Origin of the sequence: Pseudoalteromonas sp. PPB1, assembly GCF_015356275.1 — a bacterium.
In the GTDB taxonomy this organism is placed as follows: domain Bacteria; phylum Pseudomonadota; class Gammaproteobacteria; order Enterobacterales; family Alteromonadaceae; genus Pseudoalteromonas; species Pseudoalteromonas rubra_D.
The window spans coordinates 1-57,671 of the sequence record NZ_JACEQV010000027.1; the positions used below are offsets into that span (position 1 = coordinate 1).

Here is a 57,671-nt window from a genome sequence, read left to right on the forward strand (position 1 = left end):
GGGTTGCTTTTGGCTGTTTGTCATTTATTGCGGATGAATGTTCGGGTTACGACAATAATTGCATGACAAAAGTGATGTAAACAAAAAAGCACCCGAAGGTGCTTTTTTTGTTTGGCTATGAACTGATGTGCCAAGGCTAAGAAAGCCGCAAAAGAGGCCGAGCAACAAGCAGACTCTGAGCCTGCTGAGATTGACGCTGAACCGGAAGATCCTCGCAAGGCCGCCGTTGCTGCTGCCATTGCCCGTGCCAAGGCTAAGAAAGCCGCAAAAGAGGCCGAGCAACAAGCAGACGCAGAACCGGCCGATTCAGCGCCCGAAAACGAAGCGCCCCTGAGCGCGGAAGAAAAACGTCAAGCGGCAATTAAAGCCGCCGTGGCACGCGCAAAAGCGAAAAAGCAGGCCGCCGCCAAAGACCAAGAAGGAAATGATCTGTCATGAAATTAACCATGGCTTCATCGCCCCACAATCACAGCCATAAAACACTTAGCCGTCTGATGCTGACAGTGATCGCTGCGTGTGTCCCTGGCATTTTAGTGCAAAGTTACTTTTTCGGTCCTGGCACCCTACTCCAGCTACTACTGGCGTTGCTGACTGTCAGCGCGACCGAAGCCGCTATGATGAAACTACGTGGTCGCCCTGTTTGGCCAACACTCAGTGATGGCAGTGCCTGGCTGACCGCAGTGCTGCTCGCGGTGAGTATTCCACCTTTGGCCCCCTGGTGGGTCACTGTAATTGGCTGTGTATTTGCCATTGCCATAGTCAAGCAGCTCTATGGGGGTCTGGGCTTTAACCTGTTCAACCCCGCGATGGCTGCATACGTTTTACTGCTAATCTCATTTCCGGTACAGATGACCAGCTGGACACCAATCATAGACATACAAGCAACATCGCTGTCTGCACTTGACCAATTGGCACTCATTTTTACTGAACAAACTCTAGCAGGAGTGCCGCTTGCGGAAGCACGCCAGGTCATTGATGGTACGACCTCAGCAACCCCGCTTGATCATGTCAAAACGGCCATATCGCAAAATTTGACTGTCTCAGAAGCCACTGATAGTGCCGCGTTCGGGGAATATGCAGGACAAGGCTGGCAGTGGGTTAACCTGGCTTACTTGTTAGGCGGTTTGTACCTGCTAAAAGCCAAAATCATTAACTGGCATATCCCGGTGGCGTTTATTGTGACCCTGGCAATATGCAGCGGCCTGGGGTTTGCACTGTTTCCGGCAACGCAAGCAGGTACCCTGTTCCACCTGCTGAGCGGCGCAACTATGCTGGGCGCCTTTTTTATTGCCACCGATCCGGTGTCAGCCAGTACCACCAACCGCGGCCGTCTGATCTATGGCGCACTGATTGGGCTACTGGTTTATCTTATTCGTCATTTTGGTGGCTATCCGGACGCCGTTGCCTTTGCCGTTTTGATCATGAACATGGCGGTGCCTTTGATTGATTACTATACGCAGCCTCGTACTTACGGGCATGGAGCAAGCTCATGATCCTGTCATCAATGAAGAAAAATGGCCTTATTCTGACCGCCTTTGCACTGGCGACCACAGGTAGCGTCGCACTGGTACAAACCTTTACGGCACCAGAAATTGCCAAGCAGGAACAACGTCACCTGATGCGCGTCCTCACTCAGGTCATTCCACAGGCGCAATACGATAACGAGCTCTACCTGGACTGCACGGTAAGCAGTGCGCCGGAGCTGGGTCCTAACGGACCACATGTCATCTACCGAGCGCGTCTGCAAGATACCCCTGTCGCCTTGCTGGTACAACATATTACACCGCGTGGCTACAGCGGCAATATCGACATTCTGAGCGCAGTCTACAACAATGGTGAGATAGCCGGCGTACGCGTCACGCGCCATGAAGAAACCCCCGGTCTTGGCGATAAAGTAGAGCTGGCAAAGTCTGACTGGATAACCCGTTTCAGTGGAACGGCCGTAACTCAGGAAAAAGACCCGGCTTTTAATGTCCAAAAAGATGGCGGGCAGTTTGATCAATTCACCGGTGCGACTATCACACCACGCGCCGTCGTTCAGAGTGTTAATGCCGCAGCCTGGTATGCCCGCAGCAATTTTGACACACTCTTTGCAGCGCCAAACCACTGTCAGGAGGCCATCGATGAGTGAATTTAAACAACTCGCCCACGAGGGGATGTGGAAAAACAACCCCGCACTCGTGCAGCTGCTGGGCCTGTGTCCGTTGCTGGCCGTCACCAGCACCATCACCAATGCTTTGGGCTTGGGGCTGGCCACTTTACTGGTACTGGTTGGCTCCAATGTCACAGTCTCAATTGTGCGAAACTGGGTCCCCAAAGACATCCGGATCCCGGTCTTTGTGATGATCATTGCCGCCTTCGTGACTATCGTACAACTACTCATGAACGCATACACGTTCGGTCTGTATCAGTCATTGGGGATTTTTATTCCGCTTATCGTCACCAACTGTGCCATCATTGGCCGTGCCGAAGCATATGCCTCTAAAAATACCCCCCTACTTTCGGCATGGGATGGCATTATGATGGGATTGGGCTTTGGTGCTGTGCTGGTGTTACTTGGCGCCATGCGCGAGTTAATTGGCCAGGGCACCCTGTTTGATGGTGCAAACCTGTTACTGGGCGACTGGGCTACGGCACTGCGGATCGAAGTCATCGAGTTCGACAGTCAATTTCTGGTGGCCATTTTACCGCCCGGCGCATTTTTAGGACTCGGTTTAATCATTGCAGCTAAGAATTATGTCGATGCCCGCAAAGAAGCCCAGGCTGAACCTGTCGGCAACCCTGAAAAGGCGCCACGAGCCAGGGTCACCAGCTTAGATTAATTCGTTGCGGGAAAGCCGTCACTTTCCCGCTCAACACCGATAAAATCAACAGCACAACCATACAGCAAGTAAGTCAGTACTATGAATAAAGCAAAACGACTCGAAATTCTCACCCGTCTGCGGGATGACAATCCTAACCCGGAGACTGAACTGGAATACACCTCACCATTCGAGCTGCTGGTCGCCGTCACTTTGTCAGCTCAGGCCACTGATGTGAGTGTCAACAAAGCCACTCGTAAGCTGTTCCCCGTGGCTAACACACCACAGGCGATTATCGACCTGGGTGTCGACGGCCTGAGGGACTACATCAAAACCATAGGCTTATTTAACTCTAAAGCAAATAACGTCTACAAGATGTGTCATATTCTGATGGAACAGCATGACGGTGAAGTCCCGGAGAACCGAGAGGCTCTTGAAGCCCTGCCTGGCGTCGGTCGTAAAACCGCTAACGTGGTGCTTAATTGTGCTTTCGGCTGGCCCACCATTGCTGTTGATACACACATTTTCCGTGTATCAAACCGCACTAAATTTGCCATGGGTAAAGATGTGGTCGCAGTTGAAGAAAAACTAGAAAAGGTGGTGCCCAAAGAGTTTAAAGTCGACGTCCACCACTGGCTGATTTTACTCGGTCGCTACGTGTGTACCGCACGCAAGCCTAAATGTGGCAGCTGTATCATCGAAGACTTGTGCGAGTTTAAAGAGAAAGTAGAAGACTAAGTAAGCACTCAATTAAGAGCGGTAACGATAAGTGTCAATCGTTACCCCCACAAACAACCTGCCGAATATGACCAAAGATAGTCAGTAAGCGTTGTACCTTATTACTGCCTGTTTTTGGCTATAGCTTAACCTCTAGAAGTCAGTTCTTGTAGATTAATTTTTAGCTCTTGTTCTGTTATATCTAACTTTTCACAAATAATAGGAAGAACCTGATGAATTAATCTCATACCTTGGATCAGCTCATTCATATAGATATCAGGATGAATTTGTGCCGAATTAAAACCCATACTTTCTCGCTCAGCGGAGACTCCAATCGCATCGTGGTGATTGTGAAGTAGAGTCATTACCTCAACTTTCATAGGTATACCATTTTCATATGAAAGCTTCTTAAACTCCACCAACCAATCTCCATAATTATTAAAAGTCTTCCTTCTAAATCGTTCAATATCCTTGCAAACGCTCGTTTGGCCCTCCACCTTTGCAAGTGCAAGCTCAATCAAGCAAGGCTCAATATTCTCAATACCTGAGTCAGAAAACCCTTTTACGTCAATTAAACTATCCATAGCGTCATCCATATATGCTAAATAGAAACCATACAGATCAGTTAACACATTGAAGCACCTGCCCACTAGAGAAGAATACGGGTTGGCTTCCAATATTTCCAAAACCCTTTCCCACTCTGTGTGATTATCCGTATCTAATGCGGTTCTATAGTCAAAATCTAGTTCTGTAGGAAAAGCTCTGGGGATTTCAGCTCCTGCACTATTTAGCGTACTTAAAATGCTAAAAGTTAAGTATCGTGCATCACCGTATATTTCGAGAGGATACGTATGATAACCTGTCTCGGAGTTATCAAGTGCCCGACTAGCTTCAAACTCGACAAGTAGGCTCCACTTCTTAACCTGCTCCTCCCCCCCAACTAAAATAATCAGCTCAGGTATATCCCCCTCCTCTAAACCAATCATTTTTAATAAACTTTTCTCCATCTCAAGTGACATAAACTCACCATTCTTCCATTTCGTCACCTGAGCTCTAGATACACCGAGCTTATTTGCAAGCTCTGTCTGGTTACACTCTAATCTTTCCAATGCTAAGGGTATTAGTGCTTTTGCAGTCATAACAGCCACCTTGTTAAGTTAACATCAGCAATTATTAACTTAACAAGGTAATAGTTCAAACTCAATAAGCAGAATTAAGTTAAATTACCGTAAGAATGAGTCGGCACCCATTAAGTATTTCAAATCAATAATGCTGGCTTTAAACGACCTTTGCTACATATCTGCTCGCATATCAACGCCGCAGACAACTACATTTTTCGCGTTTCAAACCTTACTAAATTTGCCATGGATAAAAATGTGGCAGCTATATCATCGAAGACTTGTGCGAGTTTAAAGAGAAAACAGAGTAAACACCTTGGTGCACAGTGGGCGCAACTCAAAGCCCACCACACATCACTGCCACCCACATTATTCGCTGTTTGCTGGTCGCCTGATCATCATTAGTCTTTTAAGCAACACACTGCTGCCCAGCTCATCTGTGATTTGATTGTACCAGTTGGTGAACAAGACCCGGATCACCCAGTAGAAAAGTACACCTATCATCAGATATATCAGCGCATTACTGTCTATGAAATCCGGCCAACTGTCTGATGTATTGGCTGAGAAAGACATCACCGCACCTAATAACGCAAAACACGCTCTCCACGTATGCCTAACCATGCGATGCTTGCCGCTGAGTCCACCACTCAATATCATTTTGGCATCTAGACACGCAGCCATCGCGGCAATCACCGCATGAAGGGTAAATATGGTTTTGAATGTTGCCGAAAGCTCGGTTGCGGTATAAACGAAGTAAAACAAGTCAAAGCTGATGTAGATGATCACCAGCATTGCAATGAACTCAAAAGCGCCCACTGAACGCTCTTTTCTCAACACAACCGCCCAGGCTGTTGAGCCATAGTACAAGGTCAGTAACGCCATCGTCAGGCCGCCATTAAACAGCGCGGCACTGCCCGCCATAATTAACATAGAAAAAAAAAATAGATTTCCGGACCATCTGTGTCTGGTGGTTCCTTTGGCAAAACTCAATGCGCCTATGCCAAACAACAATAAAAATGACCCAGCAATAATATGCAACGTCAGCATGTCGCCTCCTTGTTATATCTGATATCTGTGAGCATTGCTTTTGTGCACCGTTGCTCGCCAAAGTCAGGAGTTATCCAAGCCTTCCCTGACTGAAATTTACACTAACAAGACGCGTGTTAATTTAGTACATCAATTAAACGATAAATCCAAATGAAGTGTTACAAACCATTACATTTATGTCGTGGCTGACCAATTTGTTTGAGCAGCATGCCTGCGTTACCTTTAGAACAAGTGTTACAAACTCCATATATTCAGTGTCTTATTCACATGCTAAGCTCACATTATTAAGCAACGGATTGGTTATTCTCTGATGACGCTACCGCAACTACTCACGGCCCTGGTGCCCATCCTTAGCGTGTTTCTCTTGCTGGTGTTATTTAGGTTACCTGCGAGGCAAGCTATGCCGTTTAGTTTGCTGCTTAGCGCTTTATCCGCTTATTTGGTCTGGCAAGTCCCCTGGCAACAAATCTCAGCCGCCGCACTGGAGGGCTTGATCATCGCACTGACCATAATATGGATTGTTTTCGGGGCAATCTTTTTACTCAAGGTGCTACAACACACCGGGGCTGTCCTCACCATTAAACACGGGTTCGCCCGGATCAGTCCCGACAAACGAGTGCAGTTGATTATCATTGCCTGGTTATTTGGCAGCTTTCTGGAGGGGGCAGCCGGATTTGGTACACCCGCAGCCATCGCAGCGCCATTGCTGGTTGCCCTGGGGTTTACGCCGCTGAGCGCGGTTGTACTGGCACTGGTGGCAGACTCCAGTGCGGTCTCATTTGGTGCCGTTGGTACACCAGCGATTGTCGGAATTGGTCAGGGTGCAGCGAATATCGACTACTCACAGGTTAAGCACATCGCTTTAACCGCCATTGGTATTGATATTATTGTTGCAGCCCTATTACCTTTGATCTTAGTTATGCTGTATTGCCGCTTTTTCAGCGACGCCCCTAGCTGGCGATCCGGATTTGCGATGGCGCCTTTTGCCCTATTCAGTGCGCTGGCTTTTACCCTGCCCGCGTATGGCGTCGTCTGGTTACTGGGGCCTGAATTTCCCTCTGTGCTGGGCGCCATGGCAGGATTAGCGATTGTCTGCCCCTTAGCGCAAAAAGGGTTTCTATTGCCTAAACCCGAAAACACAACAATATCAACGACGTCGAATACTGACACTCCTTCATTGAGCCTGGTCAGAGCCTGGTTGCCCTATGTATTAGTTGCCGCATTGCTCGTGCTAACCCGGATCCCCTCATTGCCGTTCAAAGCAATACTTCAAAGCGTTCAGTTTGAATGGACCCATATCCTGGGATCCGCCATTTCAGTCAATGTCATGCCTCTGTATCTGCCAGGCAGTGTGTTTGTCGTAACCGCGCTTTTTGCATTGCGGTTGCAAGGCGGCACGATGTCACACTTTCGTCTTGCCCTGCAAAACAGTGCCAGTATGTTATTGCCCTCGGTCATCGCATTGGGCGCAGCCGTGCCTATGGTACGTATCTTTCTGCACTCCGACGTAAACGATGCAGCCCTGCCCGCCATGCCGATGGCACTGGCTGAATCTGTCGCGTTACACTTGAGTGACTTTTGGTTATTGATTGCGCCTCTGGTGGGTGCGTTAGGGGCTTTTATCGCGGGCTCGGCAACCTTTTCTAATCTGATGTTTGCCAGTTTTCAGCAAGCATTAGCAGCAGAAGCCGGGCTGGATATGCAGCTGGTGCTGGCACTACAAATGCTCGGCGCGAATGGTGGCAATATGATTGCGGTGGTCAATGTGGTGGCAGCCGCCAGTGTCGTCGGCCTGCATGGCAAAGAGGGTGATATTATTCGTTACACCCTGATTCCCATGCTCTATTACTGTCTGGCGGCCAGCCTGGTTGCCTGGCTGATTTTTATTTAGTGCTCCCAGGAAGGGAAAGGATCCGGTAGCGTTTTCCACGCTTGCTGGCCTTTTAGCACGTCTTCTTCACTCAGCAAACACGCGTTCAGGCGGCGGATAATGTCTTCTTTATCCAGCCCCTGACCAATAAACACTAATTCCTGGCGCATGTCGCCAAAAGGCTCAACCCAGTGCTCTTCAATGGCAGCAATATATTCCGGGTCTTCTGGCCACTGATCTCGTGGTACGGCTTTCCAAAATAGTCCTGCCGCGCCATGTCTGGCAATTCCCCCAGCCTGACTCCAGCTACCGGCAAAGTGAGGCCGGGTTGCCAGCCAGAAAAACCCCTTTGAGCGGATAAGCTTGCCGGCCAGCTCGTCACTGTGTAAGAAGTCATAAAACTTTTCCGGATGGAAGGGTCTTCTGGCACAAAAAGTAAAACTGCTGATGCCAAACTCTTCCGTTTCCGGAATGTGCTCGCCCCTGAGCTCTTTGAGCCAGCCGGGCGCCTGCTGGGCTTTTTCAAAACTGAACTTTTTGGTATTTAACACCTGCGTCAGAGGGACCTTGCCATGTGCCATGGGTATTTGCTCAGCATCGGTATTAAGTGTACGCAAAATGCTCTGCAAACGTTTAAGCTCAGTATCTGAGATCAAATCTGTTTTACTGATCAGCAATACATCGGCAAATTCAACCTGTTCAACAAGTAAATCGGCCACACTACGCTCATCTTCCTCACCTAAGCTCTCACCGACATCCTGCAACGCCTCAGCCCGATCGTAGTCTTTCAGAAAGTTCACCGCATCCACTACTGTGACCATAGTATCCAAAGTGGCGATGTCAGATAGACTTACCCCCTGCTCATCTGCAAAGGTAAAGGTTTCAGCTACGGGCAATGGTTCAGAAATACCGGTTGATTCAATCACCAGGTAATCATATTTACCCGACTTCGCCAGCCGGTCGACCTCTTCAAGCAGGTCTTCTCTGAGTGTGCAACAAATGCATCCATTACTCATCTCAACCAATTTTTCCTCGGCCCGATTGAGACTCACTTCATTTTGAACCGTCGCAGCATCAATGTTGATTTCGCTCATATCATTGACAATAACGGCCACTTTTAGACCCTCACGGTTACTTAGAATATGGTTCAGCACCGTGGTTTTTCCTGCCCCTAGAAAGCCTGACAACACGGTTACGGGCAATAAATTTGATGTATTTAACTTAGCCATTGCTTGATTACCTTACACAGTTTTTGACGGTAGATTGTGTGGGTTCAAGTTCTGTCAGACATCTCTGTCTTTAACGTACATGTGCTCCTTCAGTTCAGAGCACAGTTTTACGTCAGCGCATAATTCAGCAGTGGGTCTTGCCAGCAAGCGGGCAATGCCGATCGGTTCACCCGTTTCCTGACAATAGCCATACTCATTGAGCCGGATCCGCTCCAGTGCCTGCTGGATTTTAGGTAACAGCTTCTGCTCACGGTCAACAATGCGCATCAGGATCATACATTGCTCTTCCCATGATGCTCTGTCACTCAAATCAACCAATTCAGGCGGATCCATTATTTGTGCTTTGGTATCGCGAATACGCGCTCTGGTAGAGTCATGTAACTCAACCAGATATTGTCTGAAAAATGCTAATTGTTCGGCATTCATATAATCGGATTCAGGTGCAGCCAGAATTTGCTCCGTTGTGAGCGTTGAGGGTTTGGAATTAAGTGCTTGCATATCAGGCGCCTTGTCAGAACATTGAATTTGACAATGTTATATTATAACAAAATAATATTTAAAAGGATCACCCGATAAAATTTATTTGCGATGCCATATTGCCTGAGTAAGTTAGTAGAGCTTTGCGCTACAAGCCAGGATAAGATCAGTCAATATTTAGTTTATTCGTCAAAGACATATGGTAATTTAGCAAAGTTATTTTTGCCTGTATCACCGCGCTTTCTTCCTCTGTGAACTGGCTCAACACTTGTTGCAGCTGGGCTTTGTCTGAACTCATTGTAGCCAGCGCCTCTAGCACGCTTAAACGCACCAACTCACTCTCATTGTCGCTGGCTGTTGCGATCAGAGTCTGTATCTGGCTGAGACGCTCAGTACTTACCTCAATCTGTTCGACATTTTGTGCCATTAAGTGAATCGCAAAACTCTGAAATAACTCACCTTTGTACTGGCTATGTGTCATTAAGTCCGCGAAAAAGTACTGAGATACCAGCTCTGGCATTTCTTCGAGATAGTGTTCTATCTCATCAAACTGTGTGTATATATCCGCGCTTGAAACGCGAAAGTCTGTCAGCAAATGCTGTTCAATGAGCCTGGCAATATCCTGACTTGCATAATCCGCTAAGTCTGGGTACACATGACTGTCTAAACCTATGTCCTGTGCTATCGCTAGTAAAGCAGCCTTGTCAGTGCTCGCCTGCTTCGGCATGCGCCCGCTATTACGTGTAGATGCTGTTGTGGTGTTTACCTGTTCTTTCGGTCTCCCCTTTACCTCGCTCAAAAGCGGGGTACCTGTCTCAAAATGAGGTGCTGATTGTACAGCCGGGTGCTCAGCGCTACCTGCATGCGCGCCGCTCCCCGGGGAGGGTTGATACAGTAACATCGCCGCTATCAGAAAACCGAGCATAAAGCACAAGATGTTGATCAGTAGGTATTTAGCTTTCATGCTACATCCCAATACCAGTTAGCAGACTGACCTGAAACGGTCAGCCTGCCTGAATATATTAGTGGATATCGAAGCGCACGCCCTGACAGCCATTGTTGTGATAGGCCGTGCCCGCGCTCTTGATAGACCAGAAGATCTCTCCGCGCGTTGAATTCGCATTGGTTGGTGTGAATGTACGTTTGCACGTTTTAGTTTTTTTGTTGTCCCAAACAGGCTTGCCATGCTTGAGTTTGACGAAGGTATAGTCCAGTTCCATTTTATACTCTTCGTTGATGTTCGCACCCAGATCTGGATAAAAGCCGTGACCATAACCCGATGTCAGGTTTTGCTTTCTTTTTTCACGAAACACAACTGTATTATCACTAATACGCTTGATCTTTAGCTCAACCGTGGTCACTGTGTAGCCGCCACGATTGCAGTAAAAAATCATGGATTGATTACCACGGGTCGTATTTGCCCAGTTATAAGGCGCAACGTCTCGCCAGATCTCGCAATCTTGCTTTTTACCGGAGAAGTAACCTCCATCGACTCCTGCTACGCTCACCTGCGTGTTCGCCAGTGTCATGATCAGTGCTGCGACACCCATTTTTGAGGCTTTCTGTAACTTGCTCATTTGTTATCCCTATGTGTGATTTATATACGCATATCAATGTCAAAATCTGTGATTTGGACATATAAAGTTGCTATTCTAAATAATACCAGCAAGAGATTGCTTATTCACATTTTCTTAATTTTTTTAATTGCTGAGTCTCAACAGAAACTGATCAACCAATGCAGCTTGATCGGCCAGCGCTTGCTCTGTATTTTTCATCGCTGCAGTGGTGGTGTCTGCACTTTGCATTGAGGCATTCGCAAGCCCGGAGATATTCACGGCTTTGTCGTTGATCTCATTACTAGCACCCGACATTTGGTCAGTCGCAGTGGCTATTTCGTAATTCAGTGCAGAAATATCTTTTACCATATGCTCTATCGAGGCCAAGTTTTCTCTTGTTTGCTCAGCTTGAGCCACACATTCAGTCGACTTCTCAACCCCATTTTGAATCGCCGCTACCGCGCGCTCAGCCCGTTGTTTGAGCCCGGCGACTATATCATCAATCTCTCTGGTCGAATCCTGAGTTCGTTGTGCCAATGCCCTTACTTCATCAGCCACCACGGCAAAACCTCGGCCTTGCTCACCAGCCCTGGCGGCTTCTATTGCCGCATTCAGAGCTAGCAAATTAGTCTGCTCCGAAATATCGCGTATCACATCAACCACTCCCCCAATATGCACGGTTTGTTCATTTAGCTCAGCAATATCACGCTGAGTGCGGCTCAACTCTTCACATAAAGCATGGTTTGTTTGCATGCTGGCCTGCACCACAGAGTTCGAATCCAATACTGAGCGCAACGCCCCTTCAGAGCGGTTCGCAGCATCACTGGTATTGCCTGCAATATCAGAAATCGCAGCGGTCATTTCGTTCATCGCTGTCGCCAAAGAACCAGTCTGACTTTGTTGCTCCTGCAATAGCTCGGTATTGCTGTGGCATTCTGACACGGTTGCTTGTGCATGCTGGTCAACAAGCTGACTGGCATCTTGTACTCTGCCCAGCACGGCGCGTAGCTCAGAGCCGCGTGCCAGCAACGCTAGCTCAATGGCCGCGACATCATTCACTTTATTGAGGTAGATTTTTTGCATCAGGGGATTGTCGTAAACTTGTTTGGCTTTTTGACTCAAACGACGCACCGGTGACAGCCTTTGATAAGTCAGCGTAAGTACGCCAACAAGCAGTAAGGTCTCCAGGATGTAGTTCCATGGTGCAGGCAAGCTGGTAAAAATCATGCTCAATATATAAGACACCAATAGGATCAACATCATTTGAGCTGACAAAGACATAGATGAACGCGTCAATTTTGCCGCATCAACCCCCTTATCAAGTTGCTGGTAGATGTTTTCAGCTCGTTTCACCACTTTCCGTTCGGGCTTGGTTCGCACGGATTGATACTCGGCAGTTTGACCAAGCTCATCATTGATTGGCGTCACATAAGCATTGACCCAGTAATGGTCTCCATTTTTACAGCGATTTTTTACTATGCCCATCCAGGGCTTGCCTGACCCGATGAATTGCCAGAGATCTTTAAATGCGGCTTTGGGCATAGTTGGGTGACGTACCAGGTTATGTGGCTGCCCTTCCAGCTCATCTAATGCGAAGCCAGCAACATCACAAAAGCTCTGGTTCGCGTATGTGATCCGCCCTTTTGTATCTGTGGTAGATAAGAGGTTATAAGAGACCGGATAATCATTTTCTTTATCCGTATAATCGGTACATCTTTTGGCCATGATACTCACCTAAAAAACGCGATACTAACCCATTTTTCTTAGGTGAGCTTGTTAATAAAGCCTTAACTTTGTTTTAAATCAAATAATTCAAGTAAATGAAATATATGAAAAAATTCATCAGAATATTGAAAATAACGAAACAGAGGAGGATAAATCTAATGGGGAAATTATGAGTATGAATTAAAAAAGAATGACATTTCTAAGAAGAGTGGCGTCCCCTAGGGGATTCGAACCCCTGTTACCGCCGTGAAAGGGCGGTGTCCTAGGCCTCTAGACGAAGGGGACGCAGGTGTTTTTCCTGTGTCACTAGGACTGGTTATTTAGACTCTTACCATACGAGTATTTTACTTACCGAAGTAAGTGGCGTCCCCTAGGGGATTCGAACCCCTGTTACCGCCGTGAAAGGGCGGTGTCCTAGGCCTCTAGACGAAGGGGACACAGAATGTGTCACTAGGACTGGTTATTTAGACTCTTACCATATGAGTTTAGTACTTACCTAAGTAAGTGGCGTCCCCTAGGGGATTCGAACCCCTGTTACCGCCGTGAAAGGGCGGTGTCCTAGGCCTCTAGACGAAGGGGACGCAGAATTTGTCTAGCAAATTACTGATTTGCTAATTCTGCGTTGAGGTGAGCCTTTTGCCAGAAAAAGCGAACGGCATTATTCTCTCTTACAGAATGTTCTGTGTCACTAGGACTGGTTATTTAGACTCTTACCATACGAGTTTAGTACTTAACTAAGTAAGTGGCGTCCCCTAGGGGATTCGAACCCCTGTTACCGCCGTGAAAGGGCGGTGTCCTAGGCCTCTAGACGAAGGGGACACAACATTTCGAAGTATGGCATTCGAAGCCACATCCGAACATTATATCACTAGGACATATTTACACTAGGTTTGGTGGAGCTAGGCGGGATCGAACCGCCGACCTCTTGCATGCCATGCAAGCGCTCTCCCAGCTGAGCTATAGCCCCTCACCTATTCGCAATGAAACGTCACCGCCGCATCGCTGAGTGCGGGGCGCATTCTATGCATCACAGAAAACAAAGTCAACACCTTTTCTGCAAGTTTTTCTTAACTGCTGGAAAAACACCCGAAAGAACAGAATATAAGCGAAACTCAGGGTGCAATCAATAGAAGTCTATGTTTTTGCTCAATTTAAAACCAGTTCACCCTATCAAACACGGGTCATGGCACTTCCCCATCAGTATTTTGAGGCCACTGTTATCCACATCTTCTATCATTCTCTCCAAGCTGTAGTTAAATTAAAAAGCGCAGATTAATGCCCTGCCACATGCAACAAGTATTTTGAGCTGAGGCTCAAAGATACTCAGCACAAAAATAAGCCTTTTAATATTGCCCGACAACTCACCCCCTCTTTAATTCAACCTGCAGCCTAATCCCCCACAACTCCCGATTCTATTTCTATCACTTTCATAAGATATCTATGCTTCATTTATCGCCTGGACATATAATGAAGGGAAATACCCAAAAAACGAACAGGTGAACATAAAAGAAGCATGCAGATAAAAAATCAAGATTTTGTGTTGACTCCTTTGAAAGGAAACATATAATAGCGCCCCACAACGACACGGCAAGGTGTTGTTGGTTTCGAATGTGGGTTGTTAGCTCAGTTGGGAGAGCATCGCCCTTACAAGGCGAGGGTCACTGGTTCAAGTCCAGTACAACCCACCATAATTTTGGTGAACTTGGTCGATGCAGCATCGCGCTCATTCTTACCAATGCAAGTTTTCTGATTTAAGGTCAGTACAACTCACCATTAATTCGGTGAAAAGACAGCATAGTCATTCACATTTGAAACAGCGTATTGGGTTGTTAGCTCAGTTGGGAGAGCATCGCCCTTACAAGGCGAGGGTCACTGGTTCAAGTCCAGTACAACCCACCATTAATTGGTGAACTTTGGTCGATGCAGCATCGCGCTCATTCTTACCAAGGCAAGGGACTGATTTAAAGTCAGTACAACCCACCATAACTTTGAAAGCTGCTGTAAATTTAAGATGGGTTGTTAGCTCAGTTGGGAGAGCATCGCCCTTACAAGGCGAGGGTCACTGGTTCAAGTCCAGTACAACCCACCATCATCTAAATTCCTGTTATTTACCTTGTGTACATTGGTCGATGCCACATCGCACTCATTCCTAACCAAGGCGAGCATTACCCATTCAAATTCATTACAACCCACCATCATCTAAATTCTTATTATTTACCTCGTGTACATTGGTCGATGCCACATCGCGCTCATTCCTAACCAAGGCGAGCATTACCAATTCAAGTTCATTACAACCCACCATCATCTAAATTCTTATTATTTTTCTCGTATACTTCAGTCAATTCAGCACTGGACTCGTTCTAACAATGCCCCCCCTACTTTCTATGCATTCTTAGCAAGCTTTTTAATCCTTATGTTTCAAAAGAAAAAATAAACGTCTAGACTAAAAGCATGCAGAATTTATTCCTTTATCCTTTACTCTATGCCTGTTCAACCCTTTGTAAATGCAAAAATTTTGATCGTGGAAGAACAGCAGCTAGCGCTGAGCTACATTAAGCAGTCGCTGGACCAGCTGGCCTACAAAAACGTCCAGTTTGCCGAAAACGCCCAGCTGGCAAAGGAAAGTTGTATCCATCATAAATTCGATTTAATTATTTGCTCGTTTGATCTGAGTAAACGTCAGAATGGGTATCAGCTATACGAGGAGCTGCTTAAAAAACGCCTGATCCGCCAAAGCACCGGGTTTATTTTCACCTCCGCAGAAACCAGTCCAGAATTAGTTCACAGTATCGTTGAGTTGCAACCAGATGACTTCCTGGTGAAGCCTTTTAGCATAAAGGAGCTGAAAGCGCGTATTGAGCGAGTGTTAAAGCGTAAACGTAGCCTTAAGGCGCTCTATAACTTGATTGACGACGAGAATTACTCTAAAGCGCTCAAACTCATTAACTCTGAACTTGAGAGCGGTGAGCACGCTTACAGCCCGATATTACTAAAGCTTAAAGGCGAGACCCTGTTAAAACTTAAGCAGTTTGACGAAACCAAGCAATTCTATCGCTCCGTACTTGAGCTGCAAAAGTTTACCTGGGCCAAACTCGGTTTAGTCGAAACCCTGATAGCAAATAATGAAGACATCATGGCGCAAAAAATGCTCAAGTCACTGATAGAGAAAAGCGAAACCCGACTTGCCGCATTAGATCTATTGTCTCGCCTGGAACTCAAACTCAACCAATTTGAAGAAGCACAGGAGTCGTTGGTAAAAGCCTCTCAGATTGCACCGCGCAATATTGAGCGTCAGAAGTCTCTCAGTACCGTTGCACGTATTAACCATGATTATGAATGCAGCTACAATGCACAAAAAGAAATCGCTAACTTTGCCCGCTTTTCAATGCATGACAGCCCGGAAGTCTATTTGAATGCAGCCCGAGCTGGCATTGACTTTGCGCTCAGCACAGATCAGCATGACCAGATCACCCGTCTCACCCGACAAACTCAGCAATATCTGAGTGATCTCAAAAAGCAGTTTCCCAATGCCAACAACCAGACTCAAATTGACGTATTAAATGCGCGGCTTCATTATCTGAAAGATGAACATACCAAAGCGCGGCAACTCATGGAACAGTTGGAAGATGAGCCTCAAATACGCTCGGTTGATGCTGCATTAGATAAAGCCAAAGCCTTCCACGAATTGGGGTTTCAGCACAAAGCAGAAGCGTTGTTTGGTCAAATAATTACGCACTGCGAACGCCATCAGCAGCAGAAAGATCCAACCTTAATGCACCTGCTTCAACAACAACAGGATGAACGAAAAAACATCACAATGGGACCAAAAGAGCTCAATAACCACGCTGTAAAGCAGTTCCAGAAGGGGCAGTTAGACGTGGCATTAGAAGCGTTCACACAAGCATTCAGAGTGATGCCTAAAAATGCCAGTATCGCACTCAATTTACTGCAATGCCTGGCCGATGCAACCGGAAAGCAAGCCACCACGTTTAACTCAAATCTGGCAGAAAAATGCTATAAGACACTGAGCGCGGCACACCTTGAACCTGAGCAGCAGGAACGCTTCGACAAGCTACAAGCCCAGCTGGCAGAGATGAAACTGGACTTTAAACCCTAACGAAAAACGCCCCTGATAACTTAGTGGGTGCCTTCTTCGTGTTTTTTCAACGCCAGTGCATTGACACAATAGCGCAAACCACTAGGCTTAGGACCATCCGGAAAAACGTGTCCAAGATGCGCATCGCAGACATTGCAAACAATCTCCACTCTGTCCATACCATGGGAGCGGTCCAGCCGATAAGCGACTGAATCTGCACAATATGGCTGAGTAAACGAGGGCCAGCCAGAGCCGCTATCAAACTTTTCTTCTGCATCAAACAGCAGCTGTTCACAGCAGGCACAATGATATTTACCCGGTGAAAATACAGTGCAGCTTTGCGAGCTAAACGGACGCTCCGTACCGCGGTTGCGGGTGATATGAAAAACCGAAGGTTCCAGCAACGCCTGCCATTGCATCAGATTTTTTTCGACGCGCCTGGGTGGTTGTGGATTACCGTTGTCTGCGAACTGCAGAATATCTCGCCAAGTTAACATGTCTCTTTCTCCGCTTGATGTTGGGTTACTCCATATTGGCAACACATGAGATTTGTCTTATTGTTATAGAGTGACACAGCCAGTCCAGATCAGACTAGCGTGTTATTTTTACGCCAATATGAAAGCCACGATCGCCCTAATGTTTAGTTGTTAGCCCGTCAGCGTCAAGTCAATTATTTTCAGGTTCAGGCCAATCCCCAAAAAAACACGTTAAGTATCGGCTTTTGAGCAAATATAAAATTACCCAAGACACCAACACTGCTTGAATGGCCAGATAGAAAGAAAACTGATACTGCGCCTGAACAATTTGCATCCCCAGCCAGGCCAGGTCGAGACAGGCTGCCAGCAGCAGTGGCCAGCGCATATGACGCCAGAAGTTGGCGAGTTTGGGAGAACTTGTTGGCCTGCGCAATGAAAACAGCACAGTCGGGATCAGTGCCAGACTCGCTATCATGACTGCCACAAAGAAGTGCTGCTTTGAATGAAAAAACAATGACATGAGATCAAGATCAGGACGCCATGTGAGGGCTGAAACCAGCCACAGAAAAAAGGGCCTGAGCAACACCAACAAAGTCAGATTAAACCCTACAGGCGTGCGATATACCCCATATTTATCCCAATACTCGGGCCCATACCCCGCCTGTAACTTGCTCATACCACTTCTCTCATTCTGTGGCAGGCTAGCAGCCTGCCTGTTAATTACCCCTGATGTGAATCAAGCAGTGCAATCAGCGCCGCTTCATCGAGGATATCAATCCCGAGGTCCTGCGCCTTAGTCAGCTTAGAACCCGCTTTTTCGCCTGCAACGAGCGCATGGGTATTCTTTGACACGCTGCCGGATACTTTGGCACCCAGCGCCTGCAATCGTGCCTTAGCATCATTGCGGTTTAACTGACTCAAAGTACCTGTCAGAACGTATGTTAAACCAGCAAGCGGTTGCTCACTTTCTTCCTTCGCCGCAATTTCAGGCCAATGCAGCCCCTGTTCAAGCAGGTCGCTCACCACCTTCTGATTGTGAGGCTCAGAGAAGAACGCATGAATATGCTGGGCAACCACAACGCCAACATCGCTGACTTCCTGTAGACTCTCAATGGAGGCATTCATCACGTTTTCAAGCGTCAGATAATGATTCGCCAGGTTTTGTGCTGTGGCCTCGCCCACTTCACGGATCCCAAGTGCGTACATAAACTTGGCCAGAGTCGTTTGTTTAGCTGCCTGCAATGCCGCAACCAAATTTTTGGCTGATTTCGGGCCCATACGCTCCAGCGACTCGAAGTGCCCCTGACGTAATATGAATAATTCAGCTGGCGTCGTGATCAACTCGCGCTCAACCAGCTGCTCAACAATCTTGTCACCCAGTCCATCGATGTCCAGCGCCTTACGCGAAGAAAAGTGTTTAATCGCTTCTTTGCGTTGTGCACGGCACACTAAGCCACCAGTACAACGCGCAACCGCTTCACCCTCTACCCGCTCTACATGGGAATCACACACCGGGCAGGTAGCCGGGAAAGTAATCTCACGGGCATCCGCAGGCCTTTTTTCCAGCACCACCTGGGTGATCTGCGGGATCACGTCCCCGGCACGTCGAATGATGACAGTATCACCGACTTTTACGCCCAAACGTTCGATTTCATCCCGATTATGTAAGGTCGCATTAGACACTGTGACACCACCGACAAATACGGGCTCAAGCCGAGCTACGGGTGTAATAGCTCCGGTACGACCGACCTGAAACTCGACATCCAGTAATTGAGTTAATTCCTCTTGTGCAGGGAATTTAAACGCAATGGCCCAGCGCGGCGCACGTGCGACAAAACCGAGCTGCTCCTGAAATGGCTTATGGTCGACCTTGATCACCACACCATCTATTTCGTAAGGCAGCGCATCACGCTCAGCCATGATGGCCTCGTAATACTGATAAGCCGCACTGGCGCCCGTCACCCGCTTTGTTTGCGGGCACATTGGCAAACCCCACTCTTTTAACTGTTGTAGCTGAGCATAGTGAGTATCAGCCAGCTCGGCCCCCTGCACAACACCCATTGAATAGGCGTAAAACATCAGTGGCCGTTTAGCAGTAATTTTAGGATCCAGCTGGCGCAGGCTTCCCGCTGCGGCATTACGTGGATTAGCAAAAGTTTTTTCGTCCCGTTTCGCTGCGGTTTCATTAAGGCGAGCAAACCCCGCTTTGTCCATAAAGACTTCGCCACGTACTTCCAGCTCCGCGGGAATGTCATCGCCACGCAGGCGCAATGGAATATTGCGGATGGTCTTGACGTTCTCGGTGATATTTTCACCCACCTGGCCATCACCACGTGTTGCTGCCTGAACCAGCACACCATCCCGATAAAGAATAGAGACAGCCAGACCGTCCAGCTTAGGTTCACAACAGAAATCCAATTCTTCGTTGTGCAGCAGGCGTTCTTTGATACGGCGATTAAAAGCAGTGAATTCAGCTTCATCAAACGCGTTATCGAGCGACAGCATAGGGACCTGATGGGTGACCTGCTCAAATTTACTCAGCGCCGCACCGCCTACTTTCTGAGACGGTGAGTCCGGGGTTACATAGTCAGGGTGCTGAGTTTCCAGCTCAATCAGGGCACGCATTACACGGTCATATTCTGCATCGGGTACCGTTGGTTGATCCAAGACATAGTATTGGTAATTATAGACTTCCAATTGCTGTCTTAATTCTTTGATTTGTTTGCTGATAGTTTCTGACATTACAACCTCTTAATAACACAAAAAGCCACGGACCCGGGTCCGTGGCTCTGTCGCGTCTGAGCCCGAAGGCAGCTTTAACGCTTATACGGTATATTCTCGTACCTTTTCTACATAGGCACGGGTGGTATTCACAGTGAGTGGCTCTCGATTGCTGTCCAGCACACTGGCACCAAATTCATCGGCGAGTTTCTTCGCGGCACTGTGTAGCATATTGAACGCAGCCATGCTGTCTCCCTCACAAGGCAAGGTCATAAACAGACTCACGCCACCGGTGCTGAACTGTTCCATATTGTCGATATCGAAGGTGCCTGGATTGTACATATTAACCAAACGGAACAAGACCGGACCATTACCGGATGATTCAACATGACGATTAAAAAAACCTTCATCAGAGTACTTAAAGCCCAGGCTCAATACGCAAGGTAGAAGCTTAGAGCCGGCCATGGTTAGTCCTTCAGGCATATCAATATGCAGAATAATAAACTCCTGCGGCGCCATTTCCTGCGGTGATTCCTGCTGCTCAGTCTCCGCTTGCTCGGTCGCTTCGGTATCGGCTTCAGCAGAGGCCGGTTGCTTATCCTCATCAACCGCAGAAAAGCTCATTTCGCCCAGCTGAGGCTCTTCTTCGCGTTGTGGCTGAGGGGCCGTTTCCGGTTTTTTTGCGGGTGCGGGGCTATCGGTGTCCTGGTTCTCTTTTTTTCTCACCGACCATAAGCCATGTATCAATAATCCACCAATGATCAGTGCACTGATCACGATTAATGCCCATCTTAATTCTGTGGCCATTGCTCACCTTTACTTATTATGCATGCGCCATTTGCACTGCTTGTTCTATATCTACGGCAACCATACGTGAAACTCCGGGTTCCGCCATGGTCACCCCCGTCAGCCGGCCTGCCATTTCCATTGCGACCTTATTGTGGCTGATGTATATAAACTGCACCGTTTGCGACATTTCTTCGACCAGTCGGCAGAAGCGTCCTACGTTCGCATCGTCCAGCGGTGCATCTACTTCATCCAGCATACAAAATGGGGCCGGATTTAGTCTAAATATTGAAAATACCAATGATAATGCGGTCAGGGCTTTTTCTCCACCACTTAACAGATGAATTGTCGAGTTTTTCTTACCCGGCGGTCTTGCCATTATGGTGACACCACTTTCTAACAAGTCATCACTGGTCAGTTCCAGATAGGCGCTACCACCGCCAAACACCTTGGGAAACAGTTCCGCCAGGTCCTGATTAACCTGATCAAAGGTCGTTTTAAAACGGCTACGCGTCTCACGGTCAATCTTACGAATAGCCCCTTCAAGCGTTTCCAGCGCGGCACTGAGATCGTCCAGCTGCTCGTCAAGATACCGCTTGCGTTGCTGGGCTTCATCAAATTCTTCAATCGCGGCGAGGTTCACCGCCCCCAACAAACTCAGTTGCTGGGCAATGCGAGTCAGTTTACCCTGATGACTGCTGGCCTGTGCCTCTTCAGGTAACTGAGCCAAAACGTCTTTGAGTGTCTGACGCAGCTCTGTCAAGGGCTCAAGCACAGCCTGTGCCTTCACCATTAAACTTTGTTCCTGTAAAGCCAACTGCTGACGTTGCTCTTTGAGTTTAGTGCTCTGTGCCTGAGCATCTTTCAGCGCCAGCTGTTTATCACTCAGTTGCTGCTTTGCTTCATTCAGTTTTGCCGCGCCATCCTGTAGTGCTTGCTCCAGCTCGGTATGGCGGATCAACAATTCGGTTTGCTGTTGCTCCAGCTCAACACCGGGTTCTTCACAGCTGTGTAATTGTTGCTGCACTTGCGCAAGTGATTCTGTGCCCTGCGCCAGGGCCTGGGCAAGGTGGCTGAGTTTAGTCTGGCCAAGCTGCACATCACTTTCAACCTGCTGGAGTTTCAGTTTCGCCTGATGATACTGCTGTTGAATGTCACGTTGTTGTTGCTGTTGATGAAGCTGTGCCCGCTTGAGTGTATCCAGTGATTCGCTCGCCTGATCCACCTGTTGCTGCTGTAATTCCTGCGCTTCTTCTGCCTGCCACAAAATTTGCTCGCTTTCTTCGAGCTGTGCCACCAGCAGTTCGCTCTGCTCAGCCAATTCATGTTGATTGCTTTCTAGTTGATGGCTTTGTTGTTCCCAGTTGGCTTGCTGAGCCACCAGCATGTCCACTCGAGTCTGGCTGCTGGCGACCTGTTTGGCCGCTTCATGAACAGCCTGTTTATTGGTTTCAAGCTGCTCGGCACAGTGCACCGCTGACGCTTCCAGTGGCCCAAGCGCAGCTTCCAGCTCGCTAAGCCGCGCTTCAATCTCCGGCAATGCCGCCTGATGAGCACGCAGCTCGCTATAATGAGCCAGCAAATTCTCCGACTGCGTATCTGTCTCTTGCGCCCGCCAGTTATGCCCATACAAGTTGCCTTCATCATCAATGGCGGCAAAAAACGCTGTGTGTGCGCTAAAGTGACGCGCCTCACCGAGCCACTCAATCTGATTGAGAAACTCGGGGTAAACGTCTGAATGGACTAACATCGCCACACTGTTCGGGGTTTTCTCTCTTTTTGTACTGGCCCAGATCCGGTTGACATAGTCTTGTTCTGTGATCCGCAGCGAGCCCAGCCCCAGCATCGCACGTTCCACAACCTGTTCGCGGCCTGATTCGACCCTTAAAGCACTGAGCAAAGGCACACCGGGGGCATCTTCACTGTCACTTTGCTGAGCATGGGTGAGTTTTTCCAGCGCCTGCACCTGAGCCTGAACCTGCCCAAGTTTGACCTGCTGCGTCTGAACCTGTTGCCGTAGCGCCGCTTTTGCCTCGTTCAAACGGTGTAGCTCGGCACTCAGGCGCTGGTTTTCCTGCTGTGAGATGGCCATAGCATGCACCAACTCCTGATGCGCTTTTTGTTGCAGTGCTAATGCCTCAGCCGGGTTTTGTGTACCATGCTGCGCCAACTGCTGTGCCAATTGCGCTTGTTGCTGCGTCAAGTGCTGTTGTTGCTGAGTTAAACGTTGCAACGCTAACTGACATTGCTGAGCATGCTGTCGTGCCTGCTCAAGTACCTGCTGATTCTGCCGATTAGCCGCTTCTGATGCTTGCAGCTGCTGGTTTTTTTCTTCGTTTAATATTTCTGCTTCAGCCAGCTTCTCAGCACTTATCTGCGCAGCCTCCTGATGTATCTCAGCTTGCTCGGCTAATTCTGCACAATGTTGTTGTTGCTGTTCATATAACGCCTGAGCCTGGGCAATCTCTTCGTTCAACTGTGTTTGTTTATCCACTAAGTCACGGCGTTTTTCGCTCAGATGGATTTTCTGCTGCTCCAGGCGGGTTAACTGAGTTTGGGTGGTATGAAGCTGCTGTTGTAATTCCGATTGCGCCTCGCTGAAGTGGGTAACTTGTTGCTCACACGTGGCCAGCACATCATCATGACCACCATGGGCTTGCTCCAAAAAGGTCAATTGCTCATTCAGTTTAGTGATCTGAATGGTTTTTTCCTGCTGTCTGGCATGTAACTCCTGCCACTTTAACACCGCCAGCTGGCCTTTCAGAGTCCGCTCCTGTGCCTTTAGGTCTCGATACTGACGAGCCGCATCGGCCTGTTTAGACAGCCGGTCAAGCTGATTTTGCAGCTCCTGACGCATATCCAGCAAACGTTCCAGATTCTCTCGAGTACTTTTGATCCGAGTCTGCGTTTCCCGACGACGCTCTTTGTATTTGGAGACACCGGCGGCCTCCTCCAAAAAGATACGCAGCTCTTGCGGCTTACTCTCGATAAGTCGCGAAATCATCCCCTGCTCGATAATTGCATAACTGCGCGGGCCAAGGCCGGTGCCAAGAAAGATGTCAGTGATGTCGCGTTTACGGCATTTACTGCCATTGAGGAAATACAGTGACTGGCCATCTCGGGTTACCAGACGCTTGATCGCCACCTGTGTCCTATCGGCCATAGAACCTGGCAGACGCCCCTGAGTATTGTCGAAAAGCAGCTCTACCGAAGCCTGAGACACAGGCTTGCGATGAGTTGAGCCATTAAAGATAACGTCCGTCATGGCATCGCCGCGGAGGTTTTTTGCGGAGCTTTCACCCAGTACCCAGCGTACGGCGTCAATGACATTAGACTTGCCACACCCATTAGGGCCAACAACACAAGTCATCGGCTCTGGAAAGGGAATTTTGGTCGGCTCAACAAAGGATTTGAAGCCGGCCAGTTTGATGCTGCTCAGACGCATATAAACAATAGCTTAAGTGCAAACACAAGAGTTCAAGGTCACACCACCTTAGCTGTGGCGTTTAATGTTATCAAGAATGATCCCCGTCGCCATCGCCACGTTTAGTGACTCTGCACCACCAAATGCCGGGATGGTTATGGGCTGATTAATATGCTGTGCCACTGCATCGCTGATACCATGAGATTCGCTGCCCATCACGAGTATGCCACGCGCAGCAAAAGGCGTCGTATGCACGCTCTCACCTTCTAAAAAAGCCCCATAAACCGGGCCATCATAATCTTGCAGTAAAGCACACAGATCCGTTCTGATCACCGCAACACGCGCGAAAGAACCCATGGTCGCGCTGATCACTTTCGGATTCAGATGATCTGCACAGTGCTCACTGAGTACAATTTGGCTCAAACCATACCAGTCCGCAACTCGAATAATGGTACCCAGGTTGCCCGGATCTGATACATCATCCAGCGCCAGGATCAACCCTTGCGTGTTCAGCTCTGCCTGTGGCTCAGTCTGGGCAACGGCAATAGCCGCATTGTTGCTGACTAACGTGCTGACCTTACTCAGCTCAACCTCATCGCACAGCACCACGTCATGACCTTCCAACAAAGCCCGGTTATCGGCAATAAAATCGGCGCTGGCAAAGAGGTGTTTAACCGGCTTACCTGCAATGAGCAACTCCTGGACATTTTTCGCCCCCTGCACCAGGTACAGACCATGTTGTTTGCGATATTTTTTTTGCGCCAGAGCGCGGAGCAGCTTTTGTTGATTTTTCGACAGCATACCTACCTCATTGGTTTACCCGCGAAGTATAACCGCAATGACACAGAAAAGGCAGAGTCATCCATCAGCTTGCTTGCCAAAGTCCCGTTGCGCACCTTAAAATAGGGACTTCTTCATACCTATAAGCTGTATTTATGTCCATTGAACTTCAGGTCATCCTGCTCAACGTCATCATTTTATGTTTGGCCTACTTTGTCATTTACCCCCGCTACGCTGGTAATGATCTGAAAAAGGTCTCTGTTCAGGATTTAATCGCAACCGCCGTCTCACTGGCTATTGTCGGCTCGGTCTACTACGACTCCGGGTTATCGTTTTCTCTGGTCTTGTTCGAGGTCAACTGGGCTTGGTTTACCGTTATTTCCTTTACTCTGATTGAACTACCTTTGTGCTACTGGTACGCCAAACGTCATGGTGTTAAATTTCCAGAGTAATAAAAAAGGCACCCGCGGGTGCCTTGGCGTTAATTTACATTAACTTTAGGAAATAAATCGGTTGGACTATGTTGATTGGGGTTACAACTCACTGTGGTGCAACACAGACACCACAATGTCGTTAAAGTGTTCGGCTGGCCGCAGCTGATTAACAGAGCGACCACCAGCCTTGATCAACTCGACCAAATCAAAGTAACCGCAAATCTGACCGGTTTCAGGTGCTGTCACCAATAAGTAATCCAGGCCATGCGCTTCCATGGTCACCAGTACATCACCAGCACGCGCGGTACGAAGTTCGGTCAGGCTCACCTGCTTGAGTGTTTTCAATGGCAACATGACATCGGTGGCAACCAGCTCATTGCGTTGACAACCTCGCAACTGGGCTTCTTTTAAAATATGTCGACTCCCCAGCCGGGCTTGCGAAATAATCCCCAGTAATGCGCCATCCTGCGCGACAAACATTGAGGCCACATGGGTTTTGTTGAGCACCAGCGTGGCTTCATCAACACTGGTATCCGGGTCCAGACACACCGAATTCTGACCATCCAGATTATGCATGTATTTTTGTGCCGATACAGACAAGCGATCAAGCCCATTGTTATCAACGTCATTTATCAATGGATTAGCCTGTACAGGCATGTCGGTGGTCACATCAAGCGTATTGAGTCTGTTAAACGTATTCATTATTCACCTCTGTTTCGGGAATCGACCAAGGTGCTCTGCCACTGATAGCAGACAGCGAATCAATCTCAAATAAACAAATCGATTGATGCTTGCCTTTGGCTAAGTGTATTCACATTGGTCGTTGTCAGTCGCTTAGTTGTTAAAACAGTAGCGCTGACTTTAAGCACATCACGACACGGCCTGTCAGTCAGGCGTGTACATTCAAATTAAAAATGAGTGGCTTAAACGGCGAAAGGTGGGGCTCGGATCCCCTGGTGATAGTGAGTAAACGGATGGTATAGGCTAACGATATCGAGAAAATCTCGGACAGGCTGAATGGATTCCTGTTTGGTTGCACCAGGTAAAGGAATATCAAGGTCACTGTCTAGCTTACCTTCGTCCGGATCGGTTAAAAGCTCTGACAGCTGCGTGGTTTTGACTGACGCACTGCTGCCAGCGGCGTTCACTGTCAGTGACACCATCAGACACAATGCTAATAACCAAAAACGCGATTGCATGGGCAAACTCCCTCACGACGATATTTTCAATGTATAGGCAAGCAGATGCTGTTTCAACCAGCAAAGTGCAATAATCTGCAAATTAATTGTACCCCGGGCCTGCCAAAGCCCTTGGCAAAACCACCATCTACTCAAAAAACTGACTAAAACACAATAAGATGGCAAAGCATGCACAATTTGTTACTGATTAGACTGCCCTTTTTATGTTGCCCGGATTTATAATGAAGGCAGAACTTTCAGTACAGAGGTATCTCAATGCAACTTACCAAGGGGATGGAATATTTTGTCGCGGGCTTTTCATTGTTGAGCCAAAAAGGACTTAAACGTTTTGTGTTTATTCCACTACTTATCAATGTGATGTTGTTTGGCGGCTCATTGTTTTTCCTATATGACTGGCTGACACAAGGCTTTGCTTATCTCAATGATTTGTTACCTGACTGGCTCAGCTGGCTGGAATGGTTAATGTGGCCCATTGCCGTACTCGTGATTTTATTCAGCTACAGTTTGGTATTTTCTGTGATCACTAACTTTATCGCCGCGCCATTCAATGGCTTGCTTTCTGAGAAGGTCGAGCTGTTTCTGACCGGGCAAAAAATTAACGATGATGGCTTTGCCGATTTGGTAAAAGATGTGCCACGTATGCTGGGGCGCGAATGGAGCAAGCTGGTTTACTACCTGCCGCGTGCCATTGGCTTTTTCATCCTGTTGTGGATGCTGCCGCTGATTGGCCAGATACTTTGGGTGTTATTTTCGTGCTGGATGTACAATGTGCAGTATAACGACTACCCGTTTGATAATCATAAAATCTCTTTCAAAGAGATGAAGGATACCTTAAAAGCGCATCAGGGCCTGTCATATGGCTTTGGCTTTGCTGTCATGGTGCTGACCAGCATTCCAATAGTGAATCTGATTGTGATGCCGGCCGCGGTGTGCGGGGCCACGAAATTGTGGGTCGAGAATTATCGCCCTAAATATCGCAATTAACTCTCAGCACTTTCTTCCCGGGCAACATCAGCTGCTCGGGAGACTAACTTACTTTTTCTCCTAACGGCAAACTCACCGTCACCTCAGTGCCGCGTTGCTCATCGGTATTAAACGCTATCTGTCCATGCTGCGCTTCGGCAAGTAATTTGGCGGTGTAAGTGCCTACCCCTGCTCTGTCAGGCTTACCAAAGGTCACAAACTTGTCGAAGAAACGCGTTCTGACGCCGTCCGGTATGGGGTCTGGATTTTGAATGATCACCGTGAGTTGCTGCTCCGCTGGCTGCGCACTGATGGTCACCAGGGGCTTAGCATTCACAGCCTCCAACGCGTTAGTGATTAGGTTATGAAATAAGGTATAACACAGCGCTGGCTCACCAAAAAACATGAGATCTTTAGACACCACGGTACGTAGCTGAACTTTGTGTTCTTCTACCAACGGGGCTAAATCTTCCAGCACGGATTCAATCACTTTGTGCAGGGGGTGATTGAGCGGGTTGAGCCGATACTCATTCGCTTCGATTTTTGCCAGCGCTGACATACTGTCCATGGCATGTTGGAGACGCAAACAACTATGTTGAATATAGCTCAGATACCGCTTTGCTCGCTCCGGATCTTTAATGTGCCGTGCAAGCAATGCCGTTGAGCTACGAATATCCGACACCGGTTTTGCAAGGTTTGTTTGGGTCAGGCTGTCAAACTCGTCCCGCAGCCTGGCATTATCCAGCATCGCATCTATCTGTGCACGCATCAGGCGATTCGATTCAATATTACGGCAATGGGCTCGTACCCGAGACTTTACCACTGATGGGTTGGCCGGTTTGGTAATGTAATCGACCGCGCCAAGCTCAAGCCCCCGCACAACGTGCTCGGTTTGTTCCAGCGCGGTTAAAAAAATCACGGTAATATGCTGAGTATGTGGGTCGTCTTTGAGGCGACGGCATACTTCCAGCCCATCCATACCCGGCATCATAATATCCAGTAAGACCAAGTCGGGTTGCGGTTCAGCAGCGCAGATCTGCAAGGCTTTTGCACCACTCAGCGCTGCTTTGACCTTGTACTCTTTACGCAGCACATCACCAATAATTTTGATATTGTCTGCGACATCATCAACCACCAGCACCTGAATGGGTTGCTCCACAACTGCTTCTTCTTCGCCCATTTCTCCATGGTAGGGCCGAACAGGTTTATTCAGCGCCCTGCGCAGCCGTTCTAACATGATTTTACTGGAAAAAGGCTTTACCACATATTCAGACACACCACATTTAATGGCCTGTAGCACCTGAGATTGCTGTATAGAGGTGGCAGTCATGACAAACGGGATGGCTGCCGTACGCGGGTTTTTCCGCACTTCTTTTAATAAGTCGATCCCCGCCAGCTTGGGCAGCATCCAGTCGGCGATAATGAGGTGAATATCCTGATATTGCAACTTATCGAGGGCATCGGCACCATTGGGGCTCTGTAACACATTGACCCGCCCAAGACCGGTCACAATATTAGCCACCATAGAGCGAATGGTCTCGTGCGCTTCAACAACCAGGATGGTCATAGTGGTTACTGCACTGCCATTGTCCATTCTTCTCTCCTAAAGCCAACTGCCTCCCAATGAGGCCGGCACAGTTAAGGTGTTGCAAGGTCAGAAAATTTATTTGCTGTTATTGTGCACATGTTATTATTATCTGTCTAACATTTGTACAACGAATTAACTGACCAGCCAGCAGGCCAACGCTATGTCCGTCACCTCAGTTTTATGCCCGACCCAAACACTGCGCTACGGTTTTGCACTCACTGTTAGTTTAGCGGTGAAATTGCTCTTGTGTGTGCTCTTCGCTCAAAAAGTACTGGCCACGACACTAAAAATTGAGAATATCGCCACTTATAACGGCTTGAATACCCCACAGATCTACGCTGTCAGTAAAGATCAGCAGGGGTTTATGTGGTTTGGCAGCGCAGACGGCATTAAACGCTATGATGGCTATCAATTTAGTAACTTTAAACACGACCCGAACGATCCTCATTCACTGTCTGCTGACAGTGTCAGTGTCTTACTATTTGATACCCGTGGCCGTTTATGGGCTGGCACCTGGGGCGGTGGCCTGAATCTGTTTTTAGGCGCTCAGCAAGGATTTCAGCACTTTCGTTATGATCCGGATAATCCGCAGTCTCTGGGTGCAGACAAAGTACAAGCCCTATTTGAAAGTGCGGATGGCAGCTTGTTGATTGGCACCAATGGCGGCGGTCTTAACCGTCTCAAAGCAGATGGCAGCGGGTTTGAGCGTTTTACCCATGAACCGGGCAACCCAAGCAGCCTGGGTAACAACCGGGTTTGGAGCATAACCGAGGACAATGCGGGCAATATCTGGTGTGGTACCTCAGATGGACTTTACCGGCTTGACCGCCAAAGTGGCCAGTTTAGTGCATTTAAAGTGGCACCACAGTCACTCGACCATCCGGAGGTCAGGCAGGTCTCCGTTGCCGCCGATGGTCGACTTTGGGTAGCCACGCGCACAAGCTTTGGCCACTTTGATCCGGACACGCAGCGCTTTCATACCTATCAGCTCAATGAACACAGCCTGCCGAGCGTATCCAGTCTGTTGCACCATCAAGGTGACATTCTGTTGTCAACATTTGCGGGTATCTATCGCTTCTCACCCATACAGGAAAAGTTCATCCCTACTGCACAGGATGGCAAGCTGGCCTTATTGCAAAACCGAGACGTGCGGCAGGTGTTAATTGATCAGACCGGGCTGATGTGGGCCGCAACGCGCTATTCTGGCGTCATTAAAGTATTCCCTCACCCGCCCGCCTTTAAGGCCTGGCATCACTTTCTGGCAGATCAGCAGCTTTCCGGACTATTTAATCAGGTACTGAGTATGGCTCAGGCCATTGAAGGCGGCGTGTGGCTTGGCACCGGTCGCGGTCTGGTACATTTTGATGGCCATGGACAATTTATCCCGTTTGCTTCGCCTGAGGAGCTGACGGGCGATTATCGGCTCAGAGTACACCACCTCAACCGGGACATTGATGGCCAGCTTTATGCAGGTACCAGTTTTGGGCTGTTTAAAGTCGATGAGCTAACGCGCACTTTGACGCCCTTTATGCCACCAGGCGTGCGAGAAAACTCCCCCGTCGACTACATTAATTTTGATACTCAGGGATGGCTTTGGCTAATCATTGCCGGTGAACGCAGAGTCACACGCTGGCACCCACCAAGCGGTGAAGTAAAGCACTTCTTACCCAATACAGACCCCACTTTTGTGTTGATTGACAGCGATGATCAGGTCTGGATAGGCAGCGACGGGGATGGCCTGTTTCGCCTGAGCCCGGACTTAACACAAATACAGCACTACCTGCCCGATAACACCCCCACCAGTCTGGATGGTCGCCATATCAATCAGGGTATTCAAAGCGGCCGTAACCTGTGGTTTGCCAGCAATAACGGCATTACCCGTTTCGCACTCGATCAGGGCCAGTTTCGGCGCTTTAGTAATACCACCTCACAAGCCAATTTTGCGGTGAAATCCATTGTTGCTGATGAACTGGGACTGTTGTGGCTGGCAACCTCTGGCGGTGTGTTTCAGCTTGACCCGCTCAGTGGGATCTTTCATCAGTTTACCACCCATGACGGACTGGGTAACAACCACTTCCTGGCACGCTCATTTGTGACCTTTGATGAACAGATCCTGTTTGGCAGCATAGATGGCATTACCGGATTTAATCCGCTTACTGTCTATGTCAATATCTCACCGCCACCACTGGTCTTTACGCATGCCGATTTAGATGGCGAACGCCTAAATAAACTCGATACCGGCATTGAATTTACCCATAGAGACAGAAATCTGGCCGTGTATTTCGCCGCACTGGATTACCATGCGACTGAAGATAACCGCTACCGCTATAAGTTATTGGGACACGATGCCGACTGGAGTGCAATCACAGATACGCCACGCGCCAACTATCGGTCGCTGCCACCCGGAGAGTACGTGTTACAAGTGTTAGGCAGTAATAATCATGGTGTCTGGAATGACACTCCAATTGGGCTACAGATCATTTCGCTGCCAGCCTGGTATGAAACCTTGTGGTTTAAAGTACTATTGCCTGCAGTGCTCATTATCTCGATCGTCACTATAGTGCACATCCGAGAGCGCAGACTGCGTCTGGCCAGCTTAAAACTGGAACAAAAAGTTGCTCAGCGCACTCAGGACCTGGTGGTACTGGGTGAAGTAGGTAAAGAAGTCGCCGCAACCTATGACATGAAGGTCATTTGCGAAACCATCTATCAACACTTAAAGCAAACCTTACCCTGTGAGTTTTGCGCGGTAGGTATTTACCACCGCGACCAGCAGTATATTGATTACATTTATGCCGTGCAGGATGATGAACCGTTTTCAGCGTTGATCAGCAAGCTCACCACCAGCCGCGGTGCCGACGTGTATTGTGTCAAAGAAGCTACCCAAGTGTATGCGGCCTGCCCCCAGGACTGGCAGAAACTGGCGCTGGATGCCGCAGACAATCTCCACGGTGACGCCACACAAAGTGTTTTTTGTGCTCCGCTGGTGGTCGACGGTGAGGTGCTGGGCGTATTTACCCTGCAATTTAACCATGAGCATGCGCTCACCCGCGCGCAACGGGCGATATTACGGGTGGTGGCCAACCACCTTGCCGTCGCCCTGGCAAATTCCTTGTCCTATGGCGAGCTCAAAGAAGCAGAACAACGGCTGGAACTGGCAATGTCCGGCGCCAACGCGGGCACCTGGGAGTGGGATATCAGCAGTGGCCAGCTGATCACCAATGAGGTCTGGTCAGAAATGCTGGGCTACCAGTGTGATGAGCTTGAGCAACGCTATGGCCCCAGTATTGCCCGCTGGCACCAACTCATTCACCCCGACGACTTGAGTGCTACCGAAGACGCGTTACTGGTCCATGCGCGGGGCGAAAGCGATACCTTTCGCCATGAAATGCGGATGAAATGTGCCGATGGTAGCTGGAAATGGATCCTCAGCATTGGCCGCAGTGTCGTGGCCAAACATGGCCCTGGTGGTAAGGAAGTGTTTGGGATCCACATGGATATCAGCGATGCCAAAGCGCTACAGGTAGCTCTGCAAAAAGCCAAAGATAAAGCGGAAAGTGCCACTCAGGCCAAGTCCGACTTTTTATCAAATATGTCGCATGAAATCCGCACCCCCATGAACGCCATCATTGGTATGAGTTACCTGGCACTGCAAACGGCTTTGAATCGTCAGCAACGCAACTATGTGGAGAAGATCAATCGCAGTGCCGAGTCACTCCTTGGGATCATCAATGATATTCTCGATTTTTCTAAAATTGAGGCTGGTCGGCTGGATATTGAAGCCATCGAGTTTGACCTGGAAGAAACCCTCACTCAGAGCATTGACCTGTTAGCCATCAAAGCCCGGGAAAAAGACATTGAGCTGTGTGTCATGCTGGATCCCGGGATCCCGGCACGCCTGATAGGCGACCCACTGCGGATCTCACAAATATTGTTAAATTTAGGTAGCAATGCCATCAAGTTCACCGATGAAGGCGGTGATGTGATCATTGATGTATCGCCACAGGCAGGCGACAAAGAAACCCTCACACTGGCATTTGCGGTCATAGACACCGGCATTGGTATGACCGAGGAGCAACAGCAAAAACTGTTTAAATCCTTCAGCCAGGCGGATACTTCAACAACCCGTAAATATGGTGGAACCGGTCTGGGGCTCGCCATCTGTAAAAAGCTGGTGGAGCTGATGGGCGGTCAGATCAGCTGCCAGAGTATTGCCGGTGAAGGCAGTACTTTTGCGTTTGAGATTGTGGTGCAACTGTGTGACTGCAACAACGCAACTTTGCCGGCATTGTCCGTGCAGCATGCCATCATTGTTGATGACAATCAGTATGCCGCGGCGACCCTGAAACGCTACCTGCACGCCTTTGAGATCAGCGCAGAGCCTGTCAGCAAAGACTGCCTCAACGAGGATGCAGAAGCTTTGGTGAAAGCACAATTCATTCTGGCTGACAGTCGCAGTATGCATGCTTTACCCGACCCGCTGCGCGCGAAGCTACCCGTCGTACTGCTAAATCATAACGGGGATAGCACAGAAGCCGATGTCAGCTATACCCTATCAAAACCAGTTTTCCCCAAGCCGCTTGCCGCCTGCCTGCTCAGTCTGTTCGGCGACCCAAGTACCTACGAGCAACACGATACGACCACTGATGAACAGCCTGATTCTGTCGCGGGCGCTCACTTACTGCTGGTAGAGGACAATGACCTAAACCAGGAGCTGGCCATAGCCTTGCTGGAAAAAAATGGTATTCGGGTTGATGTCGCCGAACATGGTCAGCTGGCACTGGAAATGCTGCAACAGCGTGATTACGACGGCGTGCTCATGGACTGCCAGATGCCAGTGATGGATGGATACAGCGCGACCGAAGCTATCCGTCAACAGCCCAGATGGCAGGACCTGCCAGTCATTGCTATGACCGCCAGTGTGATGCTCGATAATCGTCAAAAGGCGCTGGAATGTGGCATGAATGACATCATTGAAAAACCCCTGAATCCACGCAAAATGTTCGCCACACTCGCTCGCTGGATAACCCCAGCACAGCCAACGAATATATCCACCAGCAGCGAACGTCTGCCTTCAGTAAAACCAGATGAACCAGGGAACTTATCGACGATTACCGGGCTGGATACCCAGGCTGGACTGGCCATCAGTGAAGGCGACATAGCCCTGTACAAAAAGCTGCTGATGCGCTTTTGTGACAAACAGACTCAATTTGCACACGCCTTCGCCGAGGCGCAGACCGACGCCGATCCAAAGGGGCCGATGCGGTGTGCCCATACGCTCAAAGGCAGCGCTGGAAATGTTGGGGCAATTCAGGTCGCGCAGCTGGCCGCTGAATTAGAAACCGCCTGTGCTAACAATGCACCTGTACAACCCGTATTGGATGAGCTATTAATCAACCTGACGACGCTTATTGATGCACTTAAACTGTCATTGAATGAGCAGCAAGCCCGTGAACACAGCAGCGAAACAAGTCTTCCAGCAAACGCACATCAGGATATTGATATCGCGGCCTTACTCGCGGAGCTCAGAGGCATGATCAGTGATTCTGATATGGATGCCAGCGACCGGGCTGAAACACTGCTCGAAGCGCTCAGCGGCACCCCTCGACAAGCGTTGGCAGAACAACTGTTTACCCAGATTGAGGATTTTGATTTTGATGGCGCAGGAGAGACTTTGACGGCGCTTGAACAACAACTGCCAGACTGAATTTCGGGTGTGCAGTTGCCCAACATCATGCTCAGCGTTCCACTCTATGCCAGGTTGTGACGTCGCCGTGCTCAGAAACAAGTACGAGCTGTTTGGCAGTGGTACTTTTCACCTTAAACTGAAACTGGTGCTCAACAGACGAGAAGTTGAGTGTTTCGGTCACCGAGAGCATTTCACCTTCCAGTCTCCAGGTGCCTGTTACCTTGTTTCTGTGTGCTTCCCCGAATTGAGCAGAGGAAAAAACCTCTTCGACAATACACGTTCGCTGCGCTTTTTCAAAAAAACTCACAAACCTGAGTAGTTCTGAGATTCGGGCCGGCATCAGTCATCGTCCACACACCCAGTAGTTTACTCGTCAAAGGCACATCAACCCTGACTGTATGACAACCGGAAAATAAAATCATCACTGGCAATATAAACCTAACTCTCATTGATGCGCTCCCTGCAAACTAAAGTCAGGTGTTCATTTGCTTCAGGTGGTTCAAAATACTGGCTAACCTGATAAAACACCGCTTCGTTATCAAACTGTGCTCGCGCTGGCTGTTCACTACGGCGCTTGGCTAATTGTGCCAAACACTGTGTATCACTGACATCCAGATAGTAAAGCTGATGTTCAGCCTGTACCGCTTCGCTCAGCTCAACAAACCAGGCGCGTTGTCGCCGGGTATTAGCCGGAAAATCCATTACCACATTCAGACCTAGTTGCAACAGGCTTTGTACATGGGCTTTGATAAAAGGTTTGATTAACCGGGATTTCTCGATGTAATCATCAAAGGTATTGATTTGGCCCGGGTAATGCGCCGCCAGCCAGTCATCCTCAGACAGCACCACTGCCTGATGCTCCTGAGCCAGCTGGCGCGACAGGGTGGATTTGCCAGCCCCCATCTTGCCGCATAAATAGTAGAGTGTGCCACGTGATATCATAGATTCTTCCTTAAATAATATAAAATCGAAAGCCTGAGTGTCAGCGCTTTTGCTTGCCCAGTCAATCTCTCACCCTCAACAGGAGTCGATAAGTCATGGCCTTTGGCTTACCAAACGACAAAGTACCTGTAGATTTGTAAGACTAAATTAAGTAAAAGATCTTGGATACGACTTCATATGGAATATTATAAGTACTCTTTTGCAGGGGTCGGCCATGGGCCTGCGTATACAATCAGGACTAATACGAAATGCCAGTCAATATATCTGAAAAACAATGGAATGACGCAATTCAAAACAGTGAAGCGGACCCTGGTTTAATCTATGCGAAATCTGTGTTTTTTAACCAGCCTGAGCGAAAGATAATAACGCGGTTTCAAATCAATTTTATTGAGCGTACAGATGAGCTCAGGTTTATGCCAGCCAATTTAATGATGGCTTATTTGCCCTATTTTGTTCGCTTTATCATCACGTGCAGACACGACGAATTTGATAAATCAGCAATAGCAGATTGTTTTTTCTCCTTACTGGAGGGCAAGCTAAGTGACGATACAATCAACACCATAGAACTCTTACACAAAAGTAAAGATGCGTTACTTTTTATCTCGAACAGACTGGATGAATTTAATACCGACCCCGATATCTACGGCAATTTACAACCACGGCTGCACCATTTAATCACGCTGCTCGATCAAAAGGCTTAATATCAGAGGCCGTTTTTCGTTTTATGAGTGGCAATTTGGCTAAGAGTGGAACAGGCGACAATCAACAAGACTACCGCCGAACAGAACTTAGCTGTAGAGGTTTTGCGGTACTTTCAGTACCTGAATGTGCACGGTCACTTCTTCGCGGTCGTGATAGAGGTGTTTGGCCTGTAGCTCATAGCCTACGCCGTACTTTTTCAGCTCATCACGGATCAGCGTCAAACATTCGTAGACGGTATCAAAGCGCTTTTTCATTGGCAGCTTAAGGTTGAAGATAAGCTCGCGAACAAAACCATTCACTATCCAGTCGACCATCAGCTCGCTGACGCGGGTTGGTTTTTCAACCATATCACACACCAGCCAGTCGATGTTGCGCTTTTCTGGACGGTATTTAAAGCCGTCTTCGCGGAAGTGTTTTACCTGCCCGGTTTCCATCAAGTCATCGTTCATCGGGCCATTGTCGATTGCCGCCACAAATAACCCACGGCGCACCAACTGATAGGTCCAGCCACCCGGGCAAGCGCCCAAATCTACGCCACGCATGCCAGAGCGGACTCGGTCTGGCTCGTTTTCTTTACCGACAAAAACGTTGAACGCTTCATCCAGCTTGAGCGTTGAGCGACTGGGGGCATCGGCCGGCATTTTAAGCCTGGGGATCCCCATAAAGAAAGGCGAGTTGTTGTTACTAAATGAGTAACCAACATAGGCAGTATCGTTAGCCAGAAACAGCACATGTAGGACTGGCTTATGGGCTTTGTGGTCGCGGGTCAGCTTATTTTGCTTCTCCAGCGCTTTGGCAAGTGGCGTCGAAAACTTCTTACAGAACTTCGACAACTCCTTGCCTTCATTGGTATCCGGAGTTTCTACCCGCAGATCGCCACACAAAGGAAAATCACCAACCACCTGTTTGATCTCAGACACCCTGTCTTCAACAGGCATTTTGCTTAACAGCACACCAGCAAACCACTGACGGGCAAATACCAGGCTAGAAAAATCAACCTGCTTGAGTAGCAGCTCACTCTGAGCCGGGTCAAAACACTCAAAGGTCACATAGCCTGTATTAGGCTTCGCTTTCACGTAACCGGCAACATTATGTAACGCAGCATGATGCGTAATTTCGGCCGCTGCATCGCTTTCAAAGCCGCTTCGGCAATAAATAACCACACTAGACATAGTGATAAAAAGTCTCTAATCAATTAAAAGGGCTGACGGGCAACCTGAAACAGCAGCCAGGCCCAGCCAAGAATAAAACACAGTCCGCCCAGTGGCGTAATCGGTCCCAGCCACTTAGCGCCGGTCAGCGCCAGCAAATACAAACTGCCGCTGAAAAGGACAATCCCGGTCGCAAATAAATACCCCGAGAGCTGAACTTTCACGCCCCACTTCAACAGCAGGGCCACGGCCAACAGAGCCAGACCATGCGTCATCTGATATTCAGCGCCGGTTTTAAAAATGCCAATAGCATAGTCACTCAAACGGCTTTTCAGACCGTGGGCAGCAAAAGCCCCCAGCATGACGGACAACATACAAAATGTTCCACCCAGCAATAAGAATAGCTTAGCCATTGAGTATCTCCGCAATTTTAGCTGCAATGGTCTCAGCTGCGAGCTGGCGGTTTTGCGCTTCTGTCAGGCCACTGGCTTTGCGCGGCTTCAAGGAATGGTCACCATCTTTAAGCCATACCAGCTCAGGCCAGCTCTGATCTTCAGCTTGCGCTGCCAAAGCACTGACCTCAGCATGATTACCAAAGGTATCACGCTCTCCTTGCAACACCACAAAAGGGCAAGGGATGTCAGCAAAGTGCTCGGTACGCAGCTTCTCTGGTTTGCCCGGTGGGTGAAACGGATAGCCCAACGCAAACACACCCCGTACCTGAATACCCTCTTCACACACCAGCATCGAAGCCATTCGCCCGCCCATCGACTTACCACCAATAAACACAGGTAAGGTATCCAGCTGAGCACTCAGGACATCCCGGTAATGTGACAACAGCTTAGGAGCACGCTCAGGCGGACGACGCTTATCTTGTGCCTTCGCTATCTGCATATAACCAAAGTCAAACAGCCCAACGGTGACCCCCAGAGTACTCAATCGGGTGGCCATATCCTGCATAAAATCACTGTCCCGGCCAGCGCCCGCGCCATGAGCCAGGACCAACTGCGCCTGAGGTTGCTCAGCGTGGTGCCACTCTATATCAATTTTTACTTCGCTCTGCGTCATTGTTGTTCCTGCTCTACCATTTCCAGCATCCAGTTTTTGAAGGACACAATTTTACCTAATTCCGCCTGTGATTCACGACATACCAAATAATAGGCATTTTTACTTTCCAGATGGTGACTGAATGGGATGATCAAGCGCCCTGCATCCAGATCGGGTTTTGCCAGTACACTGTTGCCCAGCGCGATCCCCTGACCATGCACAGCCGCCTGAGTCACCATCGAAGAATGGCTAAAAATAGGTCCGGTATTGGCAGGGACATTCCGTACTCCTGCGGTTTTGAGCCAGGCTTTCCAGGCACGTCGGGTGGTATCGTGCAACAGGGTATGATTTGCCAAGTCGCAGGGCTGATTAAGCGGCTTAGGACCATTGAGCAATAACGGGCTACACATGGGCACCAGATACTCAGTGTGCAGCTTATGCGTTTGCACCCCACTCCAGCTACCCCGGCCATAATAGATGGCCACGTCCACATCATCCGTTAATGAGTTCTCATCCATGTCCTGCGCTTTTATCCGCACATCAATGTCTGGATGTAGTTCATTAAACAAGCTCAGTCTGGGCACCAGCCACTGAATCGCAAAACTCGGCGTCAGACTAACCGTCAACGAGCCTTTCGCTCCCCGTGCCAGTAATTTTTCTGTGGCATCGATCAGCTGAGAAAACAGCTCTTTTATATCCAGGAAGTAACCCTGCCCTTCTTCCGTTAACAGCAAGGACCTGTTTTTACGTAAGAAGAGTTTAACCCCAAGGTGCTCTTCCAGAATCTTGATCTGGTGACTGATAGCAGCCTGAGTCACAAACAACTCTTCGGCGGCTTTGGTAAAACTCAGATGCCGGGCTGCGGCTTCAAAAGCTTTCAGTGCATTTAATGGGGGTAATCGTCGTGACATGGCACAAATTCCGAACCAGGCTGATGGAAATGGCGGAACACGCTCCGCCTACAATTATCGGGTTACAGATCAGCAGCGCTGGTATCTAACGGAGCAAACCCTTTGACCAGATCATCCACGGCTTTCATCTGTTGCAGGTAGCCTTCCAGCTTAGCCAGAGGTAAAGCACAAGGGCCGTCACATTTGGCTTCATTTGGATTCGGGTGCGCTTCAATAAACAAGCCCGCCAGGCCCAACGCCATACCACTGCGTGCCAGTTCCGCCGCCTGAGCACGACGCCCATCCGCGGAGTCACTGCGGCCCCCCGGGCGCTGCAACGCATGTGTGGCATCAAAAATCACCGGTGCCATATGCTTCATGTCATCCATCCCCAGCATATCAACCACCAGGTTGTTGTAACCAAAGCTGGTGCCACGCTCACACAAGATCACTCGCTCATTGCCCGCTTCACTCATCTTCTTGATGATATGATGCATCTCGTGCGGTGCCAGAAATTGCGGTTTCTTTACGTTGATGACGTTGCCTGTTTTAGCCATCGCCACAACCAGATCGGTTTGACGAGCCAAAAAGGCTGGCAACTGGATCACATCAACGACTTCAGCAACCGGAGCCGCCTGATGCGGCTCATGCACATCAGTGATCAACGGCACATTAAAAGTGCTTTTGATTTCTTCGAAAATTTTAAGCCCTTCTTCCATACCTGGACCACGGTAGGAGTTAATAGAAGAACGATTAGCTTTATCAAACGAGGCTTTAAACACATAAGGAATGCCCAGCTTGCTGGTCACCTCAACATAGTGCTCAGCAATGCGCATTGCCAAATCACGTGATTCCAGCACATTCATGCCACCAAACAGCACGAAAGGTTTGTCGTTAGCAACTTCGATGTCTGCTACTTTAATAATCTGTGTATTCATTGTCTTTCCTAAAATAGTCGCTAACTGGCAGCGCTAGCTGCCAATCACACGTAAAATTTGTCCGCACAGCCAGGCAGCGTAGGTGCCCAATGCATAGCCCAATACCGCCAACAGCACGCCTACCGGGGCCAGTGCCGGGTGGAATGCTGACGCAACAACGGGGGCCGAGGCCGCACCACCAATGTTGGCTTTGCTGCCAACGGCCACGTAAAACACGGGCGCTTTAATGAGTTTAGCCACCAGAAATAATAGTCCCACATGCACCGCCATCCAGATCAGACCGATCACCACATATTTAGGCGCTTCAACAATTTTGGTGATGTCCATGTGCAAACCTATGGTTGCGACCAGAATGTACAAAAAGCTGCTCCCGACCTTGGAGGCCCCCACAGCTTCGAAGTTACGGGCCTTAGTGAATGACAATGCCAAGCCGATGGTTGTCACCAACACGATAATCCAGAACAACTTTGAATGCAGAGAAAACTTTTTCAGTTCCGGGAAGTTGCTGGCGAAATAAGGGACCAGGAGATCGGCAGCAAAATGCGCCAGACCGGTTGCACCAAAGGCAAAGGCAATCAGCAACATTAAATCTTGCAATTCCGGGCGTCTTGCGTGTTCTGCCTCGAAGGCCTGTACTTTGTTAATCAAACGCTCAATCGATGCCGTATCCGCCCCGGTGCGCGCATCTATTTCTTTGTGCCTGGCAGCCAAAAATAACAGCCCAGCCATCCATAAGTTGGCAACAACAATATCCACGGTCACCATGATGGTAAAGATTTCTCCCCCGGCACCGTAAATTTCTTTCATTGCCACCATGTTGGCACCGCCGCCAATCCAGCTACCGGCCAATGCTGCCATGCCACGCCAAACGGCTTCTGGCCCTTCGACGCCAAGCAACTCAGGCATAAATGTAGCAGTGATGAGCAGTGCAATCGGCCCGCCCAGTACGACGCCAACCGTGCCGGTCAGAAACATAATAATCGCGCGTTTACCCAGCCCCATAATCGACTTCAGGTCGATACTTAAGGTCAGGAGTACCAAACAAGCTGGCAGTAAAAAGTACTTAGCAACCGTATATACATCGTTGCCACTGCCATCCACAATTCCGAAGGTATTCAATAAAGATGGCAGGAAGTAGCACATCAATAAGGCAGGTACATAGCGATAAAACTTAGCCCAAAACCCGGTTTTCAGATTGGAGGTATAAAATACGAACCCCAGAATGACAGCCAGCAGGCCAAGCACTACAGCATTATTGGTAATGAGTACACTACTCTCTTGCATAGGATCTCTCTGTTTCCTTGATTATACAAAAACCGCCTGGGGACCGTGCCAGATCACTGACTGACCCAGAAGTCCCATCATACAGAGTGCGCTGATCTCACTTAATGGAGGATATTATTGTGATCGGCCAGTTCTGCGATTTGATTTTGAATGAGTTCAATGGTTGGATCATCCGGGCACTCATCAACAAAAAACTGCAGGTCATCTTTGGCCATTTTAGGGCAATTAAGTTGGTTCAGCAGGTAGCCTCGGTCACGGCGCTCATAGGGGTCATCGCCCAGCAGCTCCATCAACATCTCCACACAGCTTAGTGCATGACCAAACTTCTCCGCAGCAATAAAGGACCATTTTTGTTGAGCCAGGTAAAGCTTAAAAGCTTCCTCGCCAAATACCAACTCCATGGGTTCCTGCTCTTTGTCGTCGCCGTTTTCCGGGATCACATACCAAGACTGATGGCCGGAGCTTGGGTCGATAATGTACCCTTCTTCATCACTCAACGCGATATGCACCAGCACATCGCCCTGATTAATGGCCAGGCTTGCGTTCAGACGTGCTCGCTCCAGCAAATGCACCAGAATAAGGGCTAACGCCATACTGGTACCGCTGTGCATTTTAAGCACATAGCACACATTATTGAGCAAGTGTTCGGGCACTTTTTGGTCTGTGCCGCTGAACAACCACTGGGTATAAAACGCATCAAGCAGTGCATCTACACACTTATGCTTGTCATCATTTTGATAACAAATAGCGTCAACGGCCTGCTCCAGTTCAGCGAGCAAACATAGCGTGTGTGAAGTATCCGCTTGAGCATCCCAGTGCGGCTCTGCCCAGATACAACGTAACAAGGCAGGCGTCGAAAAATGATCCGTACTTGTGTCGTGTTCATCGAACCAGATATCAGTCATAAATAACGAACTGTTTTCTACTGTCTATAGTCATAATGGGCTAGTGTAACATTTTTCAACACATTCCCAAGGGGATTTTTATTTTGAGGAAAATTGACGATGTGGGCAGGGAAAGCGGGCAACGATGCTGCCCGCATGTCTATCAGAGTATCAGCGCATTTTTAGCACTGGCAAGGTAACCAACGGCCAGCAGTGTGACAGTTGCCATGACCAGTGCACCAACCTGCTTAGCTTTTGTTGTAGATTTCGCAATCACGAAACCTAGCGCTATATATGCAATGACTAAAACAATTTTTTCCATCAACCAGGGTTGCTGTGCCGGGTTCAGACTCGCCATTACTGCCAGCGATACCGCCGAAATCAACAGTACAGTATCCACACTGTGGCTAGCGATGAAGACCCCTTTGTTGGCTGCCAGTTTACCACTGGCCAAACGCGAAATAGCACGGGTATAAAACAAAATAATACTTAAAACTGCAAACATCACATGCGTGTGTTTAAGTGCCATGTAATCCAAAATTGCCCCTTATTAAATTTTAAAATCAATCTTGTAAGCGAGTCAGGATCTGTTCCAGCTCGTCTGTAACCTCATTAAATACGTCTACCAGTTTCGGATCAAAGTGTTTGCCTTTCTGGCTGTTAATTTCTGCGATCACCTCTTCCAGACTGAATGCTGGGCGATAACAGCGCTCATGACGCATAGAGTCGTATACATCGGCAATCGCTGCAATACGACCAAAAATATGAATCTCCTCGCCTTTTTTACCGCTCGGATAGCCGCTGCCATCCCACTTTTCATGATGATCTCGGGCAATCATCGCTCCGGCATTAACGATTTCACGGCGCGAGTCGCGCAGTATCTGATACCCTTTTTGGGTATGAGATTTCATCACGTCCCATTCTTCTGGCGCAAGCTTGTTGGGCTTGTTTAAAATGGCATCGGGAATACCCACATTCCCTACATCGTGCAAGGGCGAAGCCAGTCTGATCAGCTCAGCTTCACGGTAGCTCAGGCCATAGTGCTTGGCCATTACATAGCATATGTTGGCAACGCGCTTTACATGATTTCCCGACTCAGTAGAACGCTGTTCAAGCGCTTCACTCAGGCGGTAAACCAGTTCCTGTTGGGTGTCTTCAATCTCAGCCTGCAACTGAACGTTTTCATACGCCAGTTGTACGTTTTGCGAGAAAATTTTGATCAGGTGTTTTTGCGTGTCGGTCAGAAACTCCGGGATCCCCGAAACAAACAGCATGGAGGCATGATTATATTCGCTTGAACAATAGGCAAACAAATAGTTGTCCTTGTATACGATCCCTCTGTCCTGCAAAGCCTGTCGGCATGCTTCCATTTGCTCAGTATCCAGTACATCTTCTATGGGCTTGCCTTCACTTCGGGCAAATTCGCCACGGCCGGTAAATACCACCAGTTTGTCACTGCTATTGCTGGGATCATTACTGGCCACCAAAGAGGTGGCGTAAATCGCTTCATCCACGGTTCCCAGCAAAGACGTCAGCTGCTGTATAACGCCTTCAATAAACTGGTCAATAGAATGGGAAGCAAAAATATTACGAGATGCTGTGATGATTTTTTCCAGCCCCTGACGAGACTGATCAATTGACAAAATATCCCGATAAGAACGCAAACTCGACATCACCACGGTAAACAGCTTTTGCGCCGTCAGCTCGGTTTTAGATTTGTAGTCATTGATATCATAATTAACAATGACCTGACGCTCCGGTGCCTGGCCTGGCTGACCCGTACGCAAAATAATGCGGATATTATTGTTCTTGGCAGTTTCGCGGATGTACTGTGCTACCCTCAGGCCTGCATCATCCGTTTCCATCACCACATCAAGCAATACAATCGCAGCGTCGGGATGGTCCATAACCACCTTTTTTGCTTCCTCGCCGGAATAGGCACTGAGGAACTCCAGGCGCTTTTTCTGAAACTCAAAATCGCTGAGCGCGAGCTTGGTCACCGCATGCACTTCAGGTTCATCATCAACAATGATCACCTTCCAGGTGCCACTTTTTTCCTGTACTTCCGAATCACTTGGCTCGTCTGAAAACAAAAAATCATCCATTGGAGAGTCCTTAACACTCTTTTTGTACTCGTATCTCGCCAGTATTGCGCACGCTGACGGTCATGAAGCAGGTTGGCGATAACCGAGCTGTCCACCACAATACGGTATCACTGCACTATGCATAATGCCTGCACAAGGCAATTTAGATAATCAGCAACGATTATTGTGGCTTTTGCGCCATCGTTACCCTATCACAGCCTGCCATATCTTTTATTGTAAGTATATTGCGATAGTTCATTTGTGCAAAAATCTGCTGAACACCAGCAGCTTGCTGATACCCGTGTTCAAACATCAGATAACCATCCGGTGCCAGATATTGCAGTGCCTGCTCAGTAATATGACGGATATCGGCATAACCTTCATCCGGCGCCACCAGGGCTGATAAAGGTTCGAAACGGACATCGCCCTGATTCAGGTGCTCATCCGTTTCACATATATACGGGGGGTTGCTGACAATCAAATCAAAGCGCTGATCTGACAAGGCTGAAAACCAGTCGCTCTGGCGGATCTGTACATGCTCAAAACCCAGCCGTTGGCGGTTTTTCTCTGCCAGAGCCACCGCGTCATGAGAGTAGTCTACACCAATAAGCTGCCAGTCAGGCTGCTCCGACGCCAGCGCCAGCACAATAGCGCCCGTACCAGTCCCCAGGTCAACGACTCGAGCATCTGTCGGCAGGGGTAAGGTCAATGCATGCTCAACCAGGGTTTCCGTATCTGGCCGGGGAATGAGGGTGCTATTATTGACATACAGAGGCAAACTCCAGAACTCGCGTTCCCCCGTCAGATGGGCGACTGGCTCACCCGCTTTTCGACGTGCAATGAGTGATTCAAATAATTGATATTGCTCTGCATTCAGCTCGGCTTCTGGCCACGCGAATAAGTAACTGCGGTTCTTCTGAAGAATGTGTAAAAGCAGCACTTCGGCATCGAGTTTCGCTGACTCTGAGCTACTTTGAAGTTGCGAACTCGCCCAGGCAATCGCCTGAGCAAGATTGGGATTCTGCGCCATTAGTCGTCGCCCATGGCTGCTAACAGATCAGCCTGATACTCCAACACTAACGGATCGATAACGGCACCCAGGTCGCCGGCCACCACTTCATTAAGACGATACAGCGTAAGGTTAATGCGGTGGTCCGTGATACGTCCTTGCGGATAGTTATACGTACGGATACGTTCAGAGCGGTCACCACTGCCAACCAGGTTTCGACGTTCGCTGGCTTCTTCTGCCTGACGCTTTTCATCTTCAGCCTGCTGCAGTCGGGCGCCCAGTACTGACAACGCTTTCGCACGGTTTTTATGCTGCGAACGCTCATCCTGACACTCAACCACAACTCCGGTCGGAATGTGAGTAATACGAATTGCAGAATCGGTTTTGTTAACGTGCTGACCACCGGCACCAGATGCACGGAAGGTATCGACCTTGAGGTCCGATGGGTTAATTTCAATGGCTTCTGCTTCTGGAATTTCTGCCATCACAGCAACTGTACACGCTGAGGTATGAACACGGCCCTGAGATTCTGTTTCTGGTACACGTTGTACACGGTGTGCGCCCGACTCAAACTTCAGCTTACCGTAAACGCCATCCCCTTTGATGTTGGCTATCACCTCTTTATAGCCACCGTGCTCACCTTCATTGGCACTGACCACTTCGACCTGCCACTTTTGTGCTTCTGCATAGCGACTGTACATACGGAATAAATCACCTGCGAAAATCGCAGCTTCATCCCCACCGGTACCGGCACGAACTTCAAGGAATACGTTATTGTCGTCTTTCGGGTCTTTTGGCAGCATCAGGATCTGGAGTTGCTCCTCCAGCTCTGAAATTTGTTGTTTTGCTTCTTTGTATTCTTCCTGAGCCATTTCACGCATGTCAGGATCTGAGTCTTTTAGCATTTCTTCAGCCGCAGCAACGTTTTCCTGGGCCTGCTGGTAGGCAGTGAACGCCTTAACGACATCTTCCAGCTCTGAATATTCTTTTGATAACGCGCGAAAACGGTTTTGATCGCCAATAACTTCCGGATCCCCCAGCATGGCTTCCACTTCTTCGTGGCGCTCTACCAGGGTTTCCAATTTACGATAGACGGACTCTTTCATTTAACTTTTATTCCTGCTCAATACCTAATGCTTGTTTTAATACTGCAATACGCTCTATATCGCCCTCTTTTGCCGCCGCCTGAATGGCACGGGTCGGTGCATGAGTGAGCCGATTGGTGAGCTTGTTTGCCAACTCTAACAAGACCTTTTCTGAATTCTTACCCGATTGTAGCTGATTTAACGCCTTTTCCACGAGCTCTAATTTAATCGTCTGTGCGGATTCACGATATTCCCGGATCACATCCACAGAGGTCAGTGAACGCTGCCACTGCGCAAATTCATGCGTTTTATCGTCAATGATTTGTTGTGCTTCACGTGCAGCTTGTTCCCGCGAAGCTATGTTTTCGTTCACAATCGCCTGTAGATCATCCACGGTATACAAATACGCAGCATCTAAGTCATTCACCTGACTTTCAATATCACGCGGTACCGCAATATCAACGAACAACATCGGCTTGTGTTTACGCTTTTTCAGTGCTTGCTCTACCACGCCTTTACCTATGATGGGCAAGGTACTGGCCGTGGAGCTGATCACAATATCAGCCTGATGCAATTGCTCCGGCAACTGAGCCAAAGAAATAACATTGGCACTGATTTCATTTGCCAGCAGTTGCGCCCGTTCAATGGTACGGTTGGCCACGGTGATAGCTTTTGGGTTATGTTGAGATAAGTGCTTGGCAACCAACTCAATGGTTTCACCCGCACCAATTAGCAACACATTGGTCTTTTCCAGCTGGCCATAGATGTGCTTTGCCAAATTAACTGCGGCATACGCAACAGATACCGCACTAGCGCCAATTTCGGTTTCGGTACGAACTTGCTTTGCTACTGAGAAGGTTTTCTGAAATAAGCGTTCAAACACAGGCTGAATGCCATTGTGTGCCTTTGCACTATTATAAGCTTGCTTAATCTGCCCCAGGATCTGTGGCTCACCTAATACCAGCGAATCCAATCCACAAGCAACGCGCATCAGGTGGTTAACGGCGTCCTGATTGTGGTGCACATAGACGTTCTCAGCCAATTCGTGCTCTTCTATCTGGTGAAATTGCGCAAGCCAACCCAGAAGCGCTTGGGAATTCGGGTCCCCAAGGCTACAATAGATTTCGGTCCGATTGCAGGTAGAAACAATCACGGACTCATTAAACTGCGGTAACTCAGACAGCTGCTGTAGCGCATCCGATAGTTGTTGCGGAGAAAAAGCGACTTTTTCCCTCAATTCGACGGACGCGGTTTTGTGATTGATCCCAAGTGCGATGATGGTCATAACTGCCAGTATTGCTCAAGCCCTGCTTTAAAGCCGCTAATTTTACCAAAAATCAATCGAATATGGAAAGTAAGGAACTTAGTTTGAAACAGTTTCATTTGATTTTGCTCATGTTTTTATTGTTTCTGAGTGGGTGTGCACAGCGTATTACGCCGTCTGATGAGCATACACAGCAAAATCGTCCCGAAAGTTATAACAATTGGCGGGCAACGGGTAAGCTCGCATTTATCTCTCCCAAGGAGCGCCAGTCCGCCAATTTTAACTGGCAATACCGCGAACAAAAACAAACTCTGACACTAAATACATTTATTGGTACCCAGGTATTAAAACTCGAAGAACTTGATCAGTACAGCACACTCACGCTCGAAGATAAAACTTACACCAGCGACGACAGCAGTGAACTGGTATATCGTCTGAGTGGCTGGCAACTGCCGGTATCGCAGGCACCGCAATGGTTGACAGGTCAAATAGACGCGCCCAACAATCAATATAATCAAAAGCAACAACTTACCCAGGCAACCTGGCAAGATAAGCAGGGCTTGCGCTGGCAGGTCGCCTACCAGACATATCAACGCGTCAACGGGCTCGAACTGCCAACCCGACTCACACTGACGCACAATGACATCACCATCAAAATCCGTATCAGTAATTGGCACTTTGAGACCTTATGAAACCACTTAAATTAACCGCTCCGGCAAAACTCAACCTGTTTTTACACATCAATGGCCGCCGTGCTGATGGCTACCACGAGCTGGAAACCCTGTTTACCTTACTGGAGTACGGCGATCAATTAACCTTCGTTCCACTGGAACAAGATACCATCGAGATCCATGGTGATGTTGCGGATATCCCGTTGCAGGATAATTTAATCTTTCGAGCTGCCAACGCGCTGCGTCCGTATAAATCCTCTGCTGAGGGGGTTCGTATTCACTTAACTAAAAACCTGCCTATGGGTGGCGGTGTTGGCGGTGGTTCATCTGATGCAGCCACCACATTACTGGCACTCAACACCTTATGGCAATGTAACCTGTCCATCGCCCAACTCGCCGATATTGGATTGACACTCGGGGCTGATGTGCCTGTTTTTGTACACGGAAAAACGGCGTTAGCTCAGGGAGTTGGAGAGAAATTGAGTCCATACCCTATCACCGAAAAATACTACCTGGTGGTATTTCCTAATGTCCATGTCAGCACCGTAGAGGTCTTTACACATCCAGATTTACCCCGGAAAACTCCCAAATTATCAGCTAACTGGGCATTAGAGCAAACACACAATGACTGTCAGGAATTAGTTAAAAAGCTCCACCCCGAGGTTGATAAAACCCTGAGCTGGTTGTTAAGATATGCGCCGTCCAGACTGACAGGGACAGGAGGGTGTTGCTTTGCAGAATTTGAATCTGCGCAAGCCGCACAGCGTGTCCTCGAACAACTTCCCTCTCCCTGGACAGGCTTTATTAGCCAAAACGCTCGCGAGTCAATTGCCCACAGGCAACTGGCTGCATGGCGTAAAGATGAAGTAAAATAGTTTAAGTTAGCTTGTTTTGACACTGTCACAGACGACGTCATTGCATACATAATATTACAGTGCCTGAGGAACCCTACCGTGCCCGACATGAAGCTCTTCGCTGGTAACGCAACACCTGAGCTAGCTCAAAAAGTTGCAAAACGTTTGTTTATCGAATTAGGTGATGCCGTTGTAGGCCGTTTTAGCGACGGTGAAATCAGCGTTCAAATTAATGAAAATGTTCGTGGTTCTGATGTCTTCATCGTTCAGTCCACTTGCGCACCAACCAATGACAACCTGATGGAACTCATTGTTATGGTGGATGCGTTACGTCGTGCTTCAGCAGGTCGTATTACAGCTGTTATCCCATATTTTGGCTACGCCCGTCAGGACCGTCGTGTACGTTCTGCGCGTGTACCAATCACAGCTAAAGTTGTCGCAGACTTCTTGTCAAGCGTTGGGGTTGACCGCGTACTAACCGTTGATTTGCACGCTGAGCAGATCCAGGGCTTCTTCGATGTACCTGTTGATAACGTGTTTGGTAGCCCGGTACTACTTGAAGACATGAAAGAGCGTGACTTCGACGACGTTGTTGTCGTATCACCGGATATCGGTGGTGTAGTTCGTGCGCGTGCAATCGCGAAACTTCTGGATGACAAAGACCTGGCTATCATCGACAAGCGTCGCCCACAAGCGAACGTGTCTCAGGTCATGCACATCATTGGTGACGTAGAAGGTCGTGACTGTATCATCGTTGACGATATGATTGATACCGGTGGCACACTGTGTAAAGCCGCTGCGGCACTAAAAGAGCATGGCGCTAAGCGTGTATTCGCTTACGCAACTCACCCGGTATTGTCTGGTAATGCAGCTGAAAACCTGCGTAACTCAGTAATCGACGAAGTGATTGTCACTGACTCAATCACCTTGTCTGACGAACTGAAGTCTGTTGACAAGATCAAAGTACTGACTCTGGCTGATATGCTGGCTGAAACCATTCGCCGCATCAGCAATGAAGAGTCTATCTCTGCGATGTTTGAACACTAATCTGTGTTTATCCGCAAATAAAAAGCACCTCAGGGTGCTTTTTTTATGTCCAAAGGTTTGCAAGGCTGCCGGTAAGTGGTATATTAGCGCGCCTTTTTACTGGGCTTGCTTTGGATACAACCACGGTGAGTTCGGTGATTTACCGAAGTGCTTGGTCGCGAGCCCTTCGAAGTATTAACTAAAATAATTGGAGACACTCATGTCACAATACGTATTAAACGCTGAAGTACGCGAAACTCTGGGTACTGGTGCGAGCCGCCGCCTACGTCGCGCTGATAAAGTTCCTGCTATCCTTTACGGTGCAGGCAAAGACGCTGTTTCGCTTACTCTTGAGCACAACAAAGTTATCCAGATGCAAGAAGACGAAGGTTTCTACACGCACATCCTGACTCTGAACATCGGTGGTGAGTCTGTTGAAGCTATCCTGAAAGACATCCAACGTCACCCGTACAAGCCTAAGGTAACTCACCTTGACTTCCAACGCGTTGACGCTTCTCAAAAGCTTCACACTAAAGTTCCTGTACACTTCATCAACGAAGAAGCAGCAACTAAAGGCGGCAACACGATTGCTCACCACGTAACTGAAATCGAAATCACATGTCTGCCAGCTCAGCTTCCTGAGTTCGTAGAAGTTGACGTAGCAGCTATCGAAGTTGGCGCAACTGTACACCTTTCAGACATCGCACTTCCAGCTGGTGTAGTTTCTGTTGAGCTTGCTAAAGGTGCAGACCACGACCAAGCGGTTGTGACTGTAAACGCACCTAAAGGCGGCGCTGCTGAAGAAACAGCTGAAGAAGCTGCTGAATAATTTTTAAGGTGTTAGCACCTTGAATACTATTCAAATGCTAGTGGGCCTGGCAAATCCAGGCCCCGAATATGCAAACACCCGTCACAATGCCGGGGCTTGGTTTATCGAAGAACTGGCCAGGCGCTACAACGTCCCTCTCAAACCTGACTCCAAACATCATGGCCTTAGCGGCAAGCTGATCCTGAACAATCAGGAATTTAAGCTTCTTATTCCAACCACTTTTATGAACCTGAGCGGTAAAGCTGTAGGTAGCCTGGCTAATTTTTATAAAATACCGCCTGAGCAAATCCTGGTTGCACATGATGAAATGGATATGGATCCCGGTGTCGCCAAACTCAAAAAAGGCGGCGGTCATGGCGGACACAATGGCCTGAAAGACATTATCGCCAAGCTGGGCAATAACAAAGAGTTTATGCGTCTACGCATTGGGATTGGCCACCCTGGACACCGAGATAAGGTGACAGGCTGGGTACTGGGCAAGGCGCCTCAGGCAGATCAGGAAAAAATTGATGCAGCGGTGGATGAAGCCGTACGTTGCATGGAAATCCTGGCCAAAGACGGTGTGTTAAAAGCACAAAATAGACTACATTCTTTTAAGCCGTAACACCGACGTACAAGTCCCGTTACTGCTGTGATTGATCGCTTAATATCAGTCGCAAGATATAAGAATCCGGCCATGCCGGATTTTGTCCGATTGATAGCAAATTAAAGGTTTTAAACTATGGGTTTTAAATGTGGCATTGTTGGCCTACCTAACGTTGGTAAGTCAACCCTATTCAATGCATTAACCAAAGCGGGCATCGAAGCCGCGAACTTCCCTTTTTGTACTATCGAACCAAACACGGGCGTTGTTGCCGTTCCGGATCCTCGTTTGGATCAACTGGCTGCGATTGTTAATCCACAAAAAACCATTGCCACAACAATGGAATTTGTTGATATTGCGGGTCTGGTAAAAGGCGCATCAAAAGGTGAAGGTCTGGGTAACCAATTCCTCGCAAACATTCGCGAAACCGATGCGATTGGTCATGTAGTTCGTTGCTTTGAAGATGAAAACATCGTACACGTATCTGGTCAGGTAAACCCGGCGGATGATATCGATGTCATCAACACAGAACTTGTGTTATCCGACATGGAAGCAGCCGACCGCGCAGCGCAGCGAAATGCTAAAAAAGCCAAAGGTGGCGATAAAGACGCTAAATTCCAAAACGAAGTCTTGGAAAAAGTCAAAGCACACCTTGATGAAGGTTTAACACTGCGTTCATTGGAACTGACTAAAGAAGAGCTGGCTGCAATCAAGCCACTGAACTTCTTAACGATCAAACCGACTATGTATATCGCCAACGTCACTGAAGATGGTTTTGAAAATAACCCATTTTTAGACAAGGTACGTGAAATTGCCGCAGCGGAAGACGCTGTTGTAATTCCAGTCTGTGCCGCGATTGAGTCTGAGCTGTCTGAACTTGAAGAAGAAGACAAGCTTGAGTTTATGGCCGACCTTGGTCTGGAAGAACCGGGGCTTAACCTGGTGATCCGCGGTGGGTACGAGCTACTAAAACTGCAAACCTACTTTACTGCTGGTGTAAAAGAAGTACGTGCATGGACCATTCCTGTCGGTGCAACTGCGCCACAAGCAGCAGGTAAGATCCACACTGACTTTGAGCGCGGTTTTATTCGTGCACAAACCATTGGTTTTAATGATTACATTGAATACCAGGGCGAAAGCGGTGCTAAAGACGCAGGTAAAATGCGCCAGGAAGGTAAAGATTACATCGTTAAAGACGGCGATGTGATGAACTTCTTGTTCAATGTCTAAGTAACGCACTCAATACTGGCAGGCAAAACCTGTCTTACAAAAAGCGCCTCATGGCGCTTTTTTTGTCTTTCTATTACACTGGACGCGAAATTATTAGCCTAATTGCATTAAAAACACGCTGGTTCGCTTAATTTATCTGCAAACAAACTGTGTTAGGTATTTTTTTGCAAAAAAGGTGTTGACGACATACGGCCATATACGCATAATACGCCCCGCATCAGCGATGATGAGAAATTAAAGAGATGGCTATGTAGCTCAGCTGGTTAGAGCACATCACTCATAATGATGGGGTCCCCTGTTCAAATCAGGGCATAGCCACCATGCTTTAATTACTACCAAAACTCATCTAGCTAGCAAGACGCGGAAGTGGCGGAATTGGTAGACGCGCTGGATTTAGGTTCCAGTATCTTCGGATGTGAGAGTTCAAGTCTCTCCTTCCGCACCATGTTCTTTTAAGTCAGAACTAAAACAGATTTAGTTTCGTTGGAGTATCGCCAAGCGGTAAGGCAGCGGGTTTTGATCCCGCCATTCCCAGGTTCAAATCCTGGTACTCCAGCCAATGGCTATGTAGCTCAGCTGGTTAGAGCACATCACTCATAATGATGGGGTCCCCTGTTCAAATCAGGGCATAGCCACCACGTTGCGGAAGTGGCGGAATTGGTAGACGCGCTGGATTTAGGTTCCAGTATCTTCGGATGTGAGAGTTCAAGTCTCTCCTTCCGCACCATGTTCTCGATAAGAACTAAAATAATCAACTTTTCGTTGGAGTATCGCCAAGCGGTAAGGCAGCGGGTTTTGATCCCGCCATTCCCAGGTTCAAATCCTGGTACTCCAGCCATCTCTTATGAGATAAAAATGCGGAAATGGCGGAATTGGCCAGACGTCTTGAATTGGACGCTGGATTTAGGTTCCAATATCAAAGCAAAAAACATGCGGAAGTGGCGGAATTGGTAGACGCGCTGGATTTAGGTTCCAGTATCTTCGGATGTGAGAGTTCAAGTCTCTCCTTCCGCACCATGTTCTTCAATTTGAACTAAAACACTTGATTACGCTTTTTATTTCTGTAGTATCAAGCGTTAAGAAGAAGGATATTATCGATTTAGATTTATCTGGATTCAAGATTTGAATTATTGCTGGAGTATCGCCAAGCGGTAAGGCAGCGGGTTTTGATCCCGCCATTCCCAGGTTCAAATCCTGGTACTCCAGCCATCTCTTCACGGGATGGAAATTCAGTTAAATATACGATGCAGAAGTGGCGGAATTGGCTGTTGTCGAATAAGACGCAGGATTCAGGTTTCTTTTGATTGTATTAATAGAGATTTAATGCGGAAGTGGCGGAATTGGTAGACGCGCAGGATTCAGGTTTCTGTAACTTCGGTTGTGAGAGTTCAAGTCTCTCTTTCCGCACCATTTAACTCTTATCTTAAAATCTTAAAACTTTTCTTCTTTTTAAAAATCAAATATACGATGCGGAAGTGGCAGAATTGGCTGTTGTCGAATGAGACGCAGGATTCAGGTTTCTTTTTCATTAGTAAGCTAAATATACGATGCGGAAGTGGCGGAATTGGTAGACGCGCAGGATTCAGGTTTCTGTAACTTCGGTTGTGAGAGTTCAAGTCTCTCCTTCCGCACCATTTAGTTCTAAGACATCCAAAATTCCATTTTTATTCCTCCGAAGCATCCTAATTATTTATCCATTTTCACTATAATTTCCATTTAGTTTTATTGCTTTGCTATCTGTTGTTCCTATTATGAATGACGTCTAAACGACGCCACCCATTGCATGTTTCAATACTTCACGTTTAATTGGACCGGCATGATTAGCCACTTTTAACACCAGGTTGCGTAAATGCTTTAATGGTGCAATTTCGTTAGAGAAGCCAAAGTAGCAAGCGTCCATCATACTCATCATCATCAGATTATCGTTACGACGGCTCTGCTCATAGCGGCGCAGCAAAGCGGCGTTACCAATGTCTTCAGCGCCTTCCAGTACGCTTGCCAGCGCAGCCACATCTTTGAATCCTAAATTAACTCCCTGCCCAGCCAATGGATTGATGGTATGTGCTGAGTCGCCAATCAAGACAACACGCCCCTGATGGTATTGATTAGCATGTTGTCTGGCTAACGGAAATACCGCGCTTTGCAACACCTCAAACTCACCGGGTAAATCGAAGAAGTGATTTTGTATCTCCTCCTTTAACTGTGCATTCGATAACGTCTTCATCTGCGCCAGCTCATTGCCATGGTGATACCAGATCAGATTGGCGTACGGGTATTGCATAGGCAAAAAGGCAATCGGTCCGGACGGCTTAAACTGCTGCCAGGTTTTTACCTGCTGCGGCGCATCCAGTTTGATCAGCACACCCATACAATGCTGCTGATATTGCCAACCGGTCACCCCAATGCCAGCCAGTTTGCGTACCACAGAGCGCCCTCCGTCAGCTGCTAAGAGTAAATCGGCCTGATAGCTTTGCTCCGGGTAAATCAACTCAACCGAATCAGTATCTTGCTTGATTGCCTGAGGCGTGCCAGACACCTGCTCGACCTGAATGCAAAGGCGTTCGAATTGTGCCCATAAACTGGCCTGAATAAGACGGTTTTCGACAATGTGGCCTAAATGCGTTGCAGCCAGCTCCTCGCAATCAAATAACAGGCTGTTATTTTCCTGCTCATACGCTTCGAGCTGTTGATACGGTGCCAGCCTGGCATTGCGAAGCATCGGCATTGCCTGCAGCTCATCCAGCAAGGCTTCTGAAAAGCGATTAATGGCTGAGACTCGAATATCAATGGTCTCGTCTGTCAGTGTCTGCATGGCATCCAATGGGTGCGTTTCGAGCACTGTGACCGCCAGACCTTGCTGTGCGAGCTTCACGGCAGCCGCTGCGCCAACCATGCCACCACCGACTATCAGCACTTTGTTTTTCATACCCTTTTTCCTTAGTTCAGCTTGCTAAGTTATATCCCGCTATTGTAACCCAATTCGTTCTGAAAGGTTTATCGCCCTGCATATTGTAGCTGAGCAAATACAAGATGCCTTGATCTTGGTTTTTAAAGTTAAAAACTATACTTGGCTAGTGTCATTAGGTCATATAAAATACGCGTCCTTTAAACTAATTTCACGCAAGATCCTGGCAAGGATACAGACTATGCTCTGTATTGATCTAGGAGATGAGCGGGTCGGCTTAGTGACATTAGTTGTTTTAGCGTCGCACATCGTGCTATTCACCGAGTTGAAAACGAGGCATTATTTCAATGAGTAAAAAGTTGCATATCAAAACCTGGGGCTGTCAGATGAACGAGTATGACTCCCAGAAAATGGCGGATCTGCTTGATTCCACCAATGGCTATCAGCTAACAGAAGAAGCTGAACAAGCGGATGTGATCCTACTCAATACCTGTTCAATTCGTGAAAAAGCACAGGAAAAAGTATTTCACCAGCTGGGCCGCTGGAAGTTGCTAAAAGACGATAATCCAGATTTGGTTATTGGTGTAGGTGGCTGTGTAGCCTCTCAGGAAGGCGACACAATCCGCCAACGTGCGCCCTTTGTCGATATCGTTTTCGGTCCGCAAACTTTGCACCGTCTGCCTGAAATGATTAAACAGGTCCAAAGCAAGCAAGGCTCTGTGGTCGATATTTCATTCCCGGAAATCGAAAAGTTCGATCGCCTGCCAGAGCCAAAAGCAGAAGGCCCGAGTGCGTTTGTATCCATTATGGAAGGCTGCTCTAAATACTGTACTTTCTGCGTTGTACCTTATACGCGTGGTGAGGAAGTGAGCCGTCCTCTAGATGATGTTTTACTTGAAGTTGCGCAACTGGCAGAGCAAGGTGTGCGTGAAGTCAACCTGCTGGGTCAAAACGTCAATGCCTATCGCGGTGAAATGCATGATGGCGAAATTTGCTACTTCTCTGATCTGCTGCGCTTTGTCGCGGCTATCGATGGCATCGACCGCATTCGTTACACCACCTCACACCCAGTTGAGTTTACACCTGACATCATCGATGCATACGCAGACGTACCAGAGTTGGTAGATCACCTGCACTTACCGGTTCAAAGTGGCTCAGACCGCATTCTGAACCTGATGAAGCGTGGCCATACAGCACTGGAATACAAGTCTACGATCCGCAAACTACGTAAGATCCGCCCGAACCTAAGCATGAGCTCAGACTTCATTATTGGCTTCCCGGGAGAAAGTAAAGCGGATTTCGAAGCGACCATGAATCTGATCAACGACATTGGCTTTGATATGAGCTTCAGCTTTATCTATTCAGCTCGTCCAGGTACGCCGGCATCGGATCTGCCTGATGATGTAACCGAACAAGAAAAGAAAGAGCGTTTGTACTTGCTGCAAAATCGCATCAATCAGATGGCACAGGACATCAGCCGTAAAATGCATGATACTGAGCAACGCATCCTGGTTGAAGGTCCTTCGAAAAAGAACCCAATGGAATTACGTGGCCGTACCGAGAATAACCGGGTTGTGAATTTTGAAGGTCCACACTC

48 protein-coding genes and 18 tRNA genes (1 of these 66 running past the window's edge) are annotated in these 57,671 nt (G+C 48.3%); 30 read left to right on the top strand and 36 right to left on the bottom strand.

Translation table 11 applies throughout. The features are described 5' to 3' along the window. The first annotated feature begins 434 nt into the window (after nucleotides 1-434). The 4 genes from rsxD (at nucleotide 435) to nth (ending at nucleotide 3,539) form a co-directional block, all read left to right on the top strand. On the top strand, nucleotides 435-1,493 hold the full coding sequence (rsxD, locus tag IY568_RS20460; protein WP_194868526.1) for an electron transport complex subunit RsxD: 1,059 nt from the start codon (nucleotides 435-437) through the stop codon (nucleotides 1,491-1,493). After that, nucleotides 1,490-2,131 carry an electron transport complex subunit RsxG gene (rsxG, locus tag IY568_RS20465; RefSeq protein ID WP_125564464.1) on the top strand — a complete coding sequence of 214 codons (642 nt, stop codon included), beginning with the start codon at nucleotides 1,490-1,492 and terminating at the stop codon, nucleotides 2,129-2,131. Before rsxD ends, rsxG begins: the two co-directional genes overlap by 4 nt. Beyond that, entirely contained in the window at nucleotides 2,124-2,822 is a 699-nt protein-coding gene (locus IY568_RS20470; protein ID WP_125564462.1) for an electron transport complex subunit E, read from the top strand. The genes rsxG and IY568_RS20470 overlap by 8 nt, the downstream gene beginning before the upstream one ends. 81 nt (nucleotides 2,823-2,903) lie before the next feature. After that, nucleotides 2,904-3,539 carry an endonuclease III gene (nth, locus tag IY568_RS20475; protein WP_194868527.1) on the top strand — a complete coding sequence of 212 codons (636 nt, stop codon included), beginning with the start codon at nucleotides 2,904-2,906 and terminating at the stop codon, nucleotides 3,537-3,539. A 125-nt stretch (nucleotides 3,540-3,664) separates the two neighbouring features. On the opposite strand, the gene IY568_RS20480 is transcribed toward nth, so the two are convergent. Both IY568_RS20480 and IY568_RS20490 read right to left on the bottom strand, forming a co-directional pair. Next, nucleotides 3,665-4,657: a helix-turn-helix domain-containing protein gene (locus IY568_RS20480; RefSeq protein WP_194868528.1), complete on the bottom strand. Its 993-nt coding sequence runs from the start codon at nucleotides 4,655-4,657 to the stop codon at nucleotides 3,665-3,667. A 348-nt stretch (nucleotides 4,658-5,005) separates the two neighbouring features. Continuing rightward, entirely contained in the window at nucleotides 5,006-5,683 is a 678-nt protein-coding gene (locus tag IY568_RS20490; protein ID WP_194868529.1) for a hypothetical protein, read from the bottom strand. 310 nt (nucleotides 5,684-5,993) lie between these two features. On the opposite strand from IY568_RS20490, the gene IY568_RS20495 reads away from it, so the two are divergent. Beyond that, entirely contained in the window at nucleotides 5,994-7,574 is a 1,581-nt protein-coding gene (locus IY568_RS20495; protein WP_194868530.1) for an L-lactate permease, read from the top strand. Here IY568_RS20495 and zigA read toward each other — a convergent pair. The 10 genes from zigA to IY568_RS20545 all read right to left on the bottom strand — a co-directional run bounded on the left by zigA (nucleotide 7,571) and on the right by IY568_RS20545 (nucleotide 13,507). Continuing rightward, complete coding sequence (gene zigA, locus IY568_RS20500) at nucleotides 7,571-8,782, bottom strand: zinc metallochaperone GTPase ZigA (RefSeq protein ID WP_194868531.1); 1,212 nt, start codon at nucleotides 8,780-8,782, stop codon at nucleotides 7,571-7,573. The genes IY568_RS20495 and zigA overlap by 4 nt on opposite strands. A 54-nt stretch (nucleotides 8,783-8,836) precedes the next feature. Next, the gene (locus IY568_RS20505) at nucleotides 8,837-9,280 is read right to left on the bottom strand and encodes a TraR/DksA C4-type zinc finger protein (protein ID WP_194868532.1); all 444 of its coding nucleotides are present in this window, start codon (nucleotides 9,278-9,280) and stop codon (nucleotides 8,837-8,839) included. A 145-nt stretch (nucleotides 9,281-9,425) separates the two neighbouring features. After that, entirely contained in the window at nucleotides 9,426-10,223 is a 798-nt protein-coding gene (locus tag IY568_RS20510; protein WP_194868533.1) for a hypothetical protein, read from the bottom strand. 58 nt (nucleotides 10,224-10,281) lie between these two features. Next, nucleotides 10,282-10,836, bottom strand: a complete 555-nt coding sequence (locus tag IY568_RS20515; protein WP_194868534.1) for a hypothetical protein — start codon at nucleotides 10,834-10,836, stop codon at nucleotides 10,282-10,284. A gap of 123 nt (nucleotides 10,837-10,959) precedes the next feature. Next, nucleotides 10,960-12,540 (bottom strand): methyl-accepting chemotaxis protein, encoded by a 1,581-nt coding sequence (locus tag IY568_RS20520; protein ID WP_194868535.1) that lies wholly within the window; start codon nucleotides 12,538-12,540, stop codon nucleotides 10,960-10,962. Between the two features lie 209 nt (nucleotides 12,541-12,749). Beyond that, a tRNA-Glu gene (locus IY568_RS20525) sits at nucleotides 12,750-12,825 on the bottom strand. A 76-nt stretch (nucleotides 12,826-12,901) separates the two neighbouring features. Next, a tRNA-Glu gene (locus IY568_RS20530) sits at nucleotides 12,902-12,977 on the bottom strand. A gap of 68 nt (nucleotides 12,978-13,045) precedes the next feature. Beyond that, a tRNA-Glu gene (locus IY568_RS20535) sits at nucleotides 13,046-13,121 on the bottom strand. A gap of 162 nt (nucleotides 13,122-13,283) precedes the next feature. Next, nucleotides 13,284-13,359: transfer RNA gene (locus tag IY568_RS20540), tRNA-Glu, on the bottom strand. 72 nt (nucleotides 13,360-13,431) lie between these two features. Then, nucleotides 13,432-13,507, bottom strand: a tRNA-Ala gene (locus IY568_RS20545). Nucleotides 13,508-14,152: 645 nt separating this feature from the next. On the opposite strand from IY568_RS20545, the gene IY568_RS20550 reads away from it, so the two are divergent. The 4 genes from IY568_RS20550 to IY568_RS20565 all read left to right on the top strand — a co-directional run bounded on the left by IY568_RS20550 (nucleotide 14,153) and on the right by IY568_RS20565 (nucleotide 16,657). Next, a tRNA-Val gene (locus tag IY568_RS20550) sits at nucleotides 14,153-14,228 on the top strand. Nucleotides 14,229-14,363: 135 nt separating this feature from the next. Then, a tRNA-Val gene (locus IY568_RS20555) sits at nucleotides 14,364-14,439 on the top strand. A 114-nt stretch (nucleotides 14,440-14,553) separates the two neighbouring features. After that, nucleotides 14,554-14,629 (top strand) — tRNA-Val (locus IY568_RS20560). 393 nt (nucleotides 14,630-15,022) lie between these two features. Further along, entirely contained in the window at nucleotides 15,023-16,657 is a 1,635-nt protein-coding gene (locus IY568_RS20565) for a response regulator (RefSeq protein WP_125564444.1), read from the top strand. Between the two features lie 20 nt (nucleotides 16,658-16,677). Here IY568_RS20565 and msrB read toward each other — a convergent pair whose 3' ends face one another. From msrB to IY568_RS20595, 6 genes are all read right to left on the bottom strand, one after another. Beyond that, nucleotides 16,678-17,133: a peptide-methionine (R)-S-oxide reductase MsrB gene (gene msrB / locus IY568_RS20570; protein ID WP_058797403.1), complete on the bottom strand. Its 456-nt coding sequence runs from the start codon at nucleotides 17,131-17,133 to the stop codon at nucleotides 16,678-16,680. Between the two features lie 169 nt (nucleotides 17,134-17,302). Next, the gene (locus IY568_RS20575) at nucleotides 17,303-17,788 is read right to left on the bottom strand and encodes a DUF2919 family protein (protein WP_194868536.1); all 486 of its coding nucleotides are present in this window, start codon (nucleotides 17,786-17,788) and stop codon (nucleotides 17,303-17,305) included. Nucleotides 17,789-17,832: 44 nt separating this feature from the next. Then, nucleotides 17,833-19,854, bottom strand: coding sequence for an NAD-dependent DNA ligase LigA (ligA, locus tag IY568_RS20580; protein WP_125564440.1), 2,022 nt, complete (start codon nucleotides 19,852-19,854; stop codon nucleotides 17,833-17,835). An 81-nt stretch (nucleotides 19,855-19,935) separates the two neighbouring features. Beyond that, on the bottom strand, nucleotides 19,936-20,640 hold the full coding sequence (zipA, locus tag IY568_RS20585) for a cell division protein ZipA (protein WP_125564439.1): 705 nt from the start codon (nucleotides 20,638-20,640) through the stop codon (nucleotides 19,936-19,938). Nucleotides 20,641-20,656: 16 nt separating this feature from the next. Then, the gene (locus tag IY568_RS20590; protein WP_194868537.1) at nucleotides 20,657-24,064 is read right to left on the bottom strand and encodes an AAA family ATPase; all 3,408 of its coding nucleotides are present in this window, start codon (nucleotides 24,062-24,064) and stop codon (nucleotides 20,657-20,659) included. Nucleotides 24,065-24,112: 48 nt separating this feature from the next. Further along, the gene (locus IY568_RS20595) at nucleotides 24,113-24,844 is read right to left on the bottom strand and encodes a TrmH family RNA methyltransferase (protein WP_194868538.1); all 732 of its coding nucleotides are present in this window, start codon (nucleotides 24,842-24,844) and stop codon (nucleotides 24,113-24,115) included. A 134-nt stretch (nucleotides 24,845-24,978) separates the two neighbouring features. On the opposite strand from IY568_RS20595, the gene IY568_RS20600 reads away from it, so the two are divergent. Next, nucleotides 24,979-25,275: a hypothetical protein gene (locus tag IY568_RS20600; RefSeq protein WP_125564433.1), complete on the top strand. Its 297-nt coding sequence runs from the start codon at nucleotides 24,979-24,981 to the stop codon at nucleotides 25,273-25,275. Between the two features lie 81 nt (nucleotides 25,276-25,356). Here the strand turns inward: IY568_RS20600 and IY568_RS20605 are convergent, their stop codons facing one another. Then, nucleotides 25,357-25,959, bottom strand: a complete 603-nt coding sequence (locus IY568_RS20605; RefSeq protein ID WP_125564431.1) for a CBS domain-containing protein — start codon at nucleotides 25,957-25,959, stop codon at nucleotides 25,357-25,359. 221 nt (nucleotides 25,960-26,180) lie between these two features. Continuing rightward, on the bottom strand, nucleotides 26,181-26,456 hold the full coding sequence (locus IY568_RS20610) for a hypothetical protein (protein ID WP_194868539.1): 276 nt from the start codon (nucleotides 26,454-26,456) through the stop codon (nucleotides 26,181-26,183). 255 nt (nucleotides 26,457-26,711) lie between these two features. Here IY568_RS20610 and cysZ point away from each other — a divergent pair, with 255 nt between their 5' ends. Next, nucleotides 26,712-27,440 carry a sulfate transporter CysZ gene (cysZ, locus tag IY568_RS20615; protein WP_125564427.1) on the top strand — a complete coding sequence of 243 codons (729 nt, stop codon included), beginning with the start codon at nucleotides 26,712-26,714 and terminating at the stop codon, nucleotides 27,438-27,440. Between the two features lie 43 nt (nucleotides 27,441-27,483). On the opposite strand, the gene IY568_RS20620 is transcribed toward cysZ, so the two are convergent. Beyond that, the gene (locus IY568_RS20620) at nucleotides 27,484-29,013 is read right to left on the bottom strand and encodes a response regulator (protein ID WP_125564426.1); all 1,530 of its coding nucleotides are present in this window, start codon (nucleotides 29,011-29,013) and stop codon (nucleotides 27,484-27,486) included. Between the two features lie 154 nt (nucleotides 29,014-29,167). Between IY568_RS20620 and IY568_RS20625 the strand changes: the two genes are divergently transcribed. Then, entirely contained in the window at nucleotides 29,168-34,714 is a 5,547-nt protein-coding gene (locus IY568_RS20625; RefSeq protein WP_194868540.1) for a response regulator, read from the top strand. Nucleotides 34,715-34,745: 31 nt separating this feature from the next. Here IY568_RS20625 and IY568_RS20630 read toward each other — a convergent pair whose 3' ends face one another. Next, nucleotides 34,746-35,036 (bottom strand): hypothetical protein, encoded by a 291-nt coding sequence (locus IY568_RS20630; RefSeq protein WP_125564422.1) that lies wholly within the window; start codon nucleotides 35,034-35,036, stop codon nucleotides 34,746-34,748. A gap of 98 nt (nucleotides 35,037-35,134) precedes the next feature. Next, complete coding sequence (locus tag IY568_RS20635; RefSeq protein ID WP_125564420.1) at nucleotides 35,135-35,638, bottom strand: AAA family ATPase; 504 nt, start codon at nucleotides 35,636-35,638, stop codon at nucleotides 35,135-35,137. Between the two features lie 248 nt (nucleotides 35,639-35,886). On the opposite strand from IY568_RS20635, the gene IY568_RS20640 reads away from it, so the two are divergent. Then, on the top strand, nucleotides 35,887-36,339 hold the full coding sequence (locus tag IY568_RS20640; protein ID WP_125564418.1) for a hypothetical protein: 453 nt from the start codon (nucleotides 35,887-35,889) through the stop codon (nucleotides 36,337-36,339). Nucleotides 36,340-36,426: 87 nt separating this feature from the next. On the opposite strand, the gene rlmM is transcribed toward IY568_RS20640, so the two are convergent. The 12 genes from rlmM to hemA form a co-directional block, all read right to left on the bottom strand. Beyond that, a complete protein-coding gene (gene rlmM / locus IY568_RS20645; RefSeq protein ID WP_125564416.1) occupies nucleotides 36,427-37,512 on the bottom strand; it encodes a 23S rRNA (cytidine(2498)-2'-O)-methyltransferase RlmM in 1,086 nt (361 codons plus the stop codon). Nucleotides 37,513-37,535: 23 nt separating this feature from the next. Next, nucleotides 37,536-37,904 (bottom strand): DUF423 domain-containing protein, encoded by a 369-nt coding sequence (locus IY568_RS20650; RefSeq protein WP_138539637.1) that lies wholly within the window; start codon nucleotides 37,902-37,904, stop codon nucleotides 37,536-37,538. Further along, a complete protein-coding gene (locus tag IY568_RS20655; RefSeq protein WP_194868541.1) occupies nucleotides 37,897-38,559 on the bottom strand; it encodes an alpha/beta family hydrolase in 663 nt (220 codons plus the stop codon). The genes IY568_RS20650 and IY568_RS20655 overlap by 8 nt, the downstream gene beginning before the upstream one ends. Beyond that, nucleotides 38,556-39,449 (bottom strand): transcriptional regulator GcvA, encoded by an 894-nt coding sequence (locus IY568_RS20660; RefSeq protein WP_194868542.1) that lies wholly within the window; start codon nucleotides 39,447-39,449, stop codon nucleotides 38,556-38,558. The genes IY568_RS20655 and IY568_RS20660 overlap by 4 nt, the downstream gene beginning before the upstream one ends. A gap of 62 nt (nucleotides 39,450-39,511) precedes the next feature. Beyond that, nucleotides 39,512-40,366 carry a 3-deoxy-8-phosphooctulonate synthase gene (gene kdsA, locus IY568_RS20665; protein ID WP_194868543.1) on the bottom strand — a complete coding sequence of 285 codons (855 nt, stop codon included), beginning with the start codon at nucleotides 40,364-40,366 and terminating at the stop codon, nucleotides 39,512-39,514. Nucleotides 40,367-40,399: 33 nt separating this feature from the next. Next, a complete protein-coding gene (locus IY568_RS20670) occupies nucleotides 40,400-41,650 on the bottom strand; it encodes a DUF819 domain-containing protein (RefSeq protein WP_194868544.1) in 1,251 nt (416 codons plus the stop codon). A 101-nt stretch (nucleotides 41,651-41,751) separates the two neighbouring features. Then, nucleotides 41,752-42,555 carry a tetratricopeptide repeat protein gene (locus IY568_RS20675; protein WP_125564407.1) on the bottom strand — a complete coding sequence of 268 codons (804 nt, stop codon included), beginning with the start codon at nucleotides 42,553-42,555 and terminating at the stop codon, nucleotides 41,752-41,754. Nucleotides 42,556-42,697: 142 nt separating this feature from the next. Next, nucleotides 42,698-43,072 carry a SirB2 family protein gene (locus IY568_RS20680; RefSeq protein WP_125564405.1) on the bottom strand — a complete coding sequence of 125 codons (375 nt, stop codon included), beginning with the start codon at nucleotides 43,070-43,072 and terminating at the stop codon, nucleotides 42,698-42,700. A gap of 25 nt (nucleotides 43,073-43,097) precedes the next feature. Then, on the bottom strand, nucleotides 43,098-44,639 hold the full coding sequence (locus IY568_RS20685; RefSeq protein WP_125564403.1) for a DUF3369 domain-containing protein: 1,542 nt from the start codon (nucleotides 44,637-44,639) through the stop codon (nucleotides 43,098-43,100). Between the two features lie 160 nt (nucleotides 44,640-44,799). Then, a complete protein-coding gene (gene prmC / locus IY568_RS20690) occupies nucleotides 44,800-45,648 on the bottom strand; it encodes a peptide chain release factor N(5)-glutamine methyltransferase (protein ID WP_194868545.1) in 849 nt (282 codons plus the stop codon). Continuing rightward, nucleotides 45,648-46,733 carry a peptide chain release factor 1 gene (prfA, locus tag IY568_RS20695; protein ID WP_194868546.1) on the bottom strand — a complete coding sequence of 362 codons (1,086 nt, stop codon included), beginning with the start codon at nucleotides 46,731-46,733 and terminating at the stop codon, nucleotides 45,648-45,650. Before prfA ends, prmC begins: the two co-directional genes overlap by 1 nt. Nucleotides 46,734-46,740: 7 nt before the next feature. Continuing rightward, the gene (gene hemA, locus IY568_RS20700; RefSeq protein ID WP_194868547.1) at nucleotides 46,741-47,997 is read right to left on the bottom strand and encodes a glutamyl-tRNA reductase; all 1,257 of its coding nucleotides are present in this window, start codon (nucleotides 47,995-47,997) and stop codon (nucleotides 46,741-46,743) included. A gap of 83 nt (nucleotides 47,998-48,080) precedes the next feature. Between hemA and lolB the strand changes: the two genes are divergently transcribed. From lolB to IY568_RS20780, 16 genes are all read left to right on the top strand, one after another. Then, the gene (gene lolB, locus IY568_RS20705; RefSeq protein ID WP_194868548.1) at nucleotides 48,081-48,668 is read left to right on the top strand and encodes a lipoprotein insertase outer membrane protein LolB; all 588 of its coding nucleotides are present in this window, start codon (nucleotides 48,081-48,083) and stop codon (nucleotides 48,666-48,668) included. Next, complete coding sequence (ispE, locus tag IY568_RS20710; RefSeq protein WP_194868549.1) at nucleotides 48,665-49,522, top strand: 4-(cytidine 5'-diphospho)-2-C-methyl-D-erythritol kinase; 858 nt, start codon at nucleotides 48,665-48,667, stop codon at nucleotides 49,520-49,522. The genes lolB and ispE overlap by 4 nt, the downstream gene beginning before the upstream one ends. A 78-nt stretch (nucleotides 49,523-49,600) precedes the next feature. Then, nucleotides 49,601-50,548 carry a ribose-phosphate pyrophosphokinase gene (locus IY568_RS20715; RefSeq protein ID WP_010386544.1) on the top strand — a complete coding sequence of 316 codons (948 nt, stop codon included), beginning with the start codon at nucleotides 49,601-49,603 and terminating at the stop codon, nucleotides 50,546-50,548. Nucleotides 50,549-50,747: 199 nt separating this feature from the next. Then, on the top strand, nucleotides 50,748-51,356 hold the full coding sequence (locus IY568_RS20720) for a 50S ribosomal protein L25/general stress protein Ctc (RefSeq protein ID WP_010386545.1): 609 nt from the start codon (nucleotides 50,748-50,750) through the stop codon (nucleotides 51,354-51,356). Nucleotides 51,357-51,375: 19 nt separating this feature from the next. Continuing rightward, complete coding sequence (pth, locus tag IY568_RS20725) at nucleotides 51,376-51,960, top strand: aminoacyl-tRNA hydrolase (RefSeq protein WP_049864750.1); 585 nt, start codon at nucleotides 51,376-51,378, stop codon at nucleotides 51,958-51,960. A 117-nt stretch (nucleotides 51,961-52,077) separates the two neighbouring features. Then, nucleotides 52,078-53,169 (top strand): redox-regulated ATPase YchF, encoded by a 1,092-nt coding sequence (gene ychF / locus IY568_RS20730; protein ID WP_049864749.1) that lies wholly within the window; start codon nucleotides 52,078-52,080, stop codon nucleotides 53,167-53,169. A gap of 244 nt (nucleotides 53,170-53,413) precedes the next feature. Continuing rightward, a tRNA-Met gene (locus IY568_RS20735) sits at nucleotides 53,414-53,490 on the top strand. A gap of 39 nt (nucleotides 53,491-53,529) precedes the next feature. Next, nucleotides 53,530-53,614 (top strand) — tRNA-Leu (locus IY568_RS20740). 39 nt (nucleotides 53,615-53,653) lie between these two features. Further along, a tRNA-Gln gene (locus IY568_RS20745) sits at nucleotides 53,654-53,728 on the top strand. A gap of 2 nt (nucleotides 53,729-53,730) precedes the next feature. Continuing rightward, a tRNA-Met gene (locus tag IY568_RS20750) sits at nucleotides 53,731-53,807 on the top strand. A gap of 4 nt (nucleotides 53,808-53,811) precedes the next feature. After that, nucleotides 53,812-53,896 (top strand) — tRNA-Leu (locus tag IY568_RS20755). Nucleotides 53,897-53,932: 36 nt separating this feature from the next. Further along, nucleotides 53,933-54,007: transfer RNA gene (locus IY568_RS20760), tRNA-Gln, on the top strand. Nucleotides 54,008-54,101: 94 nt separating this feature from the next. Next, a tRNA-Leu gene (locus IY568_RS20765) sits at nucleotides 54,102-54,186 on the top strand. 117 nt (nucleotides 54,187-54,303) lie between these two features. Further along, nucleotides 54,304-54,378 (top strand) — tRNA-Gln (locus tag IY568_RS20770). Between the two features lie 116 nt (nucleotides 54,379-54,494). Continuing rightward, a tRNA-Leu gene (locus IY568_RS20775) sits at nucleotides 54,495-54,579 on the top strand. A 139-nt stretch (nucleotides 54,580-54,718) separates the two neighbouring features. Further along, nucleotides 54,719-54,803: transfer RNA gene (locus tag IY568_RS20780), tRNA-Leu, on the top strand. Between the two features lie 128 nt (nucleotides 54,804-54,931). On the opposite strand, the gene IY568_RS20785 is transcribed toward IY568_RS20780, so the two are convergent. Next, nucleotides 54,932-56,095 (bottom strand): FAD-dependent oxidoreductase, encoded by a 1,164-nt coding sequence (locus IY568_RS20785; protein WP_194868550.1) that lies wholly within the window; start codon nucleotides 56,093-56,095, stop codon nucleotides 54,932-54,934. A 326-nt stretch (nucleotides 56,096-56,421) separates the two neighbouring features. On the opposite strand from IY568_RS20785, the gene miaB reads away from it, so the two are divergent. Next, nucleotides 56,422-57,671: the 5' portion of a tRNA (N6-isopentenyl adenosine(37)-C2)-methylthiotransferase MiaB gene (gene miaB, locus IY568_RS20790; RefSeq protein WP_125564387.1), read on the top strand. It continues 184 nt past the right edge of the window; 1,250 of the gene's 1,434 nt are visible here — the first part of the coding sequence; its start codon is at nucleotides 56,422-56,424; its stop codon lies off the right edge, out of view.

Bases quoted from the DNA above. Each gene is read 5' to 3' on its own strand.
- rsxD (WP_194868526.1), top strand. From the start codon at position 435: ATGAAATTAACCATGGCTTCATCGCCCCACAATCACAGCCATAAAACA.
- rsxG (WP_125564464.1), top strand. From the start codon at position 1,490: ATGATCCTGTCATCAATGAAGAAAAATGGCCTTATTCTGACCGCCTTT.
- IY568_RS20470 (WP_125564462.1), top strand. From the start codon at position 2,124: ATGAGTGAATTTAAACAACTCGCCCACGAGGGGATGTGGAAAAACAAC.
- nth (WP_194868527.1), top strand. From the start codon at position 2,904: ATGAATAAAGCAAAACGACTCGAAATTCTCACCCGTCTGCGGGATGAC.
- IY568_RS20480 (WP_194868528.1), bottom strand. From the start codon at position 4,657: ATGACTGCAAAAGCACTAATACCCTTAGCATTGGAAAGATTAGAGTGT.
- IY568_RS20490 (WP_194868529.1), bottom strand. From the start codon at position 5,683: ATGCTGACGTTGCATATTATTGCTGGGTCATTTTTATTGTTGTTTGGC.
- IY568_RS20495 (WP_194868530.1), top strand. From the start codon at position 5,994: ATGACGCTACCGCAACTACTCACGGCCCTGGTGCCCATCCTTAGCGTG.
- zigA (WP_194868531.1), bottom strand. From the start codon at position 8,782: ATGGCTAAGTTAAATACATCAAATTTATTGCCCGTAACCGTGTTGTCA.
- IY568_RS20505 (WP_194868532.1), bottom strand. From the start codon at position 9,280: ATGCAAGCACTTAATTCCAAACCCTCAACGCTCACAACGGAGCAAATT.
- IY568_RS20510 (WP_194868533.1), bottom strand. From the start codon at position 10,223: ATGAAAGCTAAATACCTACTGATCAACATCTTGTGCTTTATGCTCGGT.
- IY568_RS20515 (WP_194868534.1), bottom strand. From the start codon at position 10,836: ATGAGCAAGTTACAGAAAGCCTCAAAAATGGGTGTCGCAGCACTGATC.
- IY568_RS20520 (WP_194868535.1), bottom strand. From the start codon at position 12,540: ATGGCCAAAAGATGTACCGATTATACGGATAAAGAAAATGATTATCCG.
- IY568_RS20565 (WP_125564444.1), top strand. From the start codon at position 15,023: ATGCCTGTTCAACCCTTTGTAAATGCAAAAATTTTGATCGTGGAAGAA.
- msrB (WP_058797403.1), bottom strand. From the start codon at position 17,133: ATGTTAACTTGGCGAGATATTCTGCAGTTCGCAGACAACGGTAATCCA.
- IY568_RS20575 (WP_194868536.1), bottom strand. From the start codon at position 17,788: ATGAGCAAGTTACAGGCGGGGTATGGGCCCGAGTATTGGGATAAATAT.
- ligA (WP_125564440.1), bottom strand. From the start codon at position 19,854: ATGTCAGAAACTATCAGCAAACAAATCAAAGAATTAAGACAGCAATTG.
- zipA (WP_125564439.1), bottom strand. From the start codon at position 20,640: ATGGCCACAGAATTAAGATGGGCATTAATCGTGATCAGTGCACTGATC.
- IY568_RS20590 (WP_194868537.1), bottom strand. From the start codon at position 24,064: ATGCGTCTGAGCAGCATCAAACTGGCCGGCTTCAAATCCTTTGTTGAG.
- IY568_RS20595 (WP_194868538.1), bottom strand. From the start codon at position 24,844: ATGCTGTCGAAAAATCAACAAAAGCTGCTCCGCGCTCTGGCGCAAAAA.
- IY568_RS20600 (WP_125564433.1), top strand. From the start codon at position 24,979: ATGTCCATTGAACTTCAGGTCATCCTGCTCAACGTCATCATTTTATGT.
- IY568_RS20605 (WP_125564431.1), bottom strand. From the start codon at position 25,959: ATGAATACGTTTAACAGACTCAATACGCTTGATGTGACCACCGACATG.
- IY568_RS20610 (WP_194868539.1), bottom strand. From the start codon at position 26,456: ATGCAATCGCGTTTTTGGTTATTAGCATTGTGTCTGATGGTGTCACTG.
- cysZ (WP_125564427.1), top strand. From the start codon at position 26,712: ATGCAACTTACCAAGGGGATGGAATATTTTGTCGCGGGCTTTTCATTG.
- IY568_RS20620 (WP_125564426.1), bottom strand. From the start codon at position 29,013: ATGGACAATGGCAGTGCAGTAACCACTATGACCATCCTGGTTGTTGAA.
- IY568_RS20625 (WP_194868540.1), top strand. From the start codon at position 29,168: ATGTCCGTCACCTCAGTTTTATGCCCGACCCAAACACTGCGCTACGGT.
- IY568_RS20630 (WP_125564422.1), bottom strand. From the start codon at position 35,036: ATGCCGGCCCGAATCTCAGAACTACTCAGGTTTGTGAGTTTTTTTGAA.
- IY568_RS20635 (WP_125564420.1), bottom strand. From the start codon at position 35,638: ATGATATCACGTGGCACACTCTACTATTTATGCGGCAAGATGGGGGCT.
- IY568_RS20640 (WP_125564418.1), top strand. From the start codon at position 35,887: ATGCCAGTCAATATATCTGAAAAACAATGGAATGACGCAATTCAAAAC.
- rlmM (WP_125564416.1), bottom strand. From the start codon at position 37,512: ATGTCTAGTGTGGTTATTTATTGCCGAAGCGGCTTTGAAAGCGATGCA.
- IY568_RS20650 (WP_138539637.1), bottom strand. From the start codon at position 37,904: ATGGCTAAGCTATTCTTATTGCTGGGTGGAACATTTTGTATGTTGTCC.
- IY568_RS20655 (WP_194868541.1), bottom strand. From the start codon at position 38,559: ATGACGCAGAGCGAAGTAAAAATTGATATAGAGTGGCACCACGCTGAG.
- IY568_RS20660 (WP_194868542.1), bottom strand. From the start codon at position 39,449: ATGTCACGACGATTACCCCCATTAAATGCACTGAAAGCTTTTGAAGCC.
- kdsA (WP_194868543.1), bottom strand. From the start codon at position 40,366: ATGAATACACAGATTATTAAAGTAGCAGACATCGAAGTTGCTAACGAC.
- IY568_RS20670 (WP_194868544.1), bottom strand. From the start codon at position 41,650: ATGCAAGAGAGTAGTGTACTCATTACCAATAATGCTGTAGTGCTTGGC.
- IY568_RS20675 (WP_125564407.1), bottom strand. From the start codon at position 42,555: ATGACTGATATCTGGTTCGATGAACACGACACAAGTACGGATCATTTT.
- IY568_RS20685 (WP_125564403.1), bottom strand. From the start codon at position 44,639: ATGGATGATTTTTTGTTTTCAGACGAGCCAAGTGATTCGGAAGTACAG.
- prmC (WP_194868545.1), bottom strand. From the start codon at position 45,648: ATGGCGCAGAATCCCAATCTTGCTCAGGCGATTGCCTGGGCGAGTTCG.
- prfA (WP_194868546.1), bottom strand. From the start codon at position 46,733: ATGAAAGAGTCCGTCTATCGTAAATTGGAAACCCTGGTAGAGCGCCAC.
- hemA (WP_194868547.1), bottom strand. From the start codon at position 47,997: ATGACCATCATCGCACTTGGGATCAATCACAAAACCGCGTCCGTCGAA.
- ispE (WP_194868549.1), top strand. From the start codon at position 48,665: ATGAAACCACTTAAATTAACCGCTCCGGCAAAACTCAACCTGTTTTTA.
- IY568_RS20720 (WP_010386545.1), top strand. From the start codon at position 50,748: ATGTCACAATACGTATTAAACGCTGAAGTACGCGAAACTCTGGGTACT.
- ychF (WP_049864749.1), top strand. From the start codon at position 52,078: ATGGGTTTTAAATGTGGCATTGTTGGCCTACCTAACGTTGGTAAGTCA.
- IY568_RS20785 (WP_194868550.1), bottom strand. From the start codon at position 56,095: ATGAAAAACAAAGTGCTGATAGTCGGTGGTGGCATGGTTGGCGCAGCG.